Source organism: Anaerorhabdus sp. (assembly GCF_036637135.1).
Classification (GTDB): domain Bacteria; phylum Bacillota_I; class Bacilli_A; order Erysipelotrichales; family Erysipelotrichaceae; genus Anaerorhabdus.
Genome location: NZ_JAVWNC010000010.1, coordinates 1 through 51,213, shown reverse-complemented (window position 1 = coordinate 51,213; position 51,213 = coordinate 1). Strand labels below are relative to the sequence as shown.

Genomic DNA, 51,213 nt, shown 5'->3' with positions numbered 1-51,213 from the left:
ATTTAATTAGCTATTTTGATGAGATTATTATAATTTAAACTTTATAATTCAAAAAGTTATCTCCCTTTTTAACATCGAAAATATCTTACACTGCCCTGTATTATTAAAGTGTATAGATTTAAACACTTTCTTATAGAGTAGAAACAACATGAATAAAGCAAAAAAAAAGCCGATTAATTCGGCTTATTTTATAATTGGAGCAGATGAAGGGAATCGAACCCTCGTGTCGACCTTGGCAAGGTCGCGTTCTACCATTGAACTACATCTGCATTCTTAACTGACTGCCTTAGTATTCTAGCATATTTATTTTATTCAGACAATATTCTTTTTGAATTTTTTGACATTTTATCAATACATTTTCATTAAATTAACTAATTATTTCTTAATAAATTATTTTGCGATATCCAAACAATTATATGCCCACAAAAAAGTGGGTAATTTACGCATATCTAATTCTTATCTATACTACAAGTATACAAGGAGGAATTTATAATGAAAATTACAAGTAAAGGAATTAATAACGGCGTTTTTGACGATAAATATGGAGTAAGAGGAACACAGGTAAATAGTTATGGTGTCCCATCTTGTTCTTTCCCTTTTATGATTGAGGATGCACCAGCAAATACAAAATCCTATGCAATCGTATTAGAAGACAAAGATGCTTATCCTGTTTCTGGTGGGTTTGTATGGATTCACTGGTTAGCTGCGAATATCAAAAAGAATGAATTACAAGAAAATGAATCCATTAACGCTACCGATTTTATCCAAGGATCAAACAGTTGGACGAGCATGCAAGGAGGTCAACTACCTAAGGAAGCTACATGTTTCTACGGAGGAATGATGCCACCTGATCAAGCACATTTATACGAACTTCATGTTTATGCTTTAGATTCAGAATTAGATTTAGAAAATGGTTTCTTGTTTAATGAACTACACCATGCAATGGATGGACATATCTTAGAGTGCGCAACATTGAAAGGTCTTTATAACAACTAATTTTAATGAAAGTTGGATTAAGAACTTGGAAAACTGTTTTATCTGTTTTCATCTGTTTTATGCTTGATGAATTACGCAACAATGGAATACCATTTTATAGTGCAATAGCTTCCATTCTTTGTATCCAAAAAAATACAAAGGACAGTTTTAAAGAAGGAAAGAAACGAGAGATTACAACTATTATCGGCGCTATTGCAGGTGTTATCTACTTATATATCGAACGCTTACTTCCATCAATCCAATTTGATTTCATTCGTTATATCTTATTGTCTTTATTACTTATACCGATTATTCAAGTATCAAGACTTCTAAAACAAGAAGGCGGAACATTTCTAATGTGTGTTGTATTTTTAAGTGTAACTGTAAATCATAATTTAGATATAAGTCCACTTACATTTGCCATAAACCGTGTTATTGATACTTCAATAGGTATCCTTGTGGGTATATCAATTAATTCTATTCCCTTTCATAAAATTAAAGAAATATCGCTTAAGCACCCATCAATTTAAATGATGTGTTAAAATAATAGCGAGGTAGATGATATGAAACTAAGAGAATGCTATACATGCCCTTTGGAATTAACACATGACATGCTAAAAGGAAAATGGAAACCAATCATTTTATGGCGCTTACGACTTGGAAAAACCTCGCTTGCTAAATTACATAAAGATATCAACGGAATTACTGAAAAAATGCTGATTGAGCATTTAAAAGAATTAATCGAATATGGCTTTGTGACAAAAGATGTTCATGAAGGATATCCATTACGTGTTGATTATTATTTAACCGAAAACCGTGGTAGAAAAATCATTACCGTTCTAGAACAAATGCAAGAACTTGGATTAGAATACATGAATGAGAAATAATTTATTTAAACCTAAAAGTAGAGTATACCTCTACTTTTTTTGAATTTGGTTACTATTCAACCGACGAAAAATACTCTTGAATCGCTTTGTCCAATCTATAATCATTTGATATTTTGATTCCATACTGATTATTAACTAAAAAATCTAAATTTCGTTCTTCTTGACCTGCTATTGGATCAATTAAAAATAATGGAAGTTTTTTTGATATAACTTCAGATACCGTAAGTCCACCTGGCTTAGTTACAACGCAATCTGCTGCACTCATAAAGATTTCAATATTATCTACAAACCTATAAATATATAAATTTTCTTTATTACTATTCTTTTGTTTTAACTTCGTCATTTTATTAAATTGCTTTTTATTTTTTCCACATACCACTAGAAATTGATATGAATCAGGCAGTAATAGTAATTGCTTAACATATTTATAATAATCAACACATCCTACTCCCCCACCCATCATAAGCACCGTTTTTTTATTAGGATTTAATCCTAAAATATCACTAGATTTCTTTTTTGAATACATGATATTAAATTTAGGATCAATTGGTATTTTGTGAATCAATATCTGTTCCTCACGAATACCTCTACTTAACGCTTCACTTTTCATTAATTGATTATCAATCACGATATGTTCTATGTTGTCTACTTGTTCCCAAAAAGGGTGAATAGTAAAGTCTGTGACTATTCCATATGTTTGAGTTTGAATTATCTTTTCTACTTTTAGCTTATTCATTACTAATGCTGCAAATACATGCGTACAAAATATAATATCTGGTGAAATCAGTTTAATCTTTTCAATTATATTAGTTTCATTTTTTGTTGTAGCATATTTCACTAATTTAAATATGCTGCTAGATTTATTCGATGAGTTCTTTAAAGCATGATTATAAATAATGCGATATATTCCATTCATTTTTTTAGTTAAAATGTCATATCCTTTTTCGACAACCATCTTAATTCTATTATTTGTAGTTTGAAATAGATCAATAATTGTTACATCATCTTCACTAAAAGCACTTTGAAGTGATTTTGCAACCGAGTTATGTCCATATCCAGCCGTTACTGTAATAATTAAAATCTTCATTTCATTTACTTTCCTTACTAAGAAAGTCAGTATTTTGTTCTTTTCTCATATATATTGATTCATAGACTAATCTTAATTCTTTACCTATTTTATTCAAATTTCTTGCTTCAGCTGTTTTTTTAATTGAAGTAAGTTTTGGCAAATTATTATCAGTTACCTTCCTTACTAAATCAACAAACTCTAAATTATTGCGAGCCTTATAGCAATTTATCCCATCTTTCATCCAATCCTCAAATACTGGAATATCTCTAATGATAATTTGTTGATTTGATGCCAAAGCTTCTAAGACAACAATCCCCTCCGTTTCTTCATAGCTTGGAAAAAGAAAGGCGTCTGCACCTAGATATGCACCTTCGATTATGGTTCCACAGATATAACCTGGAAATAAGACATTTTCCGGGTGATTTTTTATTACTTCTCTAATTTTTCTAGGTATAGTAAGTAGTGGTGTATATCCAAACCAAATAAATGTTATCTCCGGAAGTTCTTTTGCGATTTCTACAAAATCTAATATTCCTTTTCTTTCAAAATAAAGACCTACTGAGATTACAACCTTTTGATTCATTGGAATATTGAATGCTTTTTTAAATGCATTTACTTTTGATTCAGAATATTCATATGTTTTTAAATCAATTCCATTACTAATTGAAAAGATCGGTTTGGATATTCCATATCCTTTTAATAATCCTTTTGCGTAATTTGTCGGAGTAATAATCGCATCTGCTTTTGAGTATAAATTAATTAAATGCTTTTTGAATAATGGTGATAATTGATTTGAAAGAATGAACGAATTTTGAAAATCTTCTTCGGTACTGTGAGCATGAAAAACAATTGGTATGTTTTTCTTTTTGCATTTATTTATTAAATTCATACTATTTGGTCCGATTGTATTAATGTGTAGAACATCAAAATCATCTTTACTATCCGTTGTAAAATCAATTCCTTCACGACGTAATGCTTCCATTTGATGCTTCATTGCTCTTCCTATTCCTGATCTTGATATCATTTTCTGTGCCTCAAAATATATTAATACTTTCATTTTTCTATACCTTCCTTATCTTGAACTCACCTTGATTATGATTAAAAAAGGTAAAGAAACTAGTAAAGAAAACAGTAAAAATTGAATAAAATTTTCCAAATTCAATATATGTTACGGTATATTTTCACTTCAAAAGTGAAGTTATCGAATATCATTGAATATTAAATATTTATATTGTATTATTGTGTTAACACAATAATTTAGAGAGGGATGATTGATAAGATATGAAAAATATTCTAATCGTTGATGATGATATGTTTATTGGCAACATGTTAGAGGAAACTCTTAGGCATGAAGGTTATTCTGTAAATAGATCTTATTCAGGATCTGAAACACTTTTGTTGCTTAAAACATATAAACCAGACTTAATCCTTCTGGATTTAATGATGCCAGGACTTTGTGGCGAAGATATTTTAGAGAAAATAAATGAATATCCAATCATCGTGGTCAGTGCGAAAACAGATGTAGCTAACAAGATACACTTACTTCAAAACGGTGCATGTGATTACTTAAACAAACCTTTTAACATTGATGAATTATTAGCTCGAATCGCTATACACTTAAAATCTGCTAATCCTCATTTACAAAAACGATTATTTTTTGATGATATAGAAATAAATATCGACCTTAGAACAATCACATATAACCAGCAATCCATCCACTTAACGAGAACTGAGTTTTCCATTCTAAAAGTTCTTGCGATTAATCCCACCCAAATTATCACAAAATCAAATTTACTTGAAAATATATCACAAGATACTCCTGATTGTACAGATTCATCCTTGAAAATGCATATGAGTAATTTACGAAAGAAACTTCGAGAATTAACTGGAAAAGAGTATATTGAAGCGATATGGGGTATCGGTTTCAAGTTAAAATAATATTTACTAATTCTTTACTATTAATTTATTAATTCCATTACTTATCAGATTTACCATTTATTTATAAGGAGTAATGCAAATGGAAAATATTTTAGAAATTCATTCACTTAGTAAAAACTATAATCATTTTAAAGCATTAGATTCATGTTCAATGACGATTCAAAAAGGCGCAATATATGGATTTATAGGCAAAAATGGTTCAGGAAAAACAACTTTGATTAGAATTATTTGTGGCTTACAAAATCAATCATCTGGAGATATCAAGTTATTTAATATTGATAATAAATCAAAAAACTTTAGTGAATCCAAAAAAAGGATAAGTGCTATTGTTGAAACACCAGCAATTTATTTAGAAATGAGTGCACACGACAACATCAAATACCAATACTACCTACAAGGAATTCCAACAATGGATGGTATAGATGAATTGCTTCGTATGGTGGGTTTAGAAAACTGTGGCAAGAAAAAAGCAAAGTTTTTTTCTCTAGGTATGAAACAACGTTTAGGCATTGCTATATCATTGGTGAATAATCCAGATTTCATTATATTAGATGAACCTACAAATGGATTAGACCCTCAAGGAATTATCGAAGTTCGCGAGCTTATACTCAAGCTCAATCGAGAATTAAATATCACTTTCTTAATTTCTAGTCATTTACTCGATGAGTTATCTAGAATTGCTACACATTATGGGTTTATTGATAGAGGCCATATAATTAAGGAAATAAGTTCAACTGACTTATTCAATGAATATGGAAAATTCATCATTATCAACGTTAGTGATACTACTGTATTATCTTGTGTTCTTGAAAAACTCAATTGTGAGTACAAGATTATTGATCACCAAATTGCTCATATTTATACAAAAGTTAAAATATCATTATTAGCTAAAGAACTAGAAAAACTGGGTTGCGAAATCGTATCAGTACATGAAATAGAAGAAACTTTAGAGAGCTATTATATCAATCTAGTGGGAGGAAATATCCATGCGTAGATTAACTAAATCCAATATTTATCGACTATTTCATTTTAAACCATTCTGGATTGCTTTTATTTTAGTGAATATTATTCAAGCATTTATGTCTTTAATTCTAGTACAACAAGGTTGTTTTCCAATTGAGTTTTCTTTCTTTTTCTCCCTTATCATGATTGGATTGTTAAGTCCTTTTTATCTAAGCATATTTTATGGAACAGAGTATAGTGATGGTACAATACGTAATAAAATAATTGCCGGGTTTGAGCGTTCGAATATCTATTTAAGTAGTCTATTCACAGGTATTGTCGCAACTTCTATTCTCTACTTCAGTAGTCTTGTTGTAGGAACAATCATTTCTTTTAAAAGAAATATTATTTTCAATGATGATATTTATCATTATCTTTTTATATTGTTAGTAGGTTGGATAATATGTATTGCCCTATCCACAATTTTCAACATAATAGGAATGTTGTGCGCAACTAAATCTAAAACATCAATGACTAGCATTATTATGACATTTATTTCATTTATAATGGGACTAATTTGTTATTCGCTTTATAGTCAAAGTATTGGATTGAATTCTTCTTCATATTTTTTTCAGTTTTTATTTGATATAAATCCATTTGTGCAAGGTATTCAATTATTTTCAATCAATGTATTGGACATCTGCAAAATTAGTTTATACTCAATTATTACTTCTTTAATAATAAATTCTTTTGGAGTGAATCAATTTTCAAAAAAGGATATCAAATGAATAACACATGTACAAATCTTTTAATTTTTATATCTCTTTTTTTAACTATGATTTTCATTATTCAAACCTTGAGAATTCATTTTATAAATAGAGAGCTAAATCAGATTAAATATTCTCTTAAACTCTCTATCAATAACGATACTAACTCTTTATTAACCACTTCCAGTTCAAATAAGTTTATCCTACAATACGTCATCGAAATAAATGAACTACTCAAGAGTCTATTAAAACAACGCAATAAATATATAAATAACAATCGAGATTTGCGCCATAAAATTTCGAATATATCTCATGATATCAGAACACCATTAACTGCAATTACTGGATATATTAACTTGCTCAAAAACGAAGAAACATCAGACAACGCAAAAAGATATATCAAAATAATCGATAATAGATTTGATTATCTTCAACAACTAACTGAAGAATTTTTTGAATACTCACTTTTAGAAGATCAAGTGATTGATAAAACACAAAAAATAATAATTAATGACCTTCTAGAAGAAAGTATTATTGGTTTTTATGCTTCGTTTAAAAATTATAATTTAACTCCAGTTATTAGTTTAACTGAAACAAAAGTAATAAGGCAGTTAAACTCAACATCAGTTATTCGTTTATTTACAAATATTTTAAGTAATATGTTGAAATATGCCGAAGGCGGAATTGAGATAATTCTCAACGACAATGGTGATATCTATTTTATTAACGAAACTACTAAGCTCAACTTTGTCGATGTAGATCATTTATTCAATCGTTACTACACAATTAATAACTCTAAAAAATCTTCAGGATTAGGATTGGAAATATCCAAACACCTAGTGTCACAAATGAATGGTTCATTAGATGCAAGAATTAAGGAAGGAAAGCTAATTATCCACATTCATCTATAAAGTAATAGAATAATTCTTTATCTTTTTAAAATCATCAGATCAAAACAATAAAAAACCTACATAGTAAGATGTAGGCACACTATAATAAATGGAATTCTATACCGTTTATCGATACCTAATCGTTTTAAAAGTTCTAACTAATATGTTCATGCCAAAGTTCAAGACTTAAAATTAACTAGAAATCATTGATTATGCTTATGTTTAAAATATTTAATTATTCACAAAACTACTCACTTAGTTATAATCATTTTTTAATAATTAATTTATTGTACAACTGTATTAAGTGATTCCCACTCATTTGTATAATTGTTATAGACTTGAATTTCGTTAGTTGTAGCTGAACGTAATTCTTGATTGCCAGTTTGGACTTCTCTCATTCCTCCTTGCCACCACATAATAGAATAAGCACTTGGATCTGTAACAGTATTTTCTGGATTTTTTAAATACATTAAATATGATTTTCCCACTTCTATTTTAATATCATCACCAAATGAATAGTCAACATATTGTGCATTTCCTACTTGTGGTTGATTTATTAATTTTTCTCTTTGTGCTGTTTTAAGTGAACTTAAATATTGTTGGTAAGATACAATTCCACCCATTCTAGTATATTTCACCTCTGAACCACTAGTAAGTTCACCTTTAAAGACAGATTCAATAATCAAAGTACCATAAGTATATGGTAAACATTTAGTTTGGTTGGATTTATTAATTACATCTGCCCCATCAATGGATTGTACTGTTGCAATAACTATAGAATCACTTCTCGCTTCAATTTCATTAGGGTCACTTGGATCTATTGAAATATCTGCATCCGATCTGACAACTAGTGTTTCATCTTCATTTATCGAATCATATGCATTATAGAAGTTATATTCCTGCTTATTTGCTACAAATGATTCGTTGTCTTTACTTTGACAACCTAGTAATACAAATGAACAGATAACTAATGTAAATAAATTTTTTAGAGTCTTAGTCATATATTTCCCTCACTGATTCCCTTATTTCATAACTATAGCGTCGTTATCTACTTTTTGAACACGTTGAACCTTCCTACTGTTACCTATGCCATATTACTATAGTCATTGTTAAAATCATGAAGTAACCTAAAAGAATGATTATACTTATATATTATAACATCAAGTGCTTCTTCATTTGAAAATATTGGTTTTTGAATTCACCATCATTAATCGTTATATCTCAATATGTCCAATTTGAACTGTCATAATTCATATTAATTAGTTTTCCATAATAGTGTTCAGTAACTGCATATACTATCTCTCAATAGTCAAAAAACATGTCAACTGGATCAGCATAAAAGTAAATACCACTTCTATAATTTGAACTAACAAATGTTACATTGATAAGTTTTGATCAACCTGGATGCACACATTTATTTGCTCCTCTTGAAATGTAAGTTTCCCAATAGTTTTCAACAGATTGGTTATCGATACAAACTGTTGTGTTTTTTACAACTTTTTCAAGTTTTCATACTGCTGACGGTGTGGCTGTAAAAACAGTAACTGTAGTAATAAATATACATAATAAAACAGAAAAATTATCGATGATTTTTTTCTTAATCACTCTTCTTTTCCCTTACGATAAAACATTTATCTTTCTCTAGGAATAGATTTCTTTTTTCATTAATTATAATAAAAGCAGTTTCTTGTACAGAAGCTGCTTTTTCATAGTGCTTACTATTTTAAATATACATCTATATAATTCTGTAAATCTTCATATTCACCTGTTACATTATTCTTTAGATTTGTATTGTCTAATGAATATAAATTTTTGGTGTTTTCGCTTATGATCTCACGTGTACCACCTTCATATCCGATAATAAAATATCTATCTGTATCTTCGTGATGCTTAGCATAGAATAAATATGATTTACCACTCTCGATATCAATATCCCCTAACATATATGATTTAATATAAGTGTAATTCTCATTTCCTTGCGAAAGCGATTTGATTTTCTCTACTCTTTCTTTAGGAGCATTTCTTAAAAATTCATTAACTGTTACTATCCCTCCACTTCTATAAAATTCTATTGAACCGGTTATATCTCCTTTTAACGACTGTATCACTTCAATTGAACCAGAGGTATATGGTATCGGACTGTACTCACCTTCAATCGGAGAACAAGTAGCATAATCTTTGGATATTATAGTTCCAATAAATACAACATCAGAGTTTGCTCGTAGGTCTAAAGGATCATTTACATCGTATATTGCATCACCTTGAGTTACGGTAGTAACTGTATTATCATCATTCAATTCGAATTCATTTGTATAATCATAATAAACTTGTTCTACATATCCTTCACTCTCAGTTTTGCTATTACTTTCATCTTCGGTTAATCCAGTCTCTGCCTTACTGCATCCAAATAGTATCAAACTTATAGAAAATAAAACTAATAATTTCTTCATCTTCACTTCACCTCTCTAATTTCCATATAACTCTACTATCGTGTCATTATCACATTTTTGCACAGTTGAAACCGCTCTATATTTTGCTTGCGCCATTATGCTATAAGGATTTCCATTATTCTCATCCATACCAAAACAGTGTCCAAATTCATGTCTCATTGTCGCAGGTAATGTAGATGAAGTTGATGTTCCTTTATTTATATTAACTTCATTATAAAACCATTGAGTATAAGAAATTTCATTAATTGTAAGTTGTTTGCTTCCTCTGATCCAAAAAGTAGTATACGCGTACATTCCATCAGTACTATTTGTGTATGCGTAAATATCGATTGTTGAACCAACCGAACTAGAAACAGCTGTCATGTTAATCGGATTAGCCCATCCTGTATAAACCCAATTATTTGCAGCATCATTTATTATTGAGGTAAACGCTGATGATCCACTGCTCACTGTATAAGTAACATTTCCTACACCTCGCTCTAAAGTTGACCCAACAACAGGATTTGTATAAGCAAATACATTAATCGATAAAAGCATTGTTAGAAATGCAATTGCAATTAAATATTTAATTCTTTTCATTAGATTCTCCTCATCTCTTTCTTTCTAAAATAATTTAATAAATATTATTTGAATAATCTTATTGATAATATAGTTATTTCTTCTTTGAATACTTATGCTCTTTTATTTATATGGAATTAATGAATTTAATGATTCCCATTCATTTGTAATATTGTTTAAAACTAAAATATCGCCATTACTTTGCGAATGTTCTTTAGTAGTGGTTGAGTTAACTTCTCGCAGCCCACTTTCCCAACCAATTATTTGATAAGAATTATTTTTTAAACTACCATTCTCTGGATTATTAAAATAAATTAAATATTTTTTTCCAACTTCAATATCAATATCATTTCCAAATACATATTTCACATAACCACGGTTTGATGCACCCAAGTAATCTCTTTTTTGTTGTTGAGCTGGTGACAAGGATTTATAGTAAGAGCCATAATCTACTATGCCACCACTTCTAACATAATTAACTTGCTCTCCATTAGTTAAATCCCCCTTTAAAACTGTTTCAATTGTTAATTTACCATAAGTATATGGATGGGTATATTTTCCCGTAGATTCAATAACATTACTTCCACCATCAATTGAATCAATAGTTGCGATTGCAATAGCATAACTTTTACTATAAATTTCTACTGGATTGCTTGGATCTCCATTAATATCACCCTCACCTTGCATAACGATCACATCACTCATGTCAATTGACAAATATGCATTATTACTTATCACCACATCTATTGATTCGTTCATTGTTGAAGAAGGTGAACATCCCGTCAATATTAATAAACATAAACTAATTGTTATTATTTTCATTTTCTTATTCATAATTATCCTCCACTATTGATATTTCGCTACAATAGCATCATTATCAACTTTTTGAACGGTTTCTACTAATCTAGAAGTAGACTGACACATAATACTGTATCGATTATTATTATCATGTTGTAATCCAAATGAGTGCCCAAGTTCATGTATTACTGTACCTTTGGCTTGTTCATTTGAAAATGTAGGTTTTCTAAATTCCGTATCATTTAAGGTTATTTCTGAAAATGTCCAATTCCAGTTTGTATCGATTGGATTAAATTCTTGTCCATATCGATAAAAAATCGTTTCGGCAAAAACAGTCCATCCTACTCCATCCCAAAGTGATCCATCATTCGCATAAAAATCAATAGTGCTACCATAATTTGAACTAACAAAAGTAATGTAAATTGGATTAGACCAACCTGGATACATCCAATTATTTGCACCACTTTTCATATAAGTTTCCCAATAATTTGCTCCTGTAATGCTATCAATATAAATTGTAGTGTTACCTACACCCTTTTCTGCTTTTCCATTGTAAGTGGGTGTTAAGGCATAAATATTTATTGCTCCTACAGATAGACATAGTAATGAAATTATACTGCATAGAATTATTTTTCTTTTATTCATAAGTATCCCTTCCTTATTTTATTTTTTTATTCTATTTTTATTTTCGTTTTATACCATACTTTTAATTTTTCACCTCCTAAATTCTTTGGTATCTCTATTTATACTTTAAACTATTTTATTAATATTTTGTGTTTTATAAGAATACACAAAAAAGGCTACTTAGGTAGCCTTTTAAACATATCATTCACCACATTTTATTTAAATTTTCTAAACAACTACAGACTTCTTTATAAGCCCTTTTTTCTTTATAATACTCAACTAAAAATGAATTTAGTATTGAACTGACTTCAATATCGTTACATTTCCTTGATGTTCTATATACATGAATTAAGTCATCCTTGTAATTCTCATCATATTTTTTCATTATTCTATTTTCTAATATATTGATAATATTTTTTTCATGTTCAGATTTTGAAGTTGATCTAAACTCTTGCATTTTTTCCATTGCATCATTGGTATTATTTAAGGCTATATCAATTAAAATACTATGAAAATAATACATAAATGCTTTATGAACACATTTATTAATCGTCTCTTTTGCTAAACTAAATTGATTGCTCTTATATAAAGCCCAAGACAAATTAGATAGAACAATAGATTTATCAACATCCATATCACTACTCATAAGAGAGTTATAGATGTCAATTGATTCCTCATAATTTCCTTTAAGCATAAATATATTAGCAATATGAAATTGAGAATAAAACATTCTCTTATAATTTAATTCAAGTCCAAGTCTATCTAGTGATTTCATACAATAAAATAACGCTAAACATAATTCATTAATTTTGTAATTATATATACCATAATGATAATAAAGTATACTAGTTGATTTACTAAATACTCCTAAACTGATTGCTTTTTTAAAATAATTACCTGCTTTATCTAAATCTTTGTACATATAGGCATATCCTAAGTAATCAAATATGATTTGTTGCTTTTCCAAAGTGAATAGGTAAGATAATTTGTCTATCTCAACTAAAAACTCCGTTTTTTCTATGCTTTCATCCTTATCGAATAAGACAAAGTACATTAAACTTATTATCATATATCTACTAAAAAGAAAAGAGTATTTATAGTTTTCTAAATCTTGAAGAACAGTTGAAACCTCTTCTTTTGTAGTCCTTAAATAAAGTATATCTAAATATATTCTACTTAATTTTGACTCTAATTGTGAACATTCTTCATAACTATGATAGGTTATATTTAAGCAATCAAATAGTTTTTCATAAATGAAGTCATCAACTTCTTCTCCATTTTCAATTTTAGATATGTAGCTTCTAGAAATACTTGCCCTATCTGCAAGTTGTTCTGCAGTTATCTTTCTCTTTTTTCTTTCTCTTCTTATCAAGATACCCAAAGAAATGCTTTCACTCTTCATAATCTTCCCTCCACTTAGATGTTAACATACTTCGTAGGTATAAGATGTGGTAAATATTCATTTAGAAAGATATTCTAAGGGTAATACATTACTAGAAAGTTTACAACAATTTTTGTTGTTAATATAAGTTATAATAATATTATAGAAGGGAGGTATCTAAATGTTAAAAATAATTAAAATGATTTCAACTTATTCAATTGTTTTATTATTAGTGGTCAGCGGTCATAATCAATTCTACACAAATAAAACTAATAGTAATTTATTACCATGTGTTTATGATCTTAAGTCTGGTGAATTATCGAAAGATAGTCCAGTACCTTGTGCAAACTTATCTAGAATAATTGAGGATGGACCTGGTTGATATAAATGAAAAGATAAGTTATCAACCTCAAAAATTTTTAAACTGAATTTATATTCACTAAATACTTGACCAGATTTTATCTATTCTTTTTAAACCATACTTGGCTGAGTATGGTTTTTTATTAACTACAAACAGAAAAATCGTTTTTATTTTTTTGTCTATTTGGCATAAATTCATTTTCACACAATATGAATTATTATATCAAAAAGAGATTATATTTCTTGCTAATTAAAAAATTTTATTTGTAACAATTTAGATAATCCTATTTTATACTTTATATTTTTCTCGCGTAATTTGTTATTTATATAAATTTAGCTATATTTCGATAATTTTGACATAGACTATAAGTAAAGCTTTTTAAGCAGAAAAAAAGCTATCTCTATTAATTCTTAAAATTAAATTCGAAATAGCTTACACTGTAATAAATGTTCCTCGTTGCCGCAATTGAACTCACGAAAACAAAGTAATCCCCTTTGATTATTAACTATATAATGCTCATCAAGATTTAATATTAAATTAGCATACTTGTGACTTTTTGAATCTATAAAATCAAGTCGTATAAATGTATTAGCAATTGAATTACTATCATTTTATTCAATAGCTACGGTAAAATACTTATACTGATGAATTGCTTTTTGAAGATTTTCATCATTTTCTTGTAGTATCTTAAGCGAATGATCACTTATATTCTCAATTAAATTTTGAGTTCCTTTTTTTACACCACAAGTTTCAACTTCATTAGAGGATGCGAATAAATATTTTTCTGATTTATTCTGCATTAAAACTCTAATTTCTTCTTCTTGTTCTAAACTCAATTCTAGCTCAACAATATCCGCTAGCAAAAGTTCATAGCATTTAAAGTATTTTGAATACTCGATATGCTTTATATATCTACCCCTATACTGGTATTTAATCTTTTTAAAAGATAAAATTTCTGTTTTTATAAGTTCCTCTATGAACTCTCTTTTAAGATTAACAACGCTTTCCCTATTTTTTGTTATATCGAATCTTTTTATAAACTTTTTAAGATTTTTAGCTTCTACTTTAAGTCTATAATCATTTCTTGATGATTTATCAATAGGTATATTATCATCATCAATAACATTATATTCGTTAAATAGAACTTTTTTTTCTTTATCACAAAATTTATAAGCACCTCCAACAGGCTGATATTTGTTTGTACCTCTTTCATTTAAAACTAACAAATACTTTCCGTCCACTTTGATTCTAAATAAATAAGCAAAGGAAATTCTAATTCTATCCTTTTTACTAATAACTTTGCCTCTCAATAGTTTTCTTAAATCATCCTGCCAATAGCATGTATCTGTCAAATCTATAGCAGAATTTATCATTGGCGTAAAAAGATAACCTAAAATCAAAAATAATATCTCATCCCAAAAAATGAAATTATTACATTTGATATAGTAAGCAAAACAACTTAAAACAATCATTGTAATGAGTAAAGCTATGAATTTCAGAAATTTGATTAATTTATTATGTCTCACTCTCTTTCTCCTTACTGTTAGAAGGGTGCACTCCTTCGCCAAACCATATACCAGTCATGACCCAAATCTCATAAAATTCAAACCATTCTAATGTCCATGGAATATAACTTCTTATTAACGAAATCGAAGAATTCCATTTATCTATTCCAGGATGTGTTAAGCATAGTAGAGGAAGCCTTCTTTTGTAAAATTTGTGATATTTCATTCCGTATGTATGTATTTCGACTGAGTGCTCAGTTACAACTTCAGTAATATCAGGTTTAAGAAGATATATATTAGGACTTTTATTCTTGAAATATTCTATGATAATTTTATATTTCCCTCGATCAAATTCTAGTTCAGCTAAAAACATACTCTCATTCTTTAAAACAAATTTACAATTTTCCAATCTCTTAAGTTGAAATATATTTTTATAGAAATTTAGAATATTCTTATTCAATTTCATTCCCACCAAAAAATGTATGAGGAGAATAGGTAGAATCATTGGGATTGATAGTAAGGGAATTCGTTTTATTATTATAATATAATTTGCCTTCTTTTGCTAATTTTCCAATTCTTTCTCCATAATTATTCAATGAATTTGACACTAACTTTTCTCCAAAAGATTCCGAGAAATATTTTCTAAACTCCAATTGATCAGTTTCTAAGAAGTTCTTTGGATTTTGTATTATATCTAACCTTGCCTTGGATAACCACCCATAAAACGCATTAACTTGAATCTCGTTATTCTCCCATTTTTTCAAAAAATCTTCTTCTGCCATTGAAGGATTTTTCAAGTGATAAATCCCCTTTTCGTCTCTTATTATATATTTATCTAATGAACTAAGTATCTCACTAATTATTAAGTATAGATTTTCCTCATCTTTAGTGGATTTTATCATATCTTCATATACCCTAGCACATAATGTTGTTATAATAATTGAAGAAACTTTATTATCTTGGTTTTTATTAGCAAAATAGATATCTCTATGTCTTTTAAGGATTTGAACAGTTTTTTGTAATGGAGTTCTTAGTTTTGTTAACTTTAAATTTTCTACTTCAGTATCAGATAAACCCTTACTTCTAGCAAAATACTTTCTCTCTTCTTCAAATTTCATTGCATTTTTAAACCAATTATTATAGCCTTTAGGATTACTCCTATCATAATAATAAGACTCTAAACCATCAAATTTTGCTATTTCAACTCTTTCATCGTTCTTATCCAGCAAGGGTATTGCACATGCTACATCCATATGAAATTGAGATGTATCTGCATATTGAATTCTAATGCATGGTTTTTTTTCATCAATTTTTCCTTCATATCTACCATGACTTTTCAAAAGTTCCAAGATTTCACCCCGAAGATTTTTTGCACTAATATCTAAACTATTTACTACTACTACTAAATCAACATCATACTGATCATCATCACTTAAGGGTTTTATAACCGTTCCTAATTGAAATGATCCTTGTGGATATATACTAATGTTCCAGTCCAAATTTTTTTCTTTGATATAATTACCTAGGGCTGTATATGCACTTTCAGCTTTTTCAAGCATAGAGTCATTTATATTTAACCCATCTGCTAACTCATCAAATAATATTCCTAATTTTTTAACAGTTTCCATAAGATCACCTTCCTATTTACTTTATTTTAAAACTAAAACTACAATACTCTCATTTCACAATCAATATAAACAGTCACAATAATTTAACTCAAATAAACAAATTAATACCTTAATTGCAACTAAGATACCATTATTTCATTTTCATAATCGTCATTTTAACTAACATAAACAATGTCTGCCATAAGTTACTATTCTTTCCTGTTGCATTAGGATTATTTCCTAAATCTCTAGACATTTGTATAGTGCTACCTACTAATGAACTTCCCAATTCATCAAGAATTACGAATGGATCTGCAGACCATTTATAAACACCATTTTCTTCAATAACAAGAGCCCTAAATGCACCTAGAATAGGATAGATAAATCCATTTGGGGTAGAATAATCCATCTCACTTTCATAAAACTTTGAGCGATATCTCTCTTTCCCTGATTTAACCATCATAACTCCTGTTATAGCTCCGTATTTTTTTACTCCAGTACTATCCCCCTTGTAAAACTCCTGCATACGCGTTTCTAATTCATCATATAGTTTGACTATGTCAGGCATTATCTCCTTCATTTTAAAATATGGATTTTTTGTTTGATCTTCTGCACAGTTTTTTGAATACTGAATATATATATCTGTACATGTTTTTTTACTAGAATAAGAATTTATAGGCATTGACGACAATTTATCAGTAGGATATTTATCTATATTAAATAGATTCAACAACGCTAATAAATCGGTAACATCAATCCGCTTAACATCATTTTCTTTATAACTTATATCGTTATAAAATCTTTCTTTTCTAAAAGCTTCTTTAATAAGTTCAAATCTTTTTTCAAGTTCAGCAATAGATTGGTCTTTAACTTGTACAGAGGTGTTTCTAGCAGCTGCAAGCTGTTCAAATATATCCTCGATACCGGTTACAACTTCAACTTTAACATATTGCTCACCTTTTTCTAAATGAACAGAGTTTTCTTTGATTATCTCATATGTATGTCCTCCATCAACATTTCCATGCACTCTACTATCTTCAAATAAAATACTGACTTCATTGGTTTCGTTATTGTACGAAATATCTTTTGCAGAAAGAAGCAAACCTCGATTTAATAAATAAAAGCTTCTTTCACTGTGATCAACAAGAGAATTTTGAATTTTTTTAGCAACTTTTGTCTTTTCATTTTGTTTTCTCGGATTTGTATCCATTGGAATATCTACTGGAATGTCTTTTATATCACAAATTAATATAAACATTTCTGGTCTTTTTTCACCTATATTATTTGAAGTAATATAAGGGTTTGGTATCCTCCTAAATGAAGATACTTTGAATTTTAAAACTTTCTTTTCACTTAAACTCATAAGAGCCTCCTTTTTCTCCAACTTTATCGATCAGTGGGAACGTTATATTTGTATATAGGATTACCTAATACAATTTCATTATATATATTTTTTTATAATGCTCAACGTCGTATATTACGTTATAATTAGTAAAAAGGAGTATGTCTATGGCAAGTATTAAAAGGAAAACCGATTTTTCTTCTTTCACTTACAAATTTGGGCAGAACCTTGCTCGAATTAGATTGGAGCAAGGTTTAACTCATGTTGATATGGAATTATATGGCATAAGTAGATCATATTATGGGAAAGTTGAACTAGGCGTTTATTCAATTAGTCTTTCAAAAATAAATTTAATAGCAAAAGCATTCGGTGTGCCTGTAAGTTCCTTGTTTTTCGATGCAGAGGGTAACTCAATATAAGTCTAATTCCATTTCTCGTAATAATAATCAAACATATCATCATTTTAATAAAAATAAACTACATAGTTTCCCAAACCATCACCTACTCCATTCATCAGTTACTCATAACTAATTTATGTCATTTCATATAATTTCAACAAGTTAAATCTTTCTTAATATTCTCAATTAGTTCATCAATACCTTTCATCCGATTCCTTTTGAAATTAACAAAACTAGTTATAGGATTATCACTTGAATAACTGTCCGCAGTTAAATAATAATTCCATTCATTTAAATTGATTTTTACCAAATCATCAATAATACTATTTTTCGTTATCGTCATTTTTTCTAAATAGTGTAAATCAACAACTTTCAAATGAGTTTTTACCCATACATGTTCTGTTTCTTTGATTCTATATTCTTCCAAAAATCTATTAAACAATTCCTCTCTATCAATATAGAGATTTTCAAAAAGAATTAGTATTCCATACTTATTAGATATCTCAAATTTTTGTTTAAACCTTCCAAAATCATATAATTCCGAATAATATTTTAACTGCTTATATAGTTGATTTAAATTTTCACAAAGTTTTTTTATATCACTATTTCTTCTTTCTAAGTTTAACAATCTATATTGATTAGATGGAACTGTTAATTTACATTCGCATAGTAACATCTTATCTCCATCAACACAGATAGAGTCACATGATCTTAAAAGATTTTTCTGATATTTAAATTCTACTTCAGGTGACACGTAATTGTAACAGTCTGACTCAACTAATAAGTTATAGACATAATTTTCCATTACTTCTTTTCCGATCATCATTCTCAAATTATTATTATTTTCGGTTAATCGGTACAGCAAAGAATAAGTACATGCCCTCAATAATAAATGAGGAACTGGCAAATATGTTATCCCTTCATATTTTATGAAAGGATATGAATACAAGGGATTTGCACAATAGAGGTAATCTTGTTCATTCTGAGTTATCTCAATCATTTTATTAGTAAAGCTTTCTCGTTCTATACTAAAAATGTTCGTAAGCAATTCATTCTGTTTAAAAACATATTTACCAAGTAATTCAACGAGGATACTATTATTTAAATTTTCGTATAAAACAGATAAAATCATGGCTAGTTGATTGTAATAATTTATAATCTCTTCATAACTAAAACCAAATGCATTCTTGAATTCTGATTTCATATCAATTTTATTATTTTTAAAATTAAAGAAGTAATTCATCCTGTACATCTTTATAAATTGATTTTCTTGAATATCAAATTGTTGTGTGCAATATTTTTCAAACACTTTAAACCCTTTATTAATGTCAACATCATTGTCAATACCACTGTGTATAGCGTTATAAATTTTTGGTAGTTCGCTTTTTTTAAACTTATCATTTTTCCATTCATTCGCCATTATAGACAGTAAAGTGAATGTTTCAACCATCCATGGATTAAATCCTTTTTCTAAATTTTTGGGACCATTTTCAAGTCCAACAAATTTACATGACTCAAGAAAAGATATCATCATCTTGCTTTTAAACGACTTTCTAGACAAATAGTTTTTGAGTCTTCCATATTCCATATTTATTTACCTATTCCTTTTTACACTATCATTTTGCATCCTTGATTATTAAGTATCAATATTTCTTTTATTAAACCTTGACTGTCCCTTTAAAACCTAAGATATCACCTTGGCTTCTAATACCTACAAGATTAAATAATTCAACCTCAGTATAAACAATATTATTTTCACATTTAATACGTCCTGTTTTTGCATTAGTAGCATATACACAACATGGTACTCTAACACCTTTCCGCTTTCTAAGTACTCTCCTAAAAGAAGATCCACATTCTTTACAAACTAATATATTTGACAAAGGATTCTTACTACTATATTTTCTTGCTATTCCACCTTCTTCTACTTTCTTAACTATTCTTTCCTCATTAGTTTTTTCAACGTTTTCATATATTTCTTTATTTACTATACCCTCATGATTATCTTGTACCAAATATTGATTTTTCTACCTTTTATTGGTTTATAGCTTGTATCTAGCACACTTTCCTTCATTGTCTTGGGCATCAAGAGTATTCCAGCATATTTCTCATTTTTTAATATTCTACTTATGCTACTTGGATTCCAAATATCTTTTCATGTGACCGTCTTAACGCCAATCTCTGTAAGTTTTCTTGCTATGGAATATATCGTTCCTCCCTTCAAATATTCACTAAAAATGAATAAACTATTTTAGCTTCGCTTGAATTGATTATTAAGTTTCCATTATCATCATAATCATACCCTAAACATTTAGTATTCCGTGGTTGTATTCCTTGTTCATATTTACGTTCATTGCCCCATCTTATTGATTTACTCATATTTTCTACCTCCTGTTGAGCAAATGCACAATGAAGAGTTAACAATAGTCCTTCTCGATGAAACTTATTTATTATTATTTTGGTAATATCAAAATAAATAGTAACATCGTTATCTATTAATTCTCTTACTAAAATAAGCATTTGTATTGTGTTTCTTGATAGTCTAGTAATATCTTTAACTATCATTAAATCGACCTCTTTATTTAGACATTTATTCCTTAACTCCTGTAATTTCCTTTGTTTCATAATGTTTATTGCCGACGATGTTTCAGCATATACTCCAACAATATTCCAAAAAGGATTGCTATCAACTATATCTCGCAATCGTTTTTCTTGCCACTTCAGACTACTTTCTTGTATTTCATGTTTTGTACTAACTCTACAATAAATAGCTACACTTAGTGGCAATGTTTTTAAATCTTCTAAACCCATATTTTCAGTAAGCATTATCATGCTTATATATTAACATAATAAAAACCTGTATCAATTTGACACAGGTTTAATTGCACTATATGGCGGTCTGAACGGGAATCGAACCCGCGATCTCCTCCGTGACAGGGAGGCATGTTAACCGCTACACCACCAGACCGTATATATGGCGAAGAAGGAGGGATTTGAACCCTCGCGCCGGTTGCCCGACCTATACCCTTAGCAGGGGCACCTCTTCAGCCTCTTGAGTACTTCTTCATGTAATACTTAACAGTGCTATATCATAGTACCATAAAGCATTTTTGAAGGCAAGTACTTTTTTCCTATTTTTTTAATTTTTTTTAACAGTGTTTTTATTTACATAATTGCTGCTTCAAGTGCAATCTTCATCATGTTAGTAAATGAGTTTTGACGTTCTTCTGCAGTCGTTACTTCACTTGTTACAAAACTATCAGAAATTGTGACTAAGCATGCAGCATGTTTACCTAATACTTGAGCATTGTGGAATAATGCAAAACTTTCCATCTCAACTGCTTTACAATGTTTTTCATTTACTAAAGTTTTTACATAATCAATTCCACCTTCACGATAGAATACATCCGAAGAGTGAATACAAGATTCAACTAAAGGAATTCCTACTTTTTCTGAAGCTAACTTAATCTTATCGTTAAGTGTTTTTGATGGATATGTTTTATCTTCTTTGTAACCACTTTGTACAAACGCATAACTTGATTCACTATATGCACTATCCGCTAATACAACATCAAATACTTTTAAATCTTCAGTGTATCCACCTGCAGATCCAATACGGATGATATTTTCAACTCCATATTGAGTATATAATTCATAAGAGTAGATACCAATACTTGGCATACCCATTCCTGAACCCATTACAGATATTTCTTGCCCTTTATATGTTCCGGTATAACCAAACATATTACGTACAGTATTGAATTGTACAGGATTTTCTAAAAATGTTTCAGCGATAAATTTTGCACGGAGAGGATCTCCTGGCATTAATACGGTTTTTGCGATTTGCCCTTTTTCAGCGGCGTTATGTGGTGTTGACATAATTGTTCCTCCATTCTTTCTTAATTATATCAAGATTCTAACGTTTTGCACCTTTAGAACCTTTACTACCTGATTCTGAATAATTCTCTAATAAGTTTGTATCGTAAGAGAATGTCATCTTTTCTTTACGTCTATGACGATCTAAAGCTACTTTAACAAGTTCATCCATGAGTTTTGTGAAATCAATCCCCATTGGTGACCACAAATAGAATGCAAGTGATCCTGGAATCGTGTTAATTTCATTAACCATAATTTTATGAGTTTCTCCATCCATCATAAAATCAATACGACATACTCCACTTGAACCTAATACTTTAAATACATCCAGCGCGAGTTCTTTGATTTTCTTAGTTTCTTCCTCACTTACAGGTGCAGGTACAATTCGTGATGTACTAGCCATACCCTTAGATCCTGAAGTATCCTTTGTACTCTTTGAACCACCTTGATACTTATCTTTATAAGATAAAATCTCATCATCCTTCGCAACTTCTTCTAATTCTCCAACTTGAGCACTAAAACAAGAACCCAAAACTGATGCGTTGATTTCTCTTAAATTGGGTACCATTTTTTCAACGACTACTTTAAAGTCAAAACTTCCCGTTTCTTCAATACCTGCCACAAATTCTTCTTCATTGTGCGCAATAACAATGCCCACTGAAGATCCCAAACATGCGGGTTTTAGCACCAAAGGATACCCTAATTTCTTAGCCTTTTTAATATATTCATCTTTTTTAGAATCAAACTCATGTGCATATAACCAAAACCATGGTGTCATTGGTATCTTTGAATTTTCAAGGATATGTTTCATCATAACCTTATCTTGACCTACACCAGCTGCAATAACATCACAACCAGCATATGGTAATTTCAACATTTCCAAATATCCCTGTAATGTTCCGTCTTCTCCATTTGTACCATGTACAACAGGAATCGCAACATCAATTGTATTGATAGGCTTTGTAAATAAACCTCTCTTTACAGGTTCAATGTATACTTTTTGCTCTCTTTTAATCAAAGATACTTGAGGCACTTTAGCTAATAAAGCTTTCATATCCTTGTATTGTGATAAATCTCTTAATTCTTCTCCACAATAAAAATCACGAGATTTAGAGATATAAATTGGTATTATTTCATATTTTTCTGGATCTAATGCTTCCATTGCTTGTTTGGCTGAGATAATACTTACTTCATGTTCAACTGACTCTCCACCAAAGAAGACTGCTACCTTTATTTTCATATAGTCACTCCAATTCAATTACGTATATCATTATACAAAATTATTCGATATAATAACAGTAATCTCTAAATATATTAATGTAAATTGTATTTTAGACATCAGTCTTGTAGATTTTAAATAAGGAGAACACTCATGAATATCAATAAAGAAGAAATTAAAAAAATTAAACCCTATCTAATTTTGGTTACTTACGCAATACTTCTTGTGTTTGCGATTTTATACATTCCTAATTTCTTATCCCTTTTAAGAAGAGTCATCCACCTTTTTATGCCACTGCTCTATGCAATAGGTATAGCCTTTGTCTTAAATATCCCAATGAAAATCTTTGAGAAATATTTGAAAAAGTTCATTCCTGAAAAAAATTGGTTTTACAACAAAATACGTGGTATTTCCGTTACATTAACCATCATCTTTGCAGTCCTTGTGTTGTATATCTTAACAAGCATTATTGCACCGCAAATCATATCAAGTTTACAATTATTATTGACCAATGGTACCAATTACATCATGTCAATTTTAAATAATTTCAACAAAGTATTAGAATTTTTCAACTTAGAGCAATTAAATGTTTCACTAGACAGTAATTCTATCAATGCATTTATTACTCAAATGGGTTGGAATTGGGAAACAATCGTAAAGAATATGGGTGATTGGGCTATAGGTACAGGAACTAGTTTAATTAATAACGCCTTGGCTTTCACAACAGAACTTGCGAATTGGTTTACAGGCTTCATGTTAAGTTTGTATTTACTTGCAAGCAAAGAAAAATTTATTCGCCAATTTAGAAAAATTGTAGTATCCATCTTTGGTTATAAATGGTCACTTCGTATCTTTACAGTAGGTGCTAAATCAAATCGTATCTTCAATAGTTTTATATCTGGTCAACTAGTGGAAGCGTGTATCCTTGGGACAATTTATTTCATCGTATTGAACTTATTAAACTTCCCATTCGCTATGTTAATCAGTTGTGTTATTGCGATTACCAGTATTGTTCCTATGTTTGGGGCTATGTTTGGAATGGCATTTGGTTGTTTATTAATCTTGGCTGTTCGTCCTTTAGTTGATATCGTTTGGTTCATCATTGTATTCCAAGCTGTACAAACATTTGAAGGTAATGTTATTTATCCAAGAGTTGTTGGTAACTCTGTTGGATTACCTGGTATTTGGGTTTTACTTTCAATTATCGTGTTGGGTTCAATTTGGGGATTATTTGGTATGTTGATCGCAGTTCCATTTACAGCACTTACTTATAATTTATTAAGTGAGTTAGTAAACTATCGATTACAAAATCAAAAATTGCGCGTTACAACTGATAGTGTCTATCCAATAGACGAGAAAAAAGAAGACTAAAGAAAAGAGTTGCATCGAATTTGATGCAACTCTTTTTAGTTGTTAAATGCGTCTGGTAAATCATTTTCTAATAGGATTGTATCTTTAGGCGTTGCAAGCGTGTATACCAGTTGAAACGCTTCCCTTACTGTCTTGCATACATGAATGTTACTTTGATCAAAATCAACGTCCTCTAAGCCCTCTACAATTGGTTTTGTTTGTTGAATACCCACAAGAATGACTACATCGACACGATCTTTCATCTTTCGCCCAAATTCTTTATTTAACTCATCTTGTTTATCTCCAAGATCAATCATACCTGGTGTAATCACAAATCGTTTATTGGGCATCATCTTCATAACTTCCAGTGACATTGCTGAACCTACAGGATTTGAATTAAATGCATTATCTACAAATGTATATCCATTTATTTTCTTTAGTTCTAAACGATGTTCTACATATTTTACTTTCTTAACTGCTGATTGTAACTCTTTCCATTCAATCCCTAGTTCTTTCGCAATCGCAATGGCAGCACAAATATTTGCAATATTATGTTCTCCGAGAAGTTTTGTTTCGAAAGAATACGTACCCTCAGATGTCACAACATCAAACACACTTCCTTTTGGTGAATAAGTGATATTTGTTGCATAATAATCAACATGTTCATCATGAATTGCATAAGTAACCAAACGACAATGATTCTTCACAGAATAGTTACGGATATATTCATTATCCATGTTGATAATACCACAACCATCACTAGGTAGATTTTCTATTAATTTCATTTTCTCATTAATGATGTTTTCAAGTGATCCAAACGTATTCAAATGTTGAGGTCCAATTGATGTTACCAATCCTATTTTAGGATGAACAAAATCACATAGTTCTTGAATATCGTTGACATGATCCGCACCCATCTCACAAATAAAGACTTCATGAATTGGCTTTAAATGTTCACGAATAGTACGCGTAATTCCCATTGGAGTATTATATGAAGCAGGTGTCATCAATGAGTAGAATTTTTCTGATAAAATCTCTTGAAGAATTGTCTTACTTGATGTCTTACCATAACTTCCAGTAATTCCAATCTTAACAATATTTGTATGACTCTCAAGAATTGATTTTGCATCATTTAAAAATTTCTTCTTTACTCCCTCTTCAATTGGTCGAGTGACGAAGTCCATAACAAAAACCATGAGCCAAACTCCCCAATAGGAATAAATAAGATTTAACGTATCCCAATATTGAGTAATATTAAACAAAATGACATATACAATTATATTAAGGATAGTCATTACAATGATTTGTCGCTTTACACGATCAGTATAAACTAAAGGTTTAATATATTCTTTCTTTAACTCTTTAAATATAAGATAACAAGCCCAAACACTGACTACAATGATTGCTAGTATTTGGTGAATACCACAATCAATGATAAATGATGTCAATAAGACAAGAACAGTAATAATGATTGGAACAATTGATTTCCCAGAAAATGTTTTTAGATTTCCTTTTAACCATGCACTATATCGTCCTGATTCATAACGGTTTTGTTGAAACATATGTAACGCATGTTTAAGTGGTACCCATGAAAATATGAGATACACAACTAACATAAGCACTAGTGTTAAATAATAATTCCCTGACATTATTTTTTCCCCTTATCCTTTTCAAAAAACGCATCTAAAACTAAGCAAAATCTACGACTTTGATGGAAATACGCATAATGATCATCCCCTTCAAATATCGCTAGTCCTGCATTTTTCATTTTTTCTTCCATGACTTGCCCCATCCATAATGGAGTAGCATCATCCTTATCTCCCCAAACAAGAAGAACAGGACAGTCAAATTGATCTAAATATGGTGTTAAATCTTCATTTACAATTTTTACAAAACTCTCGCGAATAACACCACTCGTATTTTTATAATCAGTTGACCCGAAATGATTCTTCAACGAATCTTCTAATGACTTCGAACCAGTAAGCTTAACTGCTTTCTTACCTAATTTATAAACTCCTGTACGGATCTTGTAATCAATTCCTCGTTTTGGCAACAAACCTGCGGCACCAGTGAGTACCATTTTATGTACTGGATATAAACTTGCGTATCGAATTGCAACACGACAACCAAAGGAATGACCTATTAAAATTGGATTCTCTATCTTATTGGCTAAACAGAACTCATGAAGAAATTCAGTGTATTCCAATACTCCCCAAGCAACTGGTGGTTCTGTTGATTCACCAAATCCCGGGAAATCAAGATTAAAAACACGGAAGTGTTGTGATAAATGGTCTTGTATAAATTGCATCATTTGGATATTTTGACCCCAACCATGCAATAAAACCACATCCATTTTGCCACTACCCTGTATTGTAAAGTTGCAAGTTACTCCTGCTACATCTAACTTTGACATTTCAATTCCTCGTTTCCATATTATTGTACTGTAAAACAGGCAATTTTTAAAGAATAACCTAAATATTAACAATAAGAGAAATAAGAGTTGTAAAATATAGAAGAGGGGTATATAGTAGATTTATAGAGAGGTGACTGACTATGTTTGAATGGATTCCCGGAAATGCTTATTCCACAGTCGTAACGTTGTACCCAAACAACTTTACACTTAATAATACAGCTGCAACCTATTTCAATGATGTTCGATGGTGTTGCATTGGATTAGATAAGAAAGCACTAAAAGTAGCGATCAAACCCATCGCTAAAAGAGAAATCGATTTAAACCTTGTACCACTTGATCAACTACATAAAGTATCAATTGGTAAAGGATATGCACGAATCAGCAACAAACTCATTCTCGATGAGATTGCAACATTACTCCACAAAGAATGCAATGGAATTAAGTACAATGCAACTTTCGATGAAAAAGAGCGAATGCTTATTATTGATTTGAAAGAATCAAGTTAGGAGAAAGAATATGGAATTTTGGTTATGGATATTTATACTGATCGGTTCAATTATCCTCGAAATAATCACAGTATCCCAGTTAATTACCATTTGGTTTGCAGCAGGAGCACTTGGTGCTTTAATTGCAATGCAACTCGGTGTTCCATTAATAGGACAAATGATTATCTTCTTTGTAGTATCGGTTTTATTCATACTTACTTGTAGACCAATAGCAAAGAAATATCTTAGGGGAAATATTGTACCAACAAACGCTGATCGCGTAATTGGACAACAAGCGAAATTACTTGAATCAATTACAGAAGAACATTGGGGTCTTGTGAAGATTCAAGGAGCTGAATGGCACGTGGTTTCAATTGATGGAAAACCCATTGATGAAAATCATGTGATTGAGGTTGTTGCCATTGAAGGTTCAAAATTAATAGTAAAGAAAATATAGTAAATATAAGGAGAAAATACTATGAAACTATTTGAAATTATTGCATTCTTAGTTGTGTTTTTATTAGTTGCAGGAATTATTGCTTATTGTATACGCATTGTACCTCAAGCTCATGCCTATGTTGTTGAACGACTTGGAGCGTATCATAAAACATGGACCACCGGTGTTCATATTCTAATCCCTTTCTTTGATCGTATCTCGAATAAAGTAACACTTAAAGAAATCGTAAAAGACTTTGAACCTCAACCTGTAATCACTAAAGATAATGTTACAATGCAAATTGATACCGTTGTTTATTTCCAAATTACAGATCCGAAGTTATATACATATGGCGTTGAACGTCCGTTAAATGCAATTGAAAACTTAACTGCTACAACATTACGTAATATCATTGGGGATTTAGAATTAGATGAAACATTAACCTCTCGTGATATTATCAACACTAAAATGCGTGCAATTCTTGATGAAGCTACAGACCCATGGGGTGTTAAAGTAGCGCGTGTTGAGGTTAAAAATATTATTCCACCACGTGATATTCAAGATTCAATGGAAAAACAAATGCGTGCTGAACGTGAACGTCGTGAATCTATTCTTCGTGCTGAAGGAGAAAAGAGAAGTGCTATCTTAACTGCTGAAGGTGAGAAAGAATCTATGATTCTAAGAGCTAATGCAAAAAAAGAATCAATGATTGCAGAAGCAGAAGGTGAAGCTCAAGCTATGGAAAGAGTCTTCTTGGCTCAAGCTAAAGGTATCGCAATGATTAATGAAGCTGGTCCTAGTAAAGGTTTCTTAACACTTAAAGGTTATGAGGCTCTACAACAATTAGCTAATGGACAATCAACAAAGATTATTGTTCCATCTGAATTACAAAATATCGCAGGAACTCTTGCTAGTCTTGGTGAAGTACTAACAGATCCTAAGAAATAAAGTAAAAGGAAGAATCACGATTGTGGCTCTTCCTTTTTTTCATCTTTTATTATTTTCTTTTTTTCTTTCTTAGATTGAGGTCTAGAAATTCTAAAACATACACCATTTGTTAAGTTTTCAGCTTCTACCAAATAACTATATGTACTACAAACTCGATAAACAATGGATAAACCTAAACCAAATTTACCATCAGTACCTTTTTCATATGGCCTAAATAACTTCTCTAGTCGATCTTTTGACATTTGGCTACCATCATTTGAAATCATTAATTCATTTTCGCTTAATGTTAATTTGATTTCTGTCTTTGCATAACGTAATGCATTATCTAATAAATTTTCAACTACGATTCGCCAAGGTTCTTCTTCACCATGGAAGATAGCCTCATGCAAATCAGCATCAATTTTTATTTCCGGACGAATTACCTTTAATGACATGATTACTTTTTCAATAATACTCTTCATATCAACACTTGAGTCTTCATCATTATCTAGTAGATACCCCATCTTATTATACATAATCAGACTATATACTTTCTTTTCTAGTCGATTCGCATGTTCAATAATTACATCTACACTCTTTTCCAATGTTTCATATGGGTAAATACCATCTTTAATACTCTCCCCGTATGATTTAATTGTAGCGATTGGTGTCTTTAAATCATGGGATATATTTTGTATCATTTCCTCACGAATTTTCTTTTGATTATCCAATTCAGCTTCCATCATTGTCAGTGCATCAGCCACTTCACCAATCTCATCTCGTCGATCAATTTTTAATTCTGCTTTTTCATTTCGTCGTATACGTTCCATATAAATACGTATTTGATTCAATGGATAAATTAATGAAGCTACCCATAACATCAAGATAACAAACAGAATACCTACAACTAACACATTCAAATTAATAACACTATTCACTAGCGCCGCACGAAACTCTGTTCGATAGGCATCCGTTACCAATGAAATTAGATAGTTATCTTCATTCAATTTAAGTATCGAATACATCGTTTTCTTATTGTTAAACTCAAAGATAAAATCTTTATATCCTTCCTTTACATAAGGAATATTAAGTGAAATATCAGAAATAACTTCACTTGTAACATTTTGTTGCCCTAGTATTTGAAATCTACTTTTTACTGAATTGTAGTAAATATGAATAATATTACTATCATTAGTTTCTCCAATTGTTTCCAACGGAATATTGTTGTTGGCATAGAATACAACACTTTCTTGCGAACGATGTAGCATCTTATACATTTCATTTTGTACGAAAGTATCCACTGAGTCCGCTAAAAAGACAAAGAAAAACAGGCCAAAAACCGCTATTACGAAAAAGATAATTGTTAATAGCTGTTGTGACAATGATAATTCTTTAATCCATATTCTTAATCTTTTCATTAACCTAAACGATAGCCAAATCCATAAATTGTATGAATACTTAGATTAGGCATCTTCTTTCTTAAACGTCTTAATGTATCATCTACTACACGATCTGAACCAAAGTAATTCATATCCCATACTTTCTCAAGAATTTGTTCACGTAAAAATGCAGTTCCTTTATTTTTAACAAATAGCATCAACAAATCAAATTCTTTGGTAGTAAGTTCTAACTCCACACTATTCTCATAAACAGAGCGTTGTGATTCATCAATTTCATATCCATCAATTTGGATACGTGAATTATCATTTTTATAAGTTCTTTTAATTAAATTATTAACGCGCAACACAAGTTCTTTAGGTGAAAATGGTTTAGTAATATAATCATCACTACCCTTTTCTAAACCTATAATACGGTCAAATTCCTTATCTCGTGCGGACATAAAGATAACAGGTACATCTGGTGCATGTAATCTAATTTCCTCAATTAAATCAAACCCCGATTTATCATCTAACATTATATCTAAAACCCAGCAGTGTACATCATCATCTGTTGTATGTTCAAAGGCATCATCAAAAGTTAAATATGAACGAACCTCATATCCTTCTTTCTCTAAATATCGCTTAACTAACTCATTTAAATCACGTTCATCTTCAACAATACTAATTACTTTACGAGTTGACATAAACCTACCTCACATTCTACTTCCATTATACATAAGAAAAACTCATGTTTCCATGAGTTCTATTGAAATTTCTTTTCGATGACTTGAACTACTTGATAAACACATTCACGACAGATCTCATCATTTTCAGCTTCAACCATGACACGAACAAGTGGTTCTGTTCCAGAAGGACGAACCAAGATACGACCATTACCCGCTAGTCTAGCAGTAACAGCATCAACTTCTTTTTGAATATCTTCATCATGAAGAGCTGCTTCTTTATCACTTACTGGTACATTAACCAACAATTGTGGATATATTTTTAATCCTTCACAAAGAGTAACAATGTCTTTCTTTGTGTCCACAATAATTTCCAATATGTTAAGGGCCGTTTGTAATCCATCACCGGTAGTTAAATGTTTCTTAAAGATAATATGTCCAGATTGCTCACCACCAATGACGAAATCATTCTTAACCATATCTTCGTATACATACTTATCACCAACTGCAGTAATTGATGTTTCTATTCCTGCAACTTCTAACGCTTTAAATAAGCCAAGGTTAGCCATAACTGTAGTTACTGCCGTGTTCTTATTTAGTTCACCCTTTGCCTTTAAATACTTCGCACATACATAAATCACATGGTCACCTGTAATTAATTCACCTTGATGATCCACTGCAATCAAACGATCCGCATCACCATCAAATGCTAGTCCTAAATCAAAGTTACCATTTTTTACTTTTTCTTGTAATTCTTCAGGATGTGTTGAACCACATTTTGTATTGATGTTCACTCCTGTAGGATCATTGTGAATAACTGATACTGTAGCTCCTAAACGTGTTAATAACTGAACAGCTGTCGTTGATGCACTACCATTAGCACAATCAACTGCCAACTTAATTCCTTTTAGATTAAGTGGATAAGTTTGTTCTAACCAGTCTAAATAAAGTTCTAAGCCATTGTGGTAATCCACGACATGACCAATCTTATCATCGCAAGCATAAGTAATTTCTTCTTTGCCATCAATGTAATCTTCAATTAAACCTTCAATACCACTGTCTAATTTAACCCCATCATGATTAAACACTTTAATCCCATTATCATAATATGGATTATGACTCGCAGAAATCATAACTCCGCAATCAAAATCTTTATGCATAACAAGATATGCAACTGCAGGAGTTGGGCAATATCCAAGTAAATAAACATCTGCACCATTCGCTGTAGCTCCTGCCGCTAACGCCATTTCAAACATACTACTTGATAAACGAGTATCTTTACCGATTAAGATTTTTCCTAATCCTTTTTGTTTATAGTAATAAGCTAAATAGCGTCCAACTTTAAACGCTCTTTCAGCATCTAAATTTACATTTGCTTTTCCACGAATTCCATCTGTTCCAAAATATCTACCCATTAGTTCGTTCCTACACTTTCATCTGTTGTATTATCATCTGCTTCGCCTAATACCGTGACTGATAACGTCGGTTGCGCTACAGAATATTTAACAAGTGATCCAACTGGTTGCTCAACTGATAATTTAAATTCTTGATTACCAGGTGTAGCCCCAGACATATCAAAGTAAACCATAATATCATCAGCATTAACTTTATCAATGTTTTCTTGTGTTCCGAAAATCATAACATCAACATAAGCTTGATCATTTAATACTGTGAATTTGTATTTAGTATTCTTATGATAAATAGGTACATTAGGTATTACCTTAGTTACTCCATCGCCAAGTTTAACATCCATAGTAATTTGATTTACACTTGATGATTTAACTCCTGTTGGAAGGGTAATTGGTCTAAGTACACTTGAGTCTTTCGTTAATGTTGAAGCATCAAGAGTAACTCCAACTTCATTAATCTTACTCAATACTGACTCAGATGCATAAATCGTTACTGATTCATGATCCATCGTAATACTTTGTATTGCTTTACCATTTGGTACATCACCTACAGTTTCAACAATAATTGGTACTGTTTTATTCGGTGATGTTACTGGTACTTTTACTTTTACTGTATTTGGTACAATATCCGCATTTACTGGAACACCTTTTTTATCATATGCAACAAGTGTAGCTTCTTGTTCAAAGTCACTCTCAACACCCGTAACATCGATTAAGGCTTTAATAAACGCAATACTATCTAATGTATCTTTTGATGCGCGTACATTAACTTTAGAGTATTCAAATTCAGGCGTGCCTAAACTATAAATACTATTCATCTTGTCTTGATTAATAAAGTCATAACCAATATCAAACTGCCCTGTACTCTTCTTCTTTAATGTAACGACAACATCTGTTGGATCTATTTTGACTTGTACATTATCACCATAACCTTCTGCTTGAAGTTTAACAGTATGTAATCCTTCTGTTAACCCCTCTAGATTGGCAATAATCGTACCCTTTTGATTCGCTGCAGCATTTACATTTGAACCTTCACCAATAATCGTAATATTCGCAGTGGCAGGTAACCCTGATATTTCAAATGTATCTGTGTTGTAACGTGCCACAATTGGTACGTTGTTAATTGGTTTCGCATTGACTAATGGATTACCGAAAATTGAATTTTGAGAATTAAAATTAACTGTAATATAAAGTAGTATAGCTAAACCAAGTGAAACAATTACACTAAATCTTTGATTGAATAATACATTATCAATCCATGAACTAAAACTTCTAATAATTCTAAACAATGAATCTTCAAAGTGAGCATACGTATTAACTACTTTTTTACTTTGTTTTGCAATTTTGTTTGCTAACTCCAGCTTGCTATCAGGGTTATTATCCTTGATTTTTTTATTCTTATTGTTTGTCATTACTTGCCACCTCCAGCTTGTTTATTTGCCGGTTTGATATCAAGAACTTCTGTTACTTTCGGCTTTTGAATACTCATCGTATCCAGCATTGCAAATTGATCTTCAAGATTATCATCGATTTGAATTAAATCTTCAATATTCTTATGTTGTGTAGTTGCATGTTGCTCTGCAAGGTTAATCTTTTTAATTTCACCTGTTAGTCCATCAATATTTGCAGTTTCACTCTTATCATTGAAATCCATTGTAAACTTTGGACGACTGTCAGTCTTCTTAGGTTGTTCAATTGGTTTAATAATTTCTTCTAAGTTTGTATCGTGAATTGGATGAGTCATCTTATCACTTACTGGTTCTGCAACCGGTTGAATCTTTTGTTGACTCCAAGTTTTACCAGACTTAATTGCTTCTAAACGTGCTTGTCTGATCTCTTCACCAGTCATTTCATTTGTATGTCCTTTTGAAGGTATTTCAGTCTTAGTCACTGTTGCATTTTCTCCCATTGCACGAACATTTTTAGACGCATGGAAGTTTGACCCTGTATTATCAGTATCAACTTTAATCTTTGTTGAATTGTGTATTGCTGCTGCATTATCCATTTCTTTCTTAATAATTTGTTCAAATTCATCATGATCAATAACTGGCATTACAACATCTTCAACAACAGTTTCTTGACTTGGTTTCATGAAGTTATCTTGATTTTCAAATTCTCCATGCATTGGATATGAAGGAGTAGGTCTATCTTTCTTCTTTGGAAGTTTAATACTTGCTTCTTCTTCATCTAATGCTTGATATTTTTGAGCTTCGCGATCTTCAGCAGTTTCTTTTACTTCTTTTTTCTTTGATTTAAAGAAGCCAAATCTCTTCTTTTCTTTTGTTTTTTCTACTGGATGAGAAACAACTGGTTCTTCTTCTACCACGATTTCTTCGATTACTGGAGCGTGAATTTCAATTTCTTCAATTGGTGTTTCTTCCCCAACTGGTTCACTATCATCAACTTCTTCCAAGTTTTCTTGACGTTTAATTGCAAGTTTGCTTAAGATTGCTGTATCAAACTTACTATCTCGTTTTGCATCTTGTTGAGGTTCTTGTTTAACTTTTTCTTCAACGATGTATTCTTGAGCAGGAATATCTTGAGGAGCTTCCTTTTCAATAATAATTTGACGTTGAGGTGCTTGTTTAACATTCTTAACTTCTGTTTCCTCACCACAAATAACGCGGAATAAATATTCTCTCAATTGTTTACGATTAACAGTTAAAATCTTTCCACCTTCAGTAACAGATACAGCACCTGTTTCTTCTGATACAACAATTGTAACTGCATCTGTTATTTCACTAATACCTATTGCAGCTCTATGTCTTGCACCATAACGTGAAGGTAAATCTAAATTAGTTGGAGGAAAATAAGCACTTGCACACGCAATGCGGTCTCCTTGAATAATTACAGCACCATCGTGTAGTGGTGTCGATGTTACAAAGATTGATGTTAATAACTCTGCAGTTACTACTGAATTAATTGGTGTACCTGTTTTGATAAAATCAGTCAAAGAATGACCTTGTTCCAAACTTATTAATGCACCAGTTTGATCCCGCGACAAAAGCATTGTTGCAGTAACTAACTCATCTACAAGCTTTTCTTTTTCATTTCCTGTTAATGTTGATATACGTGAAAAGACATTACTCTTTCCTAATTTCTCTAATACAGAACGAATTTCTGGTTGAAATACAACTATAATTGCTAGGAACCCCCAGTTAAGGAATTGATCAGATAACCAAATAACAGTATCCAATCCTAAGAATTTCGCAACTCCGTTCACCACTAAAATAAGGGCTATCCCCTTAAATATTTGTATTGTACGTGAGTTTGTTCTTACAATCTTTATTGCATAATATAACAACATCCACATGATGAAAATATCAAGCACCATGCGAAAAATCGTTTTTAGAGATTCAAATGTTAAGCCAAGGTTAAAATTAATCACTTTTTCGCCTCCCTTTGCTCATGATATTATACCATACCAAACTTATCATTGAAAACTTAAAAATATCCCATATATTCCCATTATTTTCCAATATGCTATAATATGTTGGTTAGAAATAGAGGAATATTATGAATCAAAACATCACAAAATTAGAAGTTAATGATAAAGAAATATACTTAATAGGTACTGCTCACGTTTCTCATACTAGTCGTCAAGAAGTTAAAGAATGCATTGATGAGATACATCCTGACAGTATTTGCATTGAATTAGATGATGAAAGATATGCTGCTTTTAATAACCCAAAACGATGGGAAGATACTGATATTATCAATGTAATTAAGGAAAAAAAGACTGGTTATATGCTTGCAAACCTAATTTTATCTTCCTATCAAAGAAGAATAGCTAAAAAGATGGATGTCCAAGCAGGACAAGAAATGATCCAAGGCATAGAAAGTGCTAAAGAAATTGGTGCTGAACTTGTTTTAGTTGACCGCAATATTCAAACTACGTTTAAACGTATCTACAGAAAACATAGTTTCATTCAAAAATTTAAACTCATATCTTCATTAATTATGTCTATTTTTGACGATGAAGATATTAGTAGTGAAGATATCGAAAGTTTAAAACAATCGGAAGTACTGGATGTTGCATTGAAAGAAGTTTCAAAAGAATTCCCTGTTGTTGCCGATGTACTCATCCATGAACGCGATCAAGTACTGGCATATAAAATAAAAAATGCTCCTGGTAAAAAAATTGTTGCCGTTTTAGGAGCCGCACATATCCCGGGTATAAAAGAAGAAATCTATAAAGATTATGATATCAAGGAGTTGGAAAGTATCCCCGAAAAAAAGTCTTCTTCTAAAATTATCGGATGGATTGTCCCTATCCTTATTATTGTAATGATTATTTCAATGTTCAGTGTAAATACCGAGCTTGGACTAGATCAAATAAAAAACTGGATTTTGTGGAATGGTAGTTTATCAGCAATTGGCGTATTGCTAGCATGGGGTCATCCACTCGCAATAGTTACTGCGTTTATTGCAGCCCCTATTACATCGCTTAATCCTTTACTTGCAGCCGGTTGGTTTGCAGGTTTAGTAGAAGCCTTCGTCAAAAAACCAAAAGTAAAAGACTTCGAAAATATTCTTGATGATGTAAATTCCGTTAAAGGATTTTATAAGAACCGTGTCACTCATATCTTATTAGTTGTTGTATTCGCAAATTTATTTAGTACATTCGGTACATTAATTGGCGGATTTGACGTCGTTAAGAATTTCATTCAATCATTTATGTAAAAAAACATCTATTAGATGTTTTTTTAGTCAAATTTTCTTAGAAAGGCAGATAATTCTTCAAGTCCTTTTATGAGTATTTCTTTCCGTGCACAATAACCCAATCGTGCATACCCTGGCATATCAAATCGATTTCCCGGGACTAAGAGTACTCCTTTTTCTTTTAATAAGGCAATGCAAAATTCCTCAGTATCCATTTCAACTTCTATTTTGATAAATGAAGTAGATACATTTTTCGGTAAATTAAGTGTAACTCTCGGTTCAGTCTTTAGCCATTCTTTAACTATCTCCAAATTCTCCTCCACAATCTTGCGATTACGTTCAAGAATCAAATTTTTATTTTTTAGCACCAATGTCGCAATCACATCATCCAATACTCCTGCACAAATCATTGTGTAGTCACGGATTTTGCGATAAATATTTGCTACTTCAAGATTTGATACTACCCATCCAACTCGAACTCCTGGAACAGAATATGTCTTTGATAAACTATTGGTCGCAATACCTTTATCATATAAATCCACGATTGATGGTACTTTTATATCATCACATAACGGTTTATAAACCTCATCGCATAAAATGTATGCATCAATTGATTTCGCAATTTCTACCACTTGAGTTAAGTAATTCTCATCCATAATACTACCTGTAGGATTGTTCGCATTATTGATGCAAATCATTTTTGTATTAGAGCGTACCAAACTTTTTAACTCATCAATACTTGGTAACCAATTATCCTCTTCATGAATTTGCCATAAGTCGACATCCGCGCCAAAAGACTTAGGAATATCAATTAATTGTTGATAAGTAGGATACATAGAAACAACATGATCTCCACGATTAATTAGACCATACAACGCAATAAAATTAGCACCTGTTGCACCATTTGTTTGTAAAACTTGTTCAGGTTTTACATCATCATACAACTTACATACTTCTTCCTTGAATTCTGGTGAACCTTCAATCCAACCATAATTCATTTTTTTATCGAAACACATTTTCATGAACCCGTCTTTATCCATATGAATAAATTCAAGAATTTCTTCTAATGTCATTGATGCAATTGAACTACCGGCAATATCATAAATTGCATCATTCTCCCATACATTTAACCAGTCTTCAACTCCAAACTTTGCGATTTCCATAGTTGTACCTCACTCTATTTATTATACAAAATAAAAAGTGGCTTTAATACCACTTCAGTTGTTTTCTTCGATAATATATCGCAAATGCAATTGTGCAAATGACCCACGTCACTGGATAACATCCAATCAAGACAATGATATCATGGTAGTTTGGTACTACAAAGAATACCCACAATACCCTAACTAAACAAATTCCAATTGCACTAATAATTAATGGTCCAAGTGAATCTCCAGAAGCACGAATAACACTTGATAATATTTCGATACCTACCCATGTAATATACATAGGCGTTAAAAATCTCAACATTCTTAATCCAATAACGATAACTTCATCGCTTTGTGTAAATAATCTATAGAATGATTCTGCAGAGAAATACAATAATCCACTCATAATGATGGTCGCTACTGATGCCATAATTAAACATGTTTTAACACACTTCTTAACTCGATCAATTTTATGAGCTCCAAAGTTTTGTGCCGCAAAAGTCATCGCTGATATACCAAATGCATTCATCATCATCCAGAATAACCCATCAATTTTTCCATACGCAGTATATGCCGCGATGGTTGTCGTTCCAAAGGAATTAATACTCGTTTGAATAAAGATATTAGAAATTGAATACATCATGGATTGAACTCCTGCTGGAAAACCAATATACACAATTTTTCTTAATATATCCATATCAAATCTAAGTTTTCTAAAATCAAAATGATGCATATCTTTTGTTCTTGATAATGAGAATAACACCAAACATGCACTGCATAGTTGAGAAGTTATTGTCGCTATCGCAACACCTTGAACCCCCATATTAAATCCTCTAACAAACAGAATATCGAGAACAACATTCACAAATGTTGAACAAATCAAGAAATACAAAGGTTTCTTAGAATCGCCAATTGCATTTAAAATGCTAGCACCAATATTATAAGTTAATGAAAAAACTGATCCAAAGAAATAAATACGAATGTAATCCAAGGATAACGTAAATATTTCTATAGGCTCTCCCATCATCTTAAGGGCAGTTGGTGCAAAGAAATAACCAAGGAACATGAGAAGTATACCAAATGCAATGGCAAGCGCTATTGCAGTGTGTACTGCTTTAGAAGTCATCTCTCTATTTTTTGCACCATAATATCTTGAAATAATAATACTTGCACCTGAAGACATCCCCAAGAAAAAACCAACTAAGCAGTTGATTATTTGTGCACTAGACCCACCAACAGCAGCTAATGCATTGGCTCCTACATATTGTCCTACGATAATTGCATCCACCGTATTATATAATTGTTGAAAGAATGAACCTAATAGAATTGGAAAGAAAAAAATCAAAATTTGCTTCCAAATAACGCCATCAGTAATCTTGTTAATTTTCTCCATTTTGATCCCCCTTTCAAAAAAAAATTATTAGATATAGTTTATCACTAGATGAATAGTTTATTCAATCATTATTTATTTTTTTATTGAATTATTCATGTTAATATTATGCTAGATATAATGGAGGAAGAAGATATGCAAAACTTTAATATCCACAGTCACACCATAAGATGCCATCATGCAGTTGGAACCGATGAAGAATATGTGCAAGCCGCTATTAAATGTGGTCTTCACTTTTTAGGTTTCAGTGACCATGTTCCTTTTAGAAATCGTATTCCTGATCACGATCGAATGACTTACGATGAGATGAACGAATATTTAGATTCAATTGCTTCATTAAAAGAGAAATACAAGAATCAAATCACAATACTATCTGGATTTGAATGTGAGTACTTCCCTGAATTTGATGATTATTATAAAGAACTTTTAGCAAAAGTGGATTATTTGATTCTTGGACAACACTACCCTAGTCAATGTGGAACTGATTTTTGTGAAAGTGCTACTGATGATGAGTTAGTTACTTATTCTGATTTAGTTTGCCAAGGAATTAAAAGTGGTTATTTTAGTTATGTTGCTCACCCATCTTATTTTATGTTAGCAAGAGACTCATGGAGTCCAGCATGTACAATGGCTATCGAGCGTATATGCAAAACGGCAAAAGAACATAATATGCCTATTGAAATCAATTTAAAAGGAATCTCTTATGGTAAACACAATTTCATTGATGGTACTTCCTTCTTTTACCCAAATAAGAATAGCCTTGCAATTGTAGAAAAATATAACAACACTTGTGTCTATGGACTTGATTGCCACGATCCTAAATATTATGCAGAAATGAATAATTACATTAACGAATTTAAGACTGAGTATCCTCAATTCAATCAAAATATGGTTGAAGATATTCATTTACTTCTACGAAAAAAATAGAGACATATCTCTATTTTTTATTTATTTGTATTGTCTGAATACACTGTGCAATATTATCAAATACTTGCGATGCTTTTTCTTTAATCACCTCATCAGCGTGTGTTAGTGTATAGCCACCAAAGTATTCAATCATTGGCAAATCATTATACCCATCTCCAATAACATGGATGTCTCCATCAAATAATTCTTTTAATTTTAAGACTCCTGTTTTCTTGTCAATATCATATGCAGTAGCATCAATTATTCCATTGTTAAAATGAAAATTTACTCTTCCTTTTAACATTTCTTTGCATACTTCATACATCTGTTTTGTTTTATATAATGTCTCCGCTTTAAAATAAAATGAATTAATCTTGTTTGAGCAAATTATGTCATATCCATTAACCATCTCAGTTTCAATCAAGTCATTCGTATTATGTTCTTCGTTAATACATCCATCTTGAATATTACCGAACTCAACACCATTACTAACTCCAATCATATTGTTTTTATCATGACAAACATAGTTAATTAATTGCATAGCATCTTCTAATTCAATATTGTTTTGGCGAATAACCTGTCCATTTTCATCCGCGATAACTGCACCATTACCGCCAATAATAAAATCATAATTAAGCTGCATCAACTTTAATTCATTTCGTATCATCCCAATAGATCTACCCGTTACAATACCAAATTTATTACCCTGACTTCTAAATTGCTCAATAGCTTGTCGATCACTATCACTTATAACATTGTTGATTTTTAGTGTCCCATCATAATCCGAGGCTAAAATCATCATACTAGGAAGCATTTCTCCATGAAATCATCATAAAATAAGTTTTTATCTTGAACATAATCATAGACACATACTCCTTCACTATAAGTGTATTTAACATTGAAATCATTATCAATTACAACGAAGTCTGCATCTTTTCCAATCGAGAGTTCTCCTTTGTTCACTGCACCATATACCATTGCAGGATTCTTTGAAGACATTTTAATTGCATCTTCTAACGGAATATTCATATTGGTTACCAAATTCTCAATACCACGAATTACTGGAAGTGTTGAACCACATAATCTACCTGTATCAGTTAAGCAATATCCATCATCATCAATATTTACTTCAAACATACCTTCCAAAATATAACGTCCGATTGGTGCTCCTGACATCGGCACATTATCAGATACCAGCAACACTTTGTCATACGCATTTTTCTTTACTCTTAACATGATTTCCATCATTTCGTTTGATACATGGAGGCCATCCGCAATTAATTCATTATATACATCATCATTTAATAAACATGCACCTAAACCACCCATATTACGATGGTGAATTCCAGCCATTACATTTGCAGTATGAGTCGTAACCGTAATTCCCCATTTGAATGATTCCATAGTTTCATCAAACATTGCATTACTATGTGCAAAAGCACAACGTACGCCATTCTTATTAAATAATTCTATAGCTTCTTTAGCGTTTGGTAATTCTGGTGCAATTGCTACAAGTTTAAGCATACCTTGTGCTTTATCCACCATATCTTGACAATGTTTTAAATCAATATTGGGGTGCCCTGTATCAATTCCTTTTTCACCTACTCGATTAAGGTAAGGTCCTTCAGAATGAATACCTATTGGTTTAGCTCCATCTATTTTAGTTTTTGCTACATCCGCAATTGTTTCAAACAATGCAAATGTTGAAGTCGGCAAGCATGCAGTAACACCTTGTGATGCAACTCCCTTCAAATAGCCTCTTACAATTTTTTCTCTATTTTCATTATCAGCCATTAACCCATAACCCATAGTTCCGTGGTTATGCGTATCAATAATGCCTGGAATTATACGAAAACTTCCATAATCTTTATCTACAACTCCATTACATACATCTGAAATGTTGGATATCTTACCATTCTCAATATAAATATATCCGTCCACAATACCATTACTTGAATAAATACGACTCGATTTAATAATCATCCTAAAATCTCCTTTATTTTATTATAGTTGATTAATTCAATTTCATTATCTCTAATGAAATTTTTTATTTTATCAGATGTTGCCGCTGCTAAATCTTTACATCTGATGATTGTATAAGTTGATTCTGACAACAAATCACTATCCACATAACCACAATGGCATATGAAATAAGCATATTCATGATTCAAACAATTGGTTAATGCGTTATATAAATTATCTTCAACATTGGTTTCAAATTGTTTTTCAATTGAAAATGGCTTTGGCGTCCAATCACAAGGAACCATGTGTATTTTATCATTGCGCATCGCTTTTCCTGAAAAAACTATATCATACTTCTCCGCAATTTTCATCAATGCATTCGCAGTATTTTTAGTAACTAATGAATGAGGATGAATATAAGCTGGTTTCCTTCCCATTAATTCAATGAATTTTAAAACTTGTGCTTCTGTTTCATTTAACACTTCTTCATAATCATATGGATCTTCATCAAACATTTGAAGAATATTTTTTTGATCAATTGGTTTCGATAATTTTTTCATTTGTTCAACCGAAGAAATAAAATGACCATCTTCTCTAATTAATGTTGTTAACATGTTTGGATCTTTTGTAACAGGATATCCCGCTACAAAGTTGATATCAATACCTACACTAATTCCTTCGATATTTTTTATTAATTCAGCTGCCCTTTTACTACTAGGCATATTAACAAATAATCCCGTGTTCCTTATAATTCCTTCTTTAATACCTTTTAAGATGCCGTCTGTAATCGCATCTGTAAATCCATAATCATCACTTTGAAATAATAGTTTCATTTTTACCTCCTACAAACTTTATTAACTCTGTTCTAATTCTACTTAATCTTTCCATATCAACATTTATATCTTTTTTCGATTTAGTATTCATCGAAATGAATTGTTTATCTACGATTTCACCCGAACAAAGAAGAATACTATTTTTGAATAACCCTAAGCGGTTATTTGTATCATCCGAATATACTTTATCAATGAAATCTAAATCACCATTCAACAAAGTCGAACAATCCACACCTTTTCTATGTGCACAAACCAATTGTTCACCACTTGCCAAGCAATCTAAAATAATTATTTTCTTTGCCTCATTTATTGTCTCTTTTAAAAATTTGAAGCCATCGATTGATTCAGTACCCTCATCAACAAACGCTATCGCAATATTATAGTGTTTTATATACTCAATCATTGACATAATTAACGCAAGCGATGCGCTATTTAAATTAAAGTTTACTTTGTTAGCCTTATCTTTAACAAGAACGAAAGACATAATTACACAAGATAATAGTATTACAATTGAAATAGACGAACTGAAATACTCCACCAAAACAAATAAATAAAGTAAATAAGATAAGAGTAAAAGTAGTACCACTAAACAAGTTTTAAGAATTAAATCAATCGTGATTTGCTTTGTGTTTTTCTTTTCGTTAAAAGGATAATATTTTGTTTTTGGATTCCAAGAATGACGGGGTGTATCATAAGCACACACGAGTACTGTTTCAGCATCACGCATATTTCCTATTAAAATATTATTTATACTTTTACCTAATACTTTTTTTGTTTTAATTTGATATTCAATTCTATTCTTGTTTAATTCTTCTTTAAGTTGGTTTACAAAAAAATCCTTTTGTTTCTTTGTATACCTAATTCCAAGTGTTACACCATAATGCATCATTAAATCTTTCATATTACCTCCAAGTACAAAAAGCTACGCAACCGTAGCTTTAAGTTAAAATATTCCGATCAAAGCACCCAATAGTGCAAGTACGAATATTCCAATAATAAGTTGAGTTGGTCGAGCACCTTTCTTAATTAAACTAACTAATAAGAATAACAACAAGACACCAAGTAATCCTGGGAAAATAGAGTTAATTACATCCGCAACAACCACTGATGTTTGTCCCACATTTAATGTCCAGTTTAAAGGAACATTCACCATTTGAGCTGTCATCGCACCCACCATCATTAATCCAAGAACTGATGCTGATTTCGTAAGTGCACCCATTAATCCTGAAGAGAATACAGAATCGATGAATGTCGTTCCATATGTATATCCCCAATTAACAAAGAAATATTTGAAAACGGATTGTGATACTCCATAAAGTAAGATAAAGATTAATGTTCCTAAAATATTACCTTGTGCACATAACCCAATACCAATACCTGCTGCAATGATTCGCAAACAATTGAAGAATAAACTATCAAACATACCTGCTGTTGGACCCATCAATGCTGCTTTAATACTGTCGATTGTTTGTCCATCAATAGAATTCTTTTCTTTATGTTCTTTTTCCATTGCATAAGCTAGACCTGCAATAAATGAGAATGGTACTGCATGTGTATTAAAGAAGTTTTGATGACGTAGATAAGCTTCTTTCTTACCTTCCATATCATCTTTATAAATTGATTCAATAGCTGGTGACATTGTTGCAGTAAATCCATTTGCTTCCATTTTAACCATATTGAATGATAAGAATACAAGATGCGAACGGAAGAACATTGATCGAAGTACTTTCTTTTCCTCTGCGCTTAATATTTTCTTTTCCATTAGAAGAAGTCCTCCTCATTATTTGCTTGATTCGTTGTGTTATTTGTTAATGAATTTTTTAAATCAATTGTACGTTTTTCACCAAAGAACATCGTAATTGCGATAACTATACCAATAATTGCGATTGCTAATGTGTCTAGTGCTAAATATTTTACAAATACATATCCAAGGAAGAAGAAACAACCAACTTCTTTGTTCCAAATCATTGATGTTAAGATTGCAAATCCTACTGCCAACATCATTCCACTTGCTGCTCCCAATCCAGTCATTACCCATGCTGGTAGAGATAATAAGAACCCACTTAATCCTTCCACACCATATGCAACTGCTACAAATAGAATCACTGCATTAATTAATGGTGAAGTTAAACATGAGAACAATAAATTTTGAATTAAGAATTTCTTTGGTTTGCATTCAAGAGCTAATTTTTCCCAATATGCTGCTACTGATGCAAATAATGGTGTTAATAAGTTGACAAGTGATGCCATTACTGTACCAATCGGTAATGCTAATGCTAATCCAGCTTCTACATTTGCACCTGTTAAAATTGTGAATGCAACCGCAATAATACTTGATGTTGTCGCATCCGCTGGAATCGATCCACCAATTGCTGAAATACCCATAAATACTGATTCTAATGCAGCTCCCATAATAATACCTGTATTAAAATCACCTAAAATTAAACCTGCTAATGGTGCAACTACGATTGGTCTATTTAGACATTGCCAAGATACTATATACGGATCTAAAACCGCAATAATATAGTATGCTAAAGAAATTTGAAATGCTGCTGATACCATAATTCATTCCTCCTCTTTTTTATGAATTAACGCTATAGTGCTAACACTTTTTCTAACTTTTCTGGTGAATCTTCTGGTGTTGTTTGATAAACTGTATCAATTTTATAACTTAATATTTTCTTGAACACTTCTACTTCAAAATCATAAGCATATAAATTTGAGCCGTATGTTTTTCTTAATGCTTCACCTTGTTTTTTAGCAATTCTTCCATAATTACCAATATTGATTAAAGGTACATTATTAACTTCTTCTAATACCTTCAACAAATCTTCTGGATTACTTACAATCACTAAAATCTTTAAATCATTTGCGCGTGGATCCTTTAATAAAGTAATCGAATCCACAACACTTTTAATTGCGACTTTTGCAGTTGTTGGCGCTGCCATCATCAAAGATTTTTGGATAATTGGATTTGCTGCTGCATCATCATTTGCTACAATAATTCGATCAACCCCTATGTGTCTTGACCATTTAATCGCAACTTGTCCATGAATCATTCTTTCATCTAATCTAATCATTTTAATCATAATTTAAATCCTCTTTCCTAGAAGAAATCACCTTGTTCTTCAATTTCATCTTGTTTTACAACCACCAACACTTGACGACTCATTTCAACAATCTCATCCAACTCTTCATTGCTTAGTGTTTCTTTGTTCACAACTTCCAGTACCAATGCCAAGTTAATTCCTGCAACTAATCGTGTGTTTGGCTTTTCCAGATACATAAACATGACTTGATTAACACTTCCTCCATATAAATCAGACAACAGTAGAACTTCGTCATCATCTTGAATTCCTTCATAGAAAGTATCAAGGTGTTCTTGTACTGTGTCTTGATTTACATAAGCATCAAAAACCGTAACATTTTTAGATGCACCCAGTAGAACATCCAGTGAACTCTTTACTCCACTCGCCATACAACCATGTGATGCTAAGAAAATCTTCAACATTAGTTTCACCCCCCTTTTCTTGTTAGCGTTTTCATTTATACACATACTATAGCTTCACCTATTCTCATTAACTATATGGATTTTTTCATAAAAAAAGGGAAATCATCATAATTTTCCCTTAGTCAAGTGAAATTGGTAGCGCTTTTAGACTCTCTCTCACGATTTCAATTAATGTTTCTTTACTGCTCTTATCAATGATCAATCCAGCTAACTCCGTGTTATTAAATATTTCATACAGTAAGTCATTAACAAATCGAACAATTTCTAAATTAAATTTAAAGTCTATACTAACGACAATAATGTCTGTTATTTCTTTGCACTTCCACATTTTTGGCTGTTTCAAATGATATAAATCAAACATTTGATTACTTGTGTATTTTTCTTTAACAAATAAAATACACATTTTTCTATAACAACATATATCTTGTAATTCTCTTAATTCCTTTTCTATAAGTTCAATTGAATCTGAAGAATTAGCTATTTTAAAACTAATTAATTTAATAAAAGATTCTGCATTATCAAATTCAAAATCATGATAAATACATATCCTATTCAAATTCATTTCATCCGTTATTTTGTTTAATTGAACTCCTTTTAATACTACTTGATTGTAAATATCATTTAATTGTTGTTGTGTTGGTATATCATTGATAACTAGACATGGCCAATCATATTTATAGGTGAAATAAGGTAGACTCAGTATAACGTAATCATACTCTTCCTTGTTGATTCTGCGCATATCATAAAATTCATAGACATCTAACTTTTCAAAATAACGCTTAAAACGCCCTTTAATTATATCTCTTAAATAATACGATGCTTCAAATCCACTTTGCGTTGTTACCATTGCTCTTAGTGGTTTAAATGTAAAATTAATCTTAGAAAGAATGACTCGAATTGAGTTTGAAATATTAAACATATTGGTTAATGATAAATTCATTTTAAATCTTTTGTGAAATAGATTTGCATAATCTAATCCCAAATTAATACTAAATATACTGTTTTTAATATGTCGATCAAATGTATTAAAGTTATAAATCATATATGCAGTAGACTTGAATCTTTTTTGGATAATCAAAGGAATTGTCGCTGAGACTAGAATTCTTTGATAATCATTTATTTGTTGAATATCAATTGCATATTCATCTTTTATCAACTCTATGAAATCATTTATGTAATCTAATGCTTCATCGTAAACAATCTTATACTCTTTTTTTAGATTAACCTCTTTAGGGATATTATCGTAATATAAGAAAATCAACGCCAGTGCAGTAATTTCATTTTCATCAACATCAAAGTCTTTGAATTTTGCTTTTAAGCAATCAATTACTTTTCTCGCGACTTTATATTGTCGAAATGATTGAATCCATATTAAATCTTCCTTCTTAAACTCTATCTTACATCCATCGTTATACCGTGAACTCATAAGACACAAATATCTACTTAGTCCATTTTCATCAGTTATATAGCTTCTTTCTTCTCTTAATACTTGCAAGAATATATGTCGTATATCATATCGTTCTTGATCTTCTCTGTAGAAATTCGATGTAAAATCATTACTTTTATAAATTGGAATAGCTTCATGATAATGCACTTCAAATAAAGAAAGCATTAACATTCTTCTGTGAAATTCATTTCCCTTAATTAAATAACCTGGTTCATTCTTTCTTCGAAATGCCATATTAAATGACTTTAATATCTCATTCACTTCGTGCATTTCTTCTTTAATTGAACTTTTGGTTAAGTATAATTCATCTGCTATATCATCAATTGTTAAGTACTCTGTTTCAACCACAATTCTTCTTAAAATATCATTTGTCCTTGATTGTTGTATAAGATTGTCATTATTTTTATACATGAATTGTATTGTCATTTGTTTTTTTACTTGTTTGTATATCTCATTATCAATTACTTCTAAGTAATAACCTTTTCCTTTTTGCGCATGAAGTTCAGCACCTGACGCCCTACTAAAATCCCTTAACTCTTTTATATCATTTTTAATTGTTCTTTCAGTAACACCCGCATGTTCTGCAAGTTCAAAAGAACGAACGTATCCGTTTTGCATTGATAAAATATGAAATAAAAATAGAATTCGTTTCTTTTCGCTTGCCATAATTTATCCTCGTGATTTAAGTTTAACTCAAAAAAAAGAAATGTCTAGATTAGACATCTCTACTTATTTGCCATGAACTTCTTTAATTCTTCAATTTTGTTTTGAGCACATTGATATCCAGCATCATAAACTACCTGAAGTTTTTCTTTGTCTTTTTCTATTCTTCCAATAATTAGTTTTTCTGATGGTTGAATTACGAAAATATTGCCTTTATCTTCTTGTTGTTCAATATACTCAACAGTTTCATTATAGCGAATATGCCTATTTTTCATAACGTTACTTAACTTCGGATATTTTGCATACATTATTTTTGCTAATGGAGCCATTTTATTCTCAGTTTTTCGATATCCTCGTGGCTGAGTTAAGACAATTACATTTCTCAAATAACCATCTTCTTCAATTTTCTTAACAGGAATTGAATCTGTTAAACCCCCATCAAGATAGTCTTTACCCTCGATTTTAACAACTCTTGATACAAATGGTAATGAAGCAGAAGCTCTTAGGTTATTAATTTTATATTCCATATCATCCAAATGATGATATTCTGGTTCGCCAGTCACTAAGTTAGTTACTACTGCATAAACCTTCGTATTACTTTTATTATAAGTATCATGATCAAATGGATTCAAGATATTTGGTATTTCATCATAAACAAACTTAGTACCAAACATATCGCCTGTAGTTACTAAGCTATAAATACTACAATAACGTTTATCATCAATATAATCTATACTTATTGATTTAGCTCTTCCTCTTTGTTTTGATACAAAACTGCATGCATGACATGCACCTGCAGATACACCAATAACTTCTGGAAATTCTATTCCATGATCAAGAAAACAATCAAGAACGCCAGTCGTAAAAATACCTCGCATTCCCCCACCTTCTAAAATCAAGCCAACCTTTTCCATAATTCCCCTCCTACTTTTTGCATCTTATTTATTGATGTTCTCAATACTCCAAACACCTTTTTTCTCTTGTTGTGCTATTTTCTCTGCATCTTCAACAACTTTTGTATATTTATAATCATCATACAAATACCGAACCTTGGCAAATCCTTCTTCAACTATCTTTTCTTGTAGTAACTCATCATCGACAAATACCCATGCAAGTCGGCGATCATATTTATCGTATTTTTCTTCTTCATATTCTAATTTAATTGATGTCGCTTCTTTTAATGCTTTGCATGTATAATTGGCCGCTTCATTTGCATACGGTTCTGGGCTTTTACCCTTCACTTCAAGTTCTGGTGTATCAATAGCTAAGAAGCGAACTGTCTCATCAATACCATTAATTTCAAAGTGAGCAGTATCACCATCAACACATTTCGTAAGTACTACTTGGCTAGATTCTAATGTATTCAATTGAAGACTATCTTCATAAAGCACAAATCCTATGAATAAGACTAATAAGATATAAAAATACTTACTATTCTTCTTTTTCATCATTTCTTTTTGTATCCGTTTACTTGTTTTTAACATTTTATCACCGCGTTCTATTATATCATGTTTCACTATTTTGAACCCATTTAACCTGGAATGCAACCAAAAGTTTCTACCATGTAAAGCGCTATATGTAGTATGCAACCTACCAAACCATTAAACTTAAATCATGAAGAAGAAATGAGGTATCCCCATGTTATTTTGGTTATTTGGTTTAATTATATCTATTCTAGGTATTGCGCTATCTTTACCATTTTGGATTCTTTCAGTTGTTGTTTGGCTCCCACTTGTAATATTAATTGTTGTCGGGGTTGTTGGAATTGCAATTGTTGGATTTGCTCTAAAAATTATTTTTTGGTAAACCAATGAATTTATTTAGGAAAGGTAAGAAACCGATGGAAAAATTTGAATATAAAGTAATTACTGCACTAGTTGAAAAAGAAATGTTAAATGGTGAATTTCAAACCAAACTAAACCAATTAGGTCTAGACGGGTGGGAACTCGTTAATATTACTTCAAGCACAAATCTTGGAAGCAGCAAATATTCGCTAATTGGTATATCTATACAATGTATTGG

General features: G+C 30.9%; 55 protein-coding genes and 3 tRNA genes. 17 read left to right on the top strand and 41 right to left on the bottom strand.

Annotated features, from left to right (window positions below):
* Positions 1 to 195: 195 nt before the first annotated feature.
* Positions 196 to 269, bottom strand: a tRNA-Gly gene (locus tag RR643_RS03255).
* Positions 270 to 492: 223 nt separating this feature from the next.
* Here RR643_RS03255 and RR643_RS03250 point away from each other — a divergent pair.
* Genes RR643_RS03250 through RR643_RS03240 form a run of 3 tightly spaced genes read left to right on the top strand, consistent with a single transcriptional unit; the run spans position 493 to position 1,862 of the window.
* Entirely contained in the window at positions 493 to 996 is a 504-nt protein-coding gene (locus RR643_RS03250; RefSeq protein WP_332468949.1) for a YbhB/YbcL family Raf kinase inhibitor-like protein, read from the top strand.
* Between the two features lie 5 nt (positions 997 to 1,001).
* A complete protein-coding gene (locus RR643_RS03245; RefSeq protein ID WP_332482317.1) occupies positions 1,002 to 1,505 on the top strand; it encodes an FUSC family protein in 504 nt (167 codons plus the stop codon).
* Between the two features lie 33 nt (positions 1,506 to 1,538).
* Complete coding sequence (locus RR643_RS03240) at positions 1,539 to 1,862, top strand: winged helix-turn-helix transcriptional regulator (RefSeq protein WP_332472373.1); 324 nt, start codon at positions 1,539 to 1,541, stop codon at positions 1,860 to 1,862.
* A gap of 52 nt (positions 1,863 to 1,914) precedes the next feature.
* Here the strand turns inward: RR643_RS03240 and RR643_RS03235 are convergent, their stop codons facing one another.
* Positions 1,915 to 2,949, bottom strand: a complete 1,035-nt coding sequence (locus RR643_RS03235; protein ID WP_332482316.1) for an MGDG synthase family glycosyltransferase — start codon at positions 2,947 to 2,949, stop codon at positions 1,915 to 1,917.
* 1 nt (position 2,950) lies between these two features.
* Positions 2,951 to 3,955, bottom strand: a complete 1,005-nt coding sequence (locus tag RR643_RS03230; RefSeq protein ID WP_332482315.1) for a glycosyltransferase — start codon at positions 3,953 to 3,955, stop codon at positions 2,951 to 2,953.
* A 257-nt stretch (positions 3,956 to 4,212) separates the two neighbouring features.
* Here RR643_RS03230 and RR643_RS03225 point away from each other — a divergent pair, with 257 nt between their 5' ends.
* The 4 genes from RR643_RS03225 (at position 4,213) to RR643_RS03210 (ending at position 7,489) form a co-directional block, all read left to right on the top strand.
* On the top strand, positions 4,213 to 4,869 hold the full coding sequence (locus RR643_RS03225) for a response regulator transcription factor (RefSeq protein WP_332482314.1): 657 nt from the start codon (positions 4,213 to 4,215) through the stop codon (positions 4,867 to 4,869).
* A gap of 79 nt (positions 4,870 to 4,948) precedes the next feature.
* Positions 4,949 to 5,863 (top strand): ABC transporter ATP-binding protein, encoded by a 915-nt coding sequence (locus RR643_RS03220; RefSeq protein ID WP_332482313.1) that lies wholly within the window; start codon positions 4,949 to 4,951, stop codon positions 5,861 to 5,863.
* Positions 5,856 to 6,599 carry a hypothetical protein gene (locus RR643_RS03215; protein ID WP_332482312.1) on the top strand — a complete coding sequence of 248 codons (744 nt, stop codon included), beginning with the start codon at positions 5,856 to 5,858 and terminating at the stop codon, positions 6,597 to 6,599. The genes RR643_RS03220 and RR643_RS03215 overlap by 8 nt, the downstream gene beginning before the upstream one ends.
* A 263-nt stretch (positions 6,600 to 6,862) precedes the next feature.
* On the top strand, positions 6,863 to 7,489 hold the full coding sequence (locus RR643_RS03210) for a sensor histidine kinase (RefSeq protein WP_332482311.1): 627 nt from the start codon (positions 6,863 to 6,865) through the stop codon (positions 7,487 to 7,489).
* A 263-nt stretch (positions 7,490 to 7,752) separates the two neighbouring features.
* Here RR643_RS03210 and RR643_RS03205 read toward each other — a convergent pair whose 3' ends face one another.
* The 6 genes from RR643_RS03205 to RR643_RS03180 form a co-directional block, all read right to left on the bottom strand.
* Positions 7,753 to 8,469 (bottom strand): hypothetical protein, encoded by a 717-nt coding sequence (locus RR643_RS03205; RefSeq protein WP_332482310.1) that lies wholly within the window; start codon positions 8,467 to 8,469, stop codon positions 7,753 to 7,755.
* Positions 8,470 to 9,186: 717 nt separating this feature from the next.
* Entirely contained in the window at positions 9,187 to 9,918 is a 732-nt protein-coding gene (locus tag RR643_RS03200) for a hypothetical protein (protein ID WP_332472408.1), read from the bottom strand.
* A gap of 15 nt (positions 9,919 to 9,933) precedes the next feature.
* Complete coding sequence (locus RR643_RS03195) at positions 9,934 to 10,497, bottom strand: hypothetical protein (protein ID WP_332482309.1); 564 nt, start codon at positions 10,495 to 10,497, stop codon at positions 9,934 to 9,936.
* 102 nt (positions 10,498 to 10,599) lie between these two features.
* Entirely contained in the window at positions 10,600 to 11,310 is a 711-nt protein-coding gene (locus RR643_RS03190; RefSeq protein WP_332482308.1) for a hypothetical protein, read from the bottom strand.
* A gap of 12 nt (positions 11,311 to 11,322) precedes the next feature.
* A complete protein-coding gene (locus RR643_RS03185) occupies positions 11,323 to 11,919 on the bottom strand; it encodes a matrixin family metalloprotease (protein ID WP_332472411.1) in 597 nt (198 codons plus the stop codon).
* A 184-nt stretch (positions 11,920 to 12,103) separates the two neighbouring features.
* On the bottom strand, positions 12,104 to 13,300 hold the full coding sequence (locus RR643_RS03180) for a helix-turn-helix transcriptional regulator (protein WP_332482307.1): 1,197 nt from the start codon (positions 13,298 to 13,300) through the stop codon (positions 12,104 to 12,106).
* A 160-nt stretch (positions 13,301 to 13,460) separates the two neighbouring features.
* Between RR643_RS03180 and RR643_RS03175 the strand changes: the two genes are divergently transcribed.
* On the top strand, positions 13,461 to 13,661 hold the full coding sequence (locus tag RR643_RS03175; RefSeq protein WP_332482306.1) for a hypothetical protein: 201 nt from the start codon (positions 13,461 to 13,463) through the stop codon (positions 13,659 to 13,661).
* A gap of 590 nt (positions 13,662 to 14,251) precedes the next feature.
* On the opposite strand, the gene RR643_RS03170 is transcribed toward RR643_RS03175, so the two are convergent.
* The 4 genes from RR643_RS03170 to RR643_RS03155 form a co-directional block, all read right to left on the bottom strand.
* A complete protein-coding gene (locus RR643_RS03170) occupies positions 14,252 to 15,166 on the bottom strand; it encodes an SMODS-associated NUDIX domain-containing protein (RefSeq protein ID WP_332482305.1) in 915 nt (304 codons plus the stop codon).
* A complete protein-coding gene (locus RR643_RS03165) occupies positions 15,156 to 15,605 on the bottom strand; it encodes a hypothetical protein (RefSeq protein WP_332482304.1) in 450 nt (149 codons plus the stop codon). The genes RR643_RS03170 and RR643_RS03165 overlap by 11 nt, the downstream gene beginning before the upstream one ends.
* Complete coding sequence (locus RR643_RS03160) at positions 15,598 to 16,773, bottom strand: nucleotidyltransferase domain-containing protein (RefSeq protein ID WP_332482303.1); 1,176 nt, start codon at positions 16,771 to 16,773, stop codon at positions 15,598 to 15,600. The genes RR643_RS03165 and RR643_RS03160 overlap by 8 nt, the downstream gene beginning before the upstream one ends.
* Positions 16,774 to 16,903: 130 nt before the next feature.
* Complete coding sequence (locus tag RR643_RS03155; RefSeq protein ID WP_332482302.1) at positions 16,904 to 18,115, bottom strand: AIPR family protein; 1,212 nt, start codon at positions 18,113 to 18,115, stop codon at positions 16,904 to 16,906.
* Positions 18,116 to 18,261: 146 nt separating this feature from the next.
* Here RR643_RS03155 and RR643_RS03150 point away from each other — a divergent pair, with 146 nt between their 5' ends.
* Positions 18,262 to 18,513 carry a helix-turn-helix domain-containing protein gene (locus tag RR643_RS03150; protein ID WP_332482301.1) on the top strand — a complete coding sequence of 84 codons (252 nt, stop codon included), beginning with the start codon at positions 18,262 to 18,264 and terminating at the stop codon, positions 18,511 to 18,513.
* 133 nt (positions 18,514 to 18,646) lie between these two features.
* On the opposite strand, the gene RR643_RS03145 is transcribed toward RR643_RS03150, so the two are convergent.
* From RR643_RS03145 to RR643_RS03115, 8 genes are all read right to left on the bottom strand, one after another.
* Positions 18,647 to 20,080 carry a hypothetical protein gene (locus tag RR643_RS03145; RefSeq protein ID WP_332482300.1) on the bottom strand — a complete coding sequence of 478 codons (1,434 nt, stop codon included), beginning with the start codon at positions 20,078 to 20,080 and terminating at the stop codon, positions 18,647 to 18,649.
* A 70-nt stretch (positions 20,081 to 20,150) separates the two neighbouring features.
* Complete coding sequence (locus RR643_RS03140) at positions 20,151 to 20,507, bottom strand: zinc ribbon domain-containing protein (RefSeq protein WP_332482299.1); 357 nt, start codon at positions 20,505 to 20,507, stop codon at positions 20,151 to 20,153.
* Entirely contained in the window at positions 20,480 to 20,641 is a 162-nt protein-coding gene (locus RR643_RS11680) for a recombinase family protein (RefSeq protein WP_442878352.1), read from the bottom strand. Before RR643_RS11680 ends, RR643_RS03140 begins: the two co-directional genes overlap by 28 nt.
* A 71-nt stretch (positions 20,642 to 20,712) precedes the next feature.
* On the bottom strand, positions 20,713 to 21,318 hold the full coding sequence (locus RR643_RS03135) for a recombinase family protein (RefSeq protein WP_332482298.1): 606 nt from the start codon (positions 21,316 to 21,318) through the stop codon (positions 20,713 to 20,715).
* 66 nt (positions 21,319 to 21,384) lie between these two features.
* Positions 21,385 to 21,460, bottom strand: a tRNA-Asp gene (locus RR643_RS03130).
* Between the two features lie 7 nt (positions 21,461 to 21,467).
* Positions 21,468 to 21,558, bottom strand: a tRNA-Ser gene (locus RR643_RS03125).
* A 99-nt stretch (positions 21,559 to 21,657) separates the two neighbouring features.
* Positions 21,658 to 22,371 carry a purine-nucleoside phosphorylase gene (gene deoD, locus RR643_RS03120; protein ID WP_332482297.1) on the bottom strand — a complete coding sequence of 238 codons (714 nt, stop codon included), beginning with the start codon at positions 22,369 to 22,371 and terminating at the stop codon, positions 21,658 to 21,660.
* A 37-nt stretch (positions 22,372 to 22,408) separates the two neighbouring features.
* Positions 22,409 to 23,608, bottom strand: a complete 1,200-nt coding sequence (locus RR643_RS03115; RefSeq protein WP_332482296.1) for a D-alanine--D-alanine ligase family protein — start codon at positions 23,606 to 23,608, stop codon at positions 22,409 to 22,411.
* Positions 23,609 to 23,740: 132 nt separating this feature from the next.
* On the opposite strand from RR643_RS03115, the gene RR643_RS03110 reads away from it, so the two are divergent.
* Positions 23,741 to 24,958, top strand: a complete 1,218-nt coding sequence (locus tag RR643_RS03110; RefSeq protein WP_332469521.1) for an AI-2E family transporter — start codon at positions 23,741 to 23,743, stop codon at positions 24,956 to 24,958.
* 35 nt (positions 24,959 to 24,993) lie between these two features.
* Here the strand turns inward: RR643_RS03110 and RR643_RS03105 are convergent, their stop codons facing one another.
* Complete coding sequence (locus tag RR643_RS03105) at positions 24,994 to 26,586, bottom strand: UDP-N-acetylmuramoyl-tripeptide--D-alanyl-D-alanine ligase (protein WP_332482295.1); 1,593 nt, start codon at positions 26,584 to 26,586, stop codon at positions 24,994 to 24,996.
* Positions 26,586 to 27,350, bottom strand: coding sequence for an alpha/beta fold hydrolase (locus RR643_RS03100; RefSeq protein WP_332469523.1), 765 nt, complete (start codon positions 27,348 to 27,350; stop codon positions 26,586 to 26,588). The genes RR643_RS03105 and RR643_RS03100 overlap by 1 nt, the downstream gene beginning before the upstream one ends.
* Before the next feature lie 140 nt (positions 27,351 to 27,490).
* Here RR643_RS03100 and RR643_RS03095 point away from each other — a divergent pair, with 140 nt between their 5' ends.
* Genes RR643_RS03095 through RR643_RS03085 form a run of 3 tightly spaced genes read left to right on the top strand, consistent with a single transcriptional unit; the run spans position 27,491 to position 29,219 of the window.
* Complete coding sequence (locus RR643_RS03095) at positions 27,491 to 27,856, top strand: hypothetical protein (protein WP_332469524.1); 366 nt, start codon at positions 27,491 to 27,493, stop codon at positions 27,854 to 27,856.
* 10 nt (positions 27,857 to 27,866) lie between these two features.
* A complete protein-coding gene (locus tag RR643_RS03090) occupies positions 27,867 to 28,292 on the top strand; it encodes an NfeD family protein (RefSeq protein ID WP_332469525.1) in 426 nt (141 codons plus the stop codon).
* A 21-nt stretch (positions 28,293 to 28,313) separates the two neighbouring features.
* Complete coding sequence (locus tag RR643_RS03085; RefSeq protein ID WP_332469526.1) at positions 28,314 to 29,219, top strand: SPFH domain-containing protein; 906 nt, start codon at positions 28,314 to 28,316, stop codon at positions 29,217 to 29,219.
* Between the two features lie 14 nt (positions 29,220 to 29,233).
* Here the strand turns inward: RR643_RS03085 and RR643_RS03080 are convergent, their stop codons facing one another.
* The 5 genes from RR643_RS03080 to cdaA are packed head-to-tail and all read right to left on the bottom strand — an operon-like array spanning position 29,234 to position 36,057.
* On the bottom strand, positions 29,234 to 30,616 hold the full coding sequence (locus RR643_RS03080) for a HAMP domain-containing sensor histidine kinase (protein ID WP_332469527.1): 1,383 nt from the start codon (positions 30,614 to 30,616) through the stop codon (positions 29,234 to 29,236).
* Positions 30,616 to 31,281 carry a response regulator transcription factor gene (locus RR643_RS03075; protein ID WP_332469528.1) on the bottom strand — a complete coding sequence of 222 codons (666 nt, stop codon included), beginning with the start codon at positions 31,279 to 31,281 and terminating at the stop codon, positions 30,616 to 30,618. The genes RR643_RS03080 and RR643_RS03075 overlap by 1 nt, the downstream gene beginning before the upstream one ends.
* A gap of 59 nt (positions 31,282 to 31,340) precedes the next feature.
* The gene (glmM, locus tag RR643_RS03070) at positions 31,341 to 32,675 is read right to left on the bottom strand and encodes a phosphoglucosamine mutase (RefSeq protein ID WP_332482294.1); all 1,335 of its coding nucleotides are present in this window, start codon (positions 32,673 to 32,675) and stop codon (positions 31,341 to 31,343) included.
* Positions 32,675 to 34,081, bottom strand: a complete 1,407-nt coding sequence (locus RR643_RS03065) for a CdaR family protein (RefSeq protein WP_332469530.1) — start codon at positions 34,079 to 34,081, stop codon at positions 32,675 to 32,677. Before RR643_RS03065 ends, glmM begins: the two co-directional genes overlap by 1 nt.
* Positions 34,081 to 36,057 carry a diadenylate cyclase CdaA gene (cdaA, locus tag RR643_RS03060; RefSeq protein ID WP_332469531.1) on the bottom strand — a complete coding sequence of 659 codons (1,977 nt, stop codon included), beginning with the start codon at positions 36,055 to 36,057 and terminating at the stop codon, positions 34,081 to 34,083. Before cdaA ends, RR643_RS03065 begins: the two co-directional genes overlap by 1 nt.
* Positions 36,058 to 36,185: 128 nt before the next feature.
* Between cdaA and RR643_RS03055 the strand changes: the two genes are divergently transcribed.
* On the top strand, positions 36,186 to 37,352 hold the full coding sequence (locus tag RR643_RS03055; protein WP_332469532.1) for a TraB/GumN family protein: 1,167 nt from the start codon (positions 36,186 to 36,188) through the stop codon (positions 37,350 to 37,352).
* 23 nt (positions 37,353 to 37,375) lie between these two features.
* Here RR643_RS03055 and RR643_RS03050 read toward each other — a convergent pair whose 3' ends face one another.
* Both RR643_RS03050 and RR643_RS03045 read right to left on the bottom strand, forming a co-directional pair.
* Positions 37,376 to 38,494 (bottom strand): aminotransferase, encoded by a 1,119-nt coding sequence (locus RR643_RS03050; RefSeq protein ID WP_332482293.1) that lies wholly within the window; start codon positions 38,492 to 38,494, stop codon positions 37,376 to 37,378.
* A gap of 43 nt (positions 38,495 to 38,537) precedes the next feature.
* Positions 38,538 to 39,872, bottom strand: a complete 1,335-nt coding sequence (locus RR643_RS03045) for an MATE family efflux transporter (RefSeq protein ID WP_332469534.1) — start codon at positions 39,870 to 39,872, stop codon at positions 38,538 to 38,540.
* A gap of 132 nt (positions 39,873 to 40,004) precedes the next feature.
* On the opposite strand from RR643_RS03045, the gene RR643_RS03040 reads away from it, so the two are divergent.
* Positions 40,005 to 40,796, top strand: coding sequence for a histidinol-phosphatase (locus RR643_RS03040; protein ID WP_332482292.1), 792 nt, complete (start codon positions 40,005 to 40,007; stop codon positions 40,794 to 40,796).
* A 10-nt stretch (positions 40,797 to 40,806) separates the two neighbouring features.
* Here the strand turns inward: RR643_RS03040 and RR643_RS03035 are convergent, their stop codons facing one another.
* From RR643_RS03035 to RR643_RS02985, 11 genes are all read right to left on the bottom strand, one after another.
* Positions 40,807 to 41,577, bottom strand: coding sequence for an HAD-IIB family hydrolase (locus RR643_RS03035; protein ID WP_332482291.1), 771 nt, complete (start codon positions 41,575 to 41,577; stop codon positions 40,807 to 40,809).
* Positions 41,574 to 42,758, bottom strand: coding sequence for an N-acetylglucosamine-6-phosphate deacetylase (locus tag RR643_RS03030; RefSeq protein ID WP_332482290.1), 1,185 nt, complete (start codon positions 42,756 to 42,758; stop codon positions 41,574 to 41,576). The genes RR643_RS03035 and RR643_RS03030 overlap by 4 nt, the downstream gene beginning before the upstream one ends.
* Positions 42,755 to 43,570: a ChbG/HpnK family deacetylase gene (locus RR643_RS03025; protein ID WP_332482289.1), complete on the bottom strand. Its 816-nt coding sequence runs from the start codon at positions 43,568 to 43,570 to the stop codon at positions 42,755 to 42,757. The genes RR643_RS03030 and RR643_RS03025 overlap by 4 nt, the downstream gene beginning before the upstream one ends.
* Entirely contained in the window at positions 43,548 to 44,471 is a 924-nt protein-coding gene (locus RR643_RS03020) for a hypothetical protein (RefSeq protein ID WP_332482288.1), read from the bottom strand. The genes RR643_RS03025 and RR643_RS03020 overlap by 23 nt, the downstream gene beginning before the upstream one ends.
* A 42-nt stretch (positions 44,472 to 44,513) precedes the next feature.
* Positions 44,514 to 45,332 carry a PTS system mannose/fructose/sorbose family transporter subunit IID gene (locus RR643_RS03015; protein ID WP_332469541.1) on the bottom strand — a complete coding sequence of 273 codons (819 nt, stop codon included), beginning with the start codon at positions 45,330 to 45,332 and terminating at the stop codon, positions 44,514 to 44,516.
* On the bottom strand, positions 45,332 to 46,132 hold the full coding sequence (locus tag RR643_RS03010; protein WP_332469542.1) for a PTS mannose/fructose/sorbose/N-acetylgalactosamine transporter subunit IIC: 801 nt from the start codon (positions 46,130 to 46,132) through the stop codon (positions 45,332 to 45,334). Before RR643_RS03010 ends, RR643_RS03015 begins: the two co-directional genes overlap by 1 nt.
* Before the next feature lie 32 nt (positions 46,133 to 46,164).
* Positions 46,165 to 46,659: a PTS system mannose/fructose/N-acetylgalactosamine-transporter subunit IIB gene (locus RR643_RS03005; RefSeq protein WP_332469543.1), complete on the bottom strand. Its 495-nt coding sequence runs from the start codon at positions 46,657 to 46,659 to the stop codon at positions 46,165 to 46,167.
* 17 nt (positions 46,660 to 46,676) lie between these two features.
* Positions 46,677 to 47,081: a PTS sugar transporter subunit IIA gene (locus RR643_RS03000; protein WP_332469544.1), complete on the bottom strand. Its 405-nt coding sequence runs from the start codon at positions 47,079 to 47,081 to the stop codon at positions 46,677 to 46,679.
* 118 nt (positions 47,082 to 47,199) lie between these two features.
* Positions 47,200 to 49,194 (bottom strand): BglG family transcription antiterminator, encoded by a 1,995-nt coding sequence (locus RR643_RS02995; protein ID WP_332482287.1) that lies wholly within the window; start codon positions 49,192 to 49,194, stop codon positions 47,200 to 47,202.
* Positions 49,195 to 49,253: 59 nt separating this feature from the next.
* A complete protein-coding gene (locus RR643_RS02990) occupies positions 49,254 to 50,105 on the bottom strand; it encodes a patatin-like phospholipase family protein (protein ID WP_332482286.1) in 852 nt (283 codons plus the stop codon).
* A gap of 24 nt (positions 50,106 to 50,129) precedes the next feature.
* Positions 50,130 to 50,675: a thermonuclease family protein gene (locus RR643_RS02985; protein ID WP_332482285.1), complete on the bottom strand. Its 546-nt coding sequence runs from the start codon at positions 50,673 to 50,675 to the stop codon at positions 50,130 to 50,132.
* A gap of 154 nt (positions 50,676 to 50,829) precedes the next feature.
* Here RR643_RS02985 and RR643_RS02980 point away from each other — a divergent pair, with 154 nt between their 5' ends.
* Both RR643_RS02980 and RR643_RS02975 read left to right on the top strand, forming a co-directional pair.
* Positions 50,830 to 50,997: a hypothetical protein gene (locus tag RR643_RS02980; protein ID WP_332469548.1), complete on the top strand. Its 168-nt coding sequence runs from the start codon at positions 50,830 to 50,832 to the stop codon at positions 50,995 to 50,997.
* A 4-nt stretch (positions 50,998 to 51,001) separates the two neighbouring features.
* Positions 51,002 to 51,213, top strand: a 212-nt coding sequence (locus tag RR643_RS02975; RefSeq protein ID WP_332472416.1) for a DUF4177 domain-containing protein, incomplete at its 3' end; no start/stop codon positions are given.

Coding starts and splice junctions, on each gene's coding strand:
- RR643_RS03085 (WP_332469526.1), top strand. CDS start 28,314: ATGAAACTATTTGAAATTATTGCATTCTTAGTTGTGTTTTTATTAGTT.
- RR643_RS03200 (WP_332472408.1), bottom strand. CDS start 9,918: ATGAAGAAATTATTAGTTTTATTTTCTATAAGTTTGATACTATTTGGA.
- RR643_RS03110 (WP_332469521.1), top strand. CDS start 23,741: ATGAATATCAATAAAGAAGAAATTAAAAAAATTAAACCCTATCTAATT.
- RR643_RS03030 (WP_332482290.1), bottom strand. CDS start 42,758: ATGATTATTAAATCGAGTCGTATTTATTCAAGTAATGGTATTGTGGAC.
- RR643_RS03095 (WP_332469524.1), top strand. CDS start 27,491: ATGTTTGAATGGATTCCCGGAAATGCTTATTCCACAGTCGTAACGTTG.
- RR643_RS03040 (WP_332482292.1), top strand. CDS start 40,005: ATGCAAAACTTTAATATCCACAGTCACACCATAAGATGCCATCATGCA.
- RR643_RS03145 (WP_332482300.1), bottom strand. CDS start 20,080: ATGGAATATGGAAGACTCAAAAACTATTTGTCTAGAAAGTCGTTTAAA.
- RR643_RS03075 (WP_332469528.1), bottom strand. CDS start 31,281: ATGTCAACTCGTAAAGTAATTAGTATTGTTGAAGATGAACGTGATTTA.
- RR643_RS03065 (WP_332469530.1), bottom strand. CDS start 34,081: ATGACAAACAATAAGAATAAAAAAATCAAGGATAATAACCCTGATAGC.
- RR643_RS03230 (WP_332482315.1), bottom strand. CDS start 3,955: ATGATATCAAGATCAGGAATAGGAAGAGCAATGAAGCATCAAATGGAA.
- RR643_RS03115 (WP_332482296.1), bottom strand. CDS start 23,608: ATGAAAATAAAGGTAGCAGTCTTCTTTGGTGGAGAGTCAGTTGAACAT.
- RR643_RS03050 (WP_332482293.1), bottom strand. CDS start 38,494: ATGGAAATCGCAAAGTTTGGAGTTGAAGACTGGTTAAATGTATGGGAG.
- RR643_RS02990 (WP_332482286.1), bottom strand. CDS start 50,105: ATGGAAAAGGTTGGCTTGATTTTAGAAGGTGGGGGAATGCGAGGTATT.
- RR643_RS03190 (WP_332482308.1), bottom strand. CDS start 11,310: ATGAATAAGAAAATGAAAATAATAACAATTAGTTTATGTTTATTAATA.
- RR643_RS03080 (WP_332469527.1), bottom strand. CDS start 30,616: ATGAAAAGATTAAGAATATGGATTAAAGAATTATCATTGTCACAACAG.
- RR643_RS03025 (WP_332482289.1), bottom strand. CDS start 43,570: ATGAAACTATTATTTCAAAGTGATGATTATGGATTTACAGATGCGATT.
- RR643_RS03225 (WP_332482314.1), top strand. CDS start 4,213: ATGAAAAATATTCTAATCGTTGATGATGATATGTTTATTGGCAACATG.
- RR643_RS03135 (WP_332482298.1), bottom strand. CDS start 21,318: ATGCTTACTGAAAATATGGGTTTAGAAGATTTAAAAACATTGCCACTA.
- RR643_RS03045 (WP_332469534.1), bottom strand. CDS start 39,872: ATGGAGAAAATTAACAAGATTACTGATGGCGTTATTTGGAAGCAAATT.
- RR643_RS03055 (WP_332469532.1), top strand. CDS start 36,186: ATGAATCAAAACATCACAAAATTAGAAGTTAATGATAAAGAAATATAC.
- RR643_RS03155 (WP_332482302.1), bottom strand. CDS start 18,115: ATGAGTTTAAGTGAAAAGAAAGTTTTAAAATTCAAAGTATCTTCATTT.
- RR643_RS03020 (WP_332482288.1), bottom strand. CDS start 44,471: ATGAAAGATTTAATGATGCATTATGGTGTAACACTTGGAATTAGGTAT.
- RR643_RS03100 (WP_332469523.1), bottom strand. CDS start 27,350: ATGTCAAAGTTAGATGTAGCAGGAGTAACTTGCAACTTTACAATACAG.
- RR643_RS03175 (WP_332482306.1), top strand. CDS start 13,461: ATGTTAAAAATAATTAAAATGATTTCAACTTATTCAATTGTTTTATTA.
- RR643_RS03250 (WP_332468949.1), top strand. CDS start 493: ATGAAAATTACAAGTAAAGGAATTAATAACGGCGTTTTTGACGATAAA.
- RR643_RS03235 (WP_332482316.1), bottom strand. CDS start 2,949: ATGAAGATTTTAATTATTACAGTAACGGCTGGATATGGACATAACTCG.
- RR643_RS02995 (WP_332482287.1), bottom strand. CDS start 49,194: ATGGCAAGCGAAAAGAAACGAATTCTATTTTTATTTCATATTTTATCA.
- RR643_RS03090 (WP_332469525.1), top strand. CDS start 27,867: ATGGAATTTTGGTTATGGATATTTATACTGATCGGTTCAATTATCCTC.
- RR643_RS03185 (WP_332472411.1), bottom strand. CDS start 11,919: ATGAATAAAAGAAAAATAATTCTATGCAGTATAATTTCATTACTATGT.
- RR643_RS03180 (WP_332482307.1), bottom strand. CDS start 13,300: ATGAAGAGTGAAAGCATTTCTTTGGGTATCTTGATAAGAAGAGAAAGA.
- RR643_RS03245 (WP_332482317.1), top strand. CDS start 1,002: ATGAAAGTTGGATTAAGAACTTGGAAAACTGTTTTATCTGTTTTCATC.
- glmM (WP_332482294.1), bottom strand. CDS start 32,675: ATGGGTAGATATTTTGGAACAGATGGAATTCGTGGAAAAGCAAATGTA.
- RR643_RS03035 (WP_332482291.1), bottom strand. CDS start 41,577: ATGATGATTTTAGCCTCGGATTATGATGGGACACTAAAAATCAACAAT.
- RR643_RS02980 (WP_332469548.1), top strand. CDS start 50,830: ATGTTATTTTGGTTATTTGGTTTAATTATATCTATTCTAGGTATTGCG.
- RR643_RS03105 (WP_332482295.1), bottom strand. CDS start 26,586: ATGTCAGGGAATTATTATTTAACACTAGTGCTTATGTTAGTTGTGTAT.
- RR643_RS03015 (WP_332469541.1), bottom strand. CDS start 45,332: ATGGAAAAGAAAATATTAAGCGCAGAGGAAAAGAAAGTACTTCGATCA.
- RR643_RS02985 (WP_332482285.1), bottom strand. CDS start 50,675: ATGTTAAAAACAAGTAAACGGATACAAAAAGAAATGATGAAAAAGAAG.
- RR643_RS03010 (WP_332469542.1), bottom strand. CDS start 46,132: ATGGTATCAGCAGCATTTCAAATTTCTTTAGCATACTATATTATTGCG.
- RR643_RS03005 (WP_332469543.1), bottom strand. CDS start 46,659: ATGATTAAAATGATTAGATTAGATGAAAGAATGATTCATGGACAAGTT.
- RR643_RS03220 (WP_332482313.1), top strand. CDS start 4,949: ATGGAAAATATTTTAGAAATTCATTCACTTAGTAAAAACTATAATCAT.
- RR643_RS03215 (WP_332482312.1), top strand. CDS start 5,856: ATGCGTAGATTAACTAAATCCAATATTTATCGACTATTTCATTTTAAA.
- RR643_RS03150 (WP_332482301.1), top strand. CDS start 18,262: ATGGCAAGTATTAAAAGGAAAACCGATTTTTCTTCTTTCACTTACAAA.
- RR643_RS03160 (WP_332482303.1), bottom strand. CDS start 16,773: ATGGAAACTGTTAAAAAATTAGGAATATTATTTGATGAGTTAGCAGAT.
- RR643_RS03205 (WP_332482310.1), bottom strand. CDS start 8,469: ATGACTAAGACTCTAAAAAATTTATTTACATTAGTTATCTGTTCATTT.
- RR643_RS03195 (WP_332482309.1), bottom strand. CDS start 10,497: ATGAAAAGAATTAAATATTTAATTGCAATTGCATTTCTAACAATGCTT.
- deoD (WP_332482297.1), bottom strand. CDS start 22,371: ATGTCAACACCACATAACGCCGCTGAAAAAGGGCAAATCGCAAAAACC.
- RR643_RS03240 (WP_332472373.1), top strand. CDS start 1,539: ATGAAACTAAGAGAATGCTATACATGCCCTTTGGAATTAACACATGAC.
- RR643_RS03000 (WP_332469544.1), bottom strand. CDS start 47,081: ATGTTGAAGATTTTCTTAGCATCACATGGTTGTATGGCGAGTGGAGTA.